Source organism: Limimaricola cinnabarinus LL-001, assembly GCF_000466965.1.
Classification (GTDB): Bacteria; Pseudomonadota; Alphaproteobacteria; order Rhodobacterales; family Rhodobacteraceae; genus Limimaricola; species Limimaricola cinnabarinus.
In genome coordinates this window covers 1-43,887 of the sequence record NZ_BATB01000029.1, presented here as the reverse complement: position 1 = coordinate 43,887, position 43,887 = coordinate 1, and the positions used below count along the sequence as shown (strand labels likewise).

At 65.8% G+C, this 43,887-nt stretch carries 36 protein-coding genes and 5 pseudogenes; 22 read left to right on the top strand and 19 right to left on the bottom strand.

Translation table 11 applies throughout. The features are described 5' to 3' along the window. The 8 genes and pseudogenes from MBELCI_RS10950 to MBELCI_RS10915 form a co-directional block, all read left to right on the top strand. Positions 1-3,318 (top strand): hydantoinase B/oxoprolinase family protein (locus MBELCI_RS10950; protein ID WP_045320030.1); only part of this gene is annotated, 3,318 nt, incomplete at its 5' end. Between the two features lie 191 nt (positions 3,319-3,509). Then, entirely contained in the window at positions 3,510-4,214 is a 705-nt protein-coding gene (locus MBELCI_RS10945) for a paraquat-inducible protein A (protein ID WP_235047618.1), read from the top strand. Beyond that, a pseudogene (locus MBELCI_RS10940) lies at positions 4,171-4,823 on the top strand (paraquat-inducible protein A). The gene MBELCI_RS10945 and the pseudogene MBELCI_RS10940 overlap by 44 nt, the downstream one beginning before the upstream one ends. Beyond that, complete coding sequence (locus tag MBELCI_RS10935; protein WP_021694264.1) at positions 4,820-6,898, top strand: PqiB family protein; 2,079 nt, start codon at positions 4,820-4,822, stop codon at positions 6,896-6,898. Before MBELCI_RS10940 ends, MBELCI_RS10935 begins: the two are co-directional and overlap by 4 nt. Then, positions 6,895-7,824 carry an MlaD/PqiB family protein gene (locus MBELCI_RS20745; RefSeq protein WP_021694263.1) on the top strand — a complete coding sequence of 310 codons (930 nt, stop codon included), beginning with the start codon at positions 6,895-6,897 and terminating at the stop codon, positions 7,822-7,824. Before MBELCI_RS10935 ends, MBELCI_RS20745 begins: the two co-directional genes overlap by 4 nt. Positions 7,825-7,827: 3 nt before the next feature. Continuing rightward, complete coding sequence (locus MBELCI_RS10925; RefSeq protein WP_021694262.1) at positions 7,828-8,394, top strand: PqiC family protein; 567 nt, start codon at positions 7,828-7,830, stop codon at positions 8,392-8,394. 82 nt (positions 8,395-8,476) lie between these two features. Beyond that, positions 8,477-8,689 carry a hypothetical protein gene (locus MBELCI_RS10920; protein ID WP_021694261.1) on the top strand — a complete coding sequence of 71 codons (213 nt, stop codon included), beginning with the start codon at positions 8,477-8,479 and terminating at the stop codon, positions 8,687-8,689. 92 nt (positions 8,690-8,781) lie between these two features. Further along, entirely contained in the window at positions 8,782-9,741 is a 960-nt protein-coding gene (locus tag MBELCI_RS10915; protein WP_021694260.1) for a magnesium transporter CorA family protein, read from the top strand. 40 nt (positions 9,742-9,781) lie between these two features. Here MBELCI_RS10915 and MBELCI_RS10910 read toward each other — a convergent pair whose 3' ends face one another. The 8 genes and pseudogenes from MBELCI_RS10910 to MBELCI_RS10875 all read right to left on the bottom strand — a co-directional run bounded on the left by MBELCI_RS10910 (position 9,782) and on the right by MBELCI_RS10875 (position 20,154). Beyond that, positions 9,782-11,413, bottom strand: a complete 1,632-nt coding sequence (locus MBELCI_RS10910) for an alpha-D-glucose phosphate-specific phosphoglucomutase (RefSeq protein WP_021694259.1) — start codon at positions 11,411-11,413, stop codon at positions 9,782-9,784. A gap of 4 nt (positions 11,414-11,417) precedes the next feature. Then, positions 11,418-13,528, bottom strand: a pseudogene (gene glgX / locus MBELCI_RS10905) (glycogen debranching protein GlgX). Beyond that, positions 13,525-14,962, bottom strand: a pseudogene (gene glgA, locus MBELCI_RS10900) (glycogen synthase GlgA). Before glgA ends, glgX begins: the two co-directional pseudogenes overlap by 4 nt. Beyond that, complete coding sequence (gene glgC / locus MBELCI_RS10895; RefSeq protein WP_081698555.1) at positions 14,962-16,224, bottom strand: glucose-1-phosphate adenylyltransferase; 1,263 nt, start codon at positions 16,222-16,224, stop codon at positions 14,962-14,964. Before glgC ends, glgA begins: the two are co-directional and overlap by 1 nt. Before the next feature lie 196 nt (positions 16,225-16,420). Then, the gene (locus MBELCI_RS10890; protein WP_045320026.1) at positions 16,421-17,098 is read right to left on the bottom strand and encodes a nucleoside/nucleotide kinase family protein; all 678 of its coding nucleotides are present in this window, start codon (positions 17,096-17,098) and stop codon (positions 16,421-16,423) included. Between the two features lie 26 nt (positions 17,099-17,124). Further along, complete coding sequence (locus MBELCI_RS10885; RefSeq protein ID WP_021694252.1) at positions 17,125-17,919, bottom strand: ATP-binding cassette domain-containing protein; 795 nt, start codon at positions 17,917-17,919, stop codon at positions 17,125-17,127. Beyond that, positions 17,916-18,983: an ABC transporter permease gene (locus tag MBELCI_RS10880; RefSeq protein ID WP_021694251.1), complete on the bottom strand. Its 1,068-nt coding sequence runs from the start codon at positions 18,981-18,983 to the stop codon at positions 17,916-17,918. The genes MBELCI_RS10885 and MBELCI_RS10880 overlap by 4 nt, the downstream gene beginning before the upstream one ends. A 145-nt stretch (positions 18,984-19,128) precedes the next feature. After that, the gene (locus MBELCI_RS10875) at positions 19,129-20,154 is read right to left on the bottom strand and encodes a sugar ABC transporter substrate-binding protein (protein ID WP_021694250.1); all 1,026 of its coding nucleotides are present in this window, start codon (positions 20,152-20,154) and stop codon (positions 19,129-19,131) included. A 146-nt stretch (positions 20,155-20,300) separates the two neighbouring features. On the opposite strand from MBELCI_RS10875, the gene MBELCI_RS10870 reads away from it, so the two are divergent. The 4 genes from MBELCI_RS10870 to MBELCI_RS10855 all read left to right on the top strand — a co-directional run bounded on the left by MBELCI_RS10870 (position 20,301) and on the right by MBELCI_RS10855 (position 25,008). Next, complete coding sequence (locus MBELCI_RS10870) at positions 20,301-21,500, top strand: ROK family transcriptional regulator (protein WP_021694249.1); 1,200 nt, start codon at positions 20,301-20,303, stop codon at positions 21,498-21,500. A 180-nt stretch (positions 21,501-21,680) separates the two neighbouring features. Then, positions 21,681-22,463: a trehalose-phosphatase gene (gene otsB, locus MBELCI_RS10865; RefSeq protein WP_021694248.1), complete on the top strand. Its 783-nt coding sequence runs from the start codon at positions 21,681-21,683 to the stop codon at positions 22,461-22,463. A gap of 2 nt (positions 22,464-22,465) precedes the next feature. Beyond that, entirely contained in the window at positions 22,466-23,848 is a 1,383-nt protein-coding gene (locus MBELCI_RS10860; protein WP_021694247.1) for an alpha,alpha-trehalose-phosphate synthase (UDP-forming), read from the top strand. Between the two features lie 305 nt (positions 23,849-24,153). Then, on the top strand, positions 24,154-25,008 hold the full coding sequence (locus MBELCI_RS10855) for a YihY/virulence factor BrkB family protein (protein ID WP_021694246.1): 855 nt from the start codon (positions 24,154-24,156) through the stop codon (positions 25,006-25,008). On the opposite strand, the gene MBELCI_RS10850 is transcribed toward MBELCI_RS10855, so the two are convergent. Then, positions 24,952-25,683, bottom strand: coding sequence for a Crp/Fnr family transcriptional regulator (locus tag MBELCI_RS10850; protein ID WP_045320023.1), 732 nt, complete (start codon positions 25,681-25,683; stop codon positions 24,952-24,954). The two genes, MBELCI_RS10855 and MBELCI_RS10850, sit on opposite strands and share 57 nt — an antisense overlap. A gap of 54 nt (positions 25,684-25,737) precedes the next feature. On the opposite strand from MBELCI_RS10850, the gene MBELCI_RS10845 reads away from it, so the two are divergent. Then, positions 25,738-26,130: a hypothetical protein gene (locus MBELCI_RS10845; protein WP_145973716.1), complete on the top strand. Its 393-nt coding sequence runs from the start codon at positions 25,738-25,740 to the stop codon at positions 26,128-26,130. Positions 26,131-26,152: 22 nt separating this feature from the next. Here MBELCI_RS10845 and MBELCI_RS10840 read toward each other — a convergent pair whose 3' ends face one another. Beyond that, positions 26,153-26,965: a response regulator gene (locus tag MBELCI_RS10840; RefSeq protein WP_021694244.1), complete on the bottom strand. Its 813-nt coding sequence runs from the start codon at positions 26,963-26,965 to the stop codon at positions 26,153-26,155. Positions 26,966-27,082: 117 nt separating this feature from the next. Here MBELCI_RS10840 and MBELCI_RS22290 point away from each other — a divergent pair, with 117 nt between their 5' ends. The 9 genes from MBELCI_RS22290 to MBELCI_RS10795 all read left to right on the top strand — a co-directional run bounded on the left by MBELCI_RS22290 (position 27,083) and on the right by MBELCI_RS10795 (position 34,888). Next, positions 27,083-27,298 (top strand): NepR family anti-sigma factor, encoded by a 216-nt coding sequence (locus MBELCI_RS22290; protein ID WP_045320021.1) that lies wholly within the window; start codon positions 27,083-27,085, stop codon positions 27,296-27,298. Between the two features lies 1 nt (position 27,299). After that, a complete protein-coding gene (locus tag MBELCI_RS10830) occupies positions 27,300-27,857 on the top strand; it encodes an RNA polymerase sigma factor (RefSeq protein ID WP_045320020.1) in 558 nt (185 codons plus the stop codon). Then, positions 27,854-29,605 (top strand): sensor histidine kinase, encoded by a 1,752-nt coding sequence (locus MBELCI_RS10825; protein WP_021694242.1) that lies wholly within the window; start codon positions 27,854-27,856, stop codon positions 29,603-29,605. Before MBELCI_RS10830 ends, MBELCI_RS10825 begins: the two co-directional genes overlap by 4 nt. Further along, complete coding sequence (locus MBELCI_RS10820; protein ID WP_021694241.1) at positions 29,605-31,350, top strand: phospholipase D-like domain-containing protein; 1,746 nt, start codon at positions 29,605-29,607, stop codon at positions 31,348-31,350. Before MBELCI_RS10825 ends, MBELCI_RS10820 begins: the two co-directional genes overlap by 1 nt. A 302-nt stretch (positions 31,351-31,652) precedes the next feature. Next, complete coding sequence (locus MBELCI_RS10815; protein ID WP_021694240.1) at positions 31,653-32,294, top strand: ATP-dependent Clp protease proteolytic subunit; 642 nt, start codon at positions 31,653-31,655, stop codon at positions 32,292-32,294. 144 nt (positions 32,295-32,438) lie between these two features. Further along, on the top strand, positions 32,439-33,704 hold the full coding sequence (clpX, locus tag MBELCI_RS10810; RefSeq protein WP_021694239.1) for an ATP-dependent Clp protease ATP-binding subunit ClpX: 1,266 nt from the start codon (positions 32,439-32,441) through the stop codon (positions 33,702-33,704). Positions 33,705-33,708: 4 nt separating this feature from the next. Beyond that, positions 33,709-34,083 carry a Rid family hydrolase gene (locus tag MBELCI_RS10805; protein ID WP_045320019.1) on the top strand — a complete coding sequence of 125 codons (375 nt, stop codon included), beginning with the start codon at positions 33,709-33,711 and terminating at the stop codon, positions 34,081-34,083. 68 nt (positions 34,084-34,151) lie between these two features. Beyond that, positions 34,152-34,535 carry an NADH:ubiquinone oxidoreductase subunit NDUFA12 gene (locus tag MBELCI_RS10800; RefSeq protein ID WP_021694237.1) on the top strand — a complete coding sequence of 128 codons (384 nt, stop codon included), beginning with the start codon at positions 34,152-34,154 and terminating at the stop codon, positions 34,533-34,535. Further along, positions 34,532-34,888 carry a DUF2155 domain-containing protein gene (locus MBELCI_RS10795; protein ID WP_045320018.1) on the top strand — a complete coding sequence of 119 codons (357 nt, stop codon included), beginning with the start codon at positions 34,532-34,534 and terminating at the stop codon, positions 34,886-34,888. Before MBELCI_RS10800 ends, MBELCI_RS10795 begins: the two co-directional genes overlap by 4 nt. On the opposite strand, the gene aat is transcribed toward MBELCI_RS10795, so the two are convergent. The 9 genes and pseudogenes from aat to MBELCI_RS10750 all read right to left on the bottom strand — a co-directional run bounded on the left by aat (position 34,852) and on the right by MBELCI_RS10750 (position 43,814). Then, positions 34,852-35,496, bottom strand: a complete 645-nt coding sequence (aat, locus tag MBELCI_RS10790) for a leucyl/phenylalanyl-tRNA--protein transferase (RefSeq protein ID WP_045320017.1) — start codon at positions 35,494-35,496, stop codon at positions 34,852-34,854. The two genes, MBELCI_RS10795 and aat, sit on opposite strands and share 37 nt — an antisense overlap. A gap of 15 nt (positions 35,497-35,511) precedes the next feature. Next, positions 35,512-36,861 carry an acetyl-CoA carboxylase biotin carboxylase subunit gene (gene accC / locus MBELCI_RS10785; RefSeq protein WP_021694235.1) on the bottom strand — a complete coding sequence of 450 codons (1,350 nt, stop codon included), beginning with the start codon at positions 36,859-36,861 and terminating at the stop codon, positions 35,512-35,514. 5 nt (positions 36,862-36,866) lie between these two features. Beyond that, complete coding sequence (accB, locus tag MBELCI_RS10780; RefSeq protein WP_021694234.1) at positions 36,867-37,364, bottom strand: acetyl-CoA carboxylase biotin carboxyl carrier protein; 498 nt, start codon at positions 37,362-37,364, stop codon at positions 36,867-36,869. Positions 37,365-37,541: 177 nt separating this feature from the next. After that, entirely contained in the window at positions 37,542-37,937 is a 396-nt protein-coding gene (locus tag MBELCI_RS10775) for a hypothetical protein (protein ID WP_131505537.1), read from the bottom strand. 118 nt (positions 37,938-38,055) lie between these two features. Further along, positions 38,056-40,002: pseudogene (acs, locus tag MBELCI_RS10770) on the bottom strand (acetate--CoA ligase). A 27-nt stretch (positions 40,003-40,029) separates the two neighbouring features. Then, positions 40,030-40,785, bottom strand: a complete 756-nt coding sequence (locus MBELCI_RS10765; protein WP_021694231.1) for an ABC transporter ATP-binding protein — start codon at positions 40,783-40,785, stop codon at positions 40,030-40,032. 16 nt (positions 40,786-40,801) lie between these two features. Next, entirely contained in the window at positions 40,802-41,560 is a 759-nt protein-coding gene (locus MBELCI_RS10760) for an ABC transporter ATP-binding protein (protein WP_021694230.1), read from the bottom strand. Positions 41,561-41,571: 11 nt separating this feature from the next. Further along, positions 41,572-42,780 (bottom strand): branched-chain amino acid ABC transporter permease, encoded by a 1,209-nt coding sequence (locus tag MBELCI_RS10755; RefSeq protein WP_021694229.1) that lies wholly within the window; start codon positions 42,778-42,780, stop codon positions 41,572-41,574. Between the two features lie 3 nt (positions 42,781-42,783). Then, positions 42,784-43,814 (bottom strand): annotated as a pseudogene (locus MBELCI_RS10750) (branched-chain amino acid ABC transporter permease). Between the last annotated feature and the right edge of the window lie 73 nt (positions 43,815-43,887).

Genomic DNA, 43,887 nt, shown 5'->3' with positions numbered 1-43,887 from the left:
GAGTTGCTCAGGGCGAACTATCAAGGTCGTCCCGACATATTTGCCAAGGAAATCGTGCTGCCCGAGCAGCTCTACGACAGCGTCATCGAGGTCGAGGAGCGTGTGCGCGCCGACGGTACGGTCGAGACGCCGCTCGACGCGGCGACGCTGCGCCCGGCGCTTGACCGGCTTCTGGCGGAGGGCATCGACGCCGTGGCGATCGTCCTGATGCATGCTTGGAACGCGCCCGCGCATGAGGCGGCACTGGCCGGGATGGTGCGCGGCATGGGCTTCGGGCAGGTCTCGGTCAGCCACGAGGTCTCGCCGCTTCTCAAGCTGGTCGGACGCGGCGACACCACGGTGGTCGACGCCTATCTCTCGCCGATCCTGCGCCGCTACGTGGCACGGGTCTCGGATGCGCTGGGGGCCACGCCGCCGGGCAAGCCGGGTCCGACGCTGCAATTCATGATGTCTTCGGGCGGCATGACTGCGGCTAAGGCGTTTCAGGGCAAGGACGCGGTCCTGTCGGGCCCGGCGGGCGGCGTCGTCGGCATGGTCGAGACGGCACGCGCGGCGGGCTGGGAGAAGGTGATCGGCTTCGACATGGGCGGTACCTCGACGGATGTCGCGCATTGCGCGGGTGCGTTCGAGCGGGCCTTCGACACCGAGGTGGCGGGCGTGCGCATCCGCGCGCCGATGATGCGCATCCACACGGTGGCGGCAGGTGGCGGCTCGGTGCTGCACGCCGATGCGAACCGGTTCCGCGTCGGGCCCGACAGCGCCGGGGCCGATCCGGGGCCGCTATGCTACCGGCGCGGCGGGCCGCTCACCGTGACAGATGCCAACGTCATGCTGGGCAAGCTCGACCCCGATCTTTTCCCGGCGATCTTCGGCCCCGGTCAGAATCAGCCGCTCGACCGCGATGGCGTGCGCATGGCCTTCGAGGTGATCGCGAAGGACCGAAGCGCGGAGGAGGCGGCCGAGGGCTTCGTACGCATCGCGGTCGAGAACATGGCGAACGCGATCAAGAAGATCTCCGTTCAGCGCGGCCATGACGTGACGCGCTACCTGCTCAACTCCTTTGGTGGCGCGGGCGGGCAGCATGCCTGCCTCGTGGCCAATGCGCTGGGCATGGAGGCGGTGCTGGTGCATCCGCTCTCGGGGCTGCTTTCGGCTTACGGCATCGGCCTCGCCACGGTTTCGGCCAGCCGCCAGCAGGGGCTGGTGAAACTGCTGGAGGAGGACACGCGCGACGCTTTCGACGGGCTGATCGCGGAGCTTTCGGCGCAGGTGCGCGCCGATCTGGCCGGGCAGGGCGTGTCGGGCGAGAGCTACGCCACCCGGCTGCATTTGCGCTACACCGGTACGGACACTGCGCTTCAGGTCGATTACGCGGATGACATGGCGGCGGCGCGCACAAGGTTCGAAGCGGCGCACAAGGCGCAGTTCGGGTTTCTGAGCCCCGAGCGCGAACTGGTGATCGAGGCGGTCGAGGTCGAGGGGACCGAGCCCGCGCATGCCGCAGCCAAGTCCGCAGCCCATGTGCTGGAGCGAGGCCGGGCGAAGGCGGACGAGACGACGCGCTTCTTTTCGGGAGGCGCGTGGCATGAGGCCACGGTACACCGCCGCGCCGATATGGCGCCCGGCCATGAAATGCGCGGGCCTGCTCTCATCATCGAGCCGAACCAGACCATCGTGGTCGAGCCGGGCTGGACGGCTGCGCTCACCGGACGGGACGACATCCTGCTCACCCGCCACGAGGCCGCGCCGCGACAGATCGCGGCGGGCACGAAGGCCGATCCGATCCTGCTTGAGGTGTTCAACAACCTCTTCATGAACATCGCCGAACAGATGGGCGTGGCGCTACAGAACACGGCCCAGTCGGTCAACATCAAGGAGCGGCTCGATTTTTCCTGCGCCGTGTTCGACCGCGACGGCGCGCTCGTCGCCAACGCGCCGCACATGCCGGTGCATCTGGGGAGCATGGATCGGTCGGTCGAGGCGATCATTCGCCAGAATCCGTTGATCCGCCCCGGCGACGTCTTCGCGCTCAATGCGCCCTATAATGGCGGCACGCATCTACCCGACATCACCGTCGTCTCGCCTGTGTTCGACGAGGCGGGCCGTGAAATCCTGTTCTGGAGCGCGAGCCGGGGCCACCATGCCGATGTCGGCGGCACCGCGCCGGGGTCGATGACGCCTCTGGCGACGAATGTGGACGAAGAAGGCGTGCTGATCGACAACTTCCACCTTGTGGATCGCGGCAACTTTCGTGAGGCGGCGCTGCGCGATCTGCTGACCGATCATGAGTGGCCCTGCCGCAACCCAGACCAGAACATTGCCGACCTCAAGGCGCAGGTCGCGGCCAACGCCCGTGGCGCGGCCGAGCTGCGGCGGATGGTCGATGAGTTCGGCCTCGACGTGGTGCGCGCCTATATGGGACACGTTCAGGACAACGCCGCCGAGGAGGTAGCCCGCCTCATCGGGCGGCTGTCGGATTGTGCCTGCGATTACGCGACCGACACCGGGCAGGTGATCCGGGTGCGAATTACCGTGAACCGTGAGGCCCGGCGCGCCAAGGTCGATTTCACCGGCACCTCGGAGGCGCGCGACAACAACTTCAATGCGCCCGAGCCGGTGGCCCGTGCCGCCGTGCTCTATGTGTTTCGCGTGATGTGCGAGCAACCGATCCCGATGAATGCGGGCTGTCTGCGGCCCATCGATATCGTGATTCCCGAAGGCTCCATGTTACGTCCCGCCTGGCCGCGCGCCGTGGTGGCGGGCAATGTCGAGACCTCGCAGCATGTCACCAACGCGCTGTTTCAGGCGCTGGGCGCGCTCGCCAACGCCCAAGGGACCATGAACAACCTCACCTTCGGCAACGACGCTTATCAATATTATGAGACGATCTGTTCGGGCAGCCCGGCGGGCAAGATGAACGACGGGCGCGGCTTCGCCGGGACCTCGGGCGTACACACCCACATGACCAATTCGCGGCTGACCGACCCCGAAGTGCTGGAGACGCGGTTCCCGGTCTTGTTGGAAAGTTTCGCCTTGCGCCCCGGCTCGGGCGGCGACGGTGCGTGGCCCGGGGGCGATGGCACACGGCGGACGCTGCGCTTTCTCGAGGACATGGACCTGTCGATCCTTTCCTCGCACCGGCACCGCCCGCCTGAAGGACTCGATGGCGGTGGCGCGGGCGAGGTGGGGCGCACGGAAGTGCGGCGGCGCGACGGCACGGTCGAGACGCTTGCGGCCTGCGCGCAGACATGGCTCGCGGCGGGAGAGGCGGTGACGGTGGTGACGCCGACGCCGGGCGGGGTCGGGCCAAAGGATTAAGCGTGAGCATCGCGGCCTCGCTCGGAGTAAGCTGAAACGTGGAAGGCCCGCCATGGCCGCGAGACAGGGGGTGTTCCCGCTGGTCACCTCGTCATGGCCGGTGGCGTCACGGTCCCGTGTGCGCCGGCCCCGTGGCCTTTCCCCTTGCACGGCACTATCATTCGCCCCGAGTGATCTGACGGGCGGACCCCATGCACAGCACAGACATCGCCCGCGCCGATCCGGCGCAACTCATCGCCTGCCCGCAATGTGATGCGATCTACCGCGCGCGGATGCCCCGTCACGGCGAACGCGCCGTCTGCGCGCGCTGTCACACCGTGCTGATCGCGCCGCGCAAGAGCGCGGGCATGATCATCATTATGCTCTCGGCTGCCTCGCTGATCCTCGTGCTCGGGGCGGTCTGGTTTCCGTTCCTCAAGATCAGCCGGCAGGGCTTCGTCAACGAGGCGACGTTGCTCGACGCGGCGCTGAGCTTCACCGGTGGGCCGCTGCTGCTTCTGTCGCTGGCGGTGACGGCGCTGATCGTGCTGGTGCCGCTGGCGCGCGCCATCCTCACCATCTACGTGCTCGGGCCATTGGTGTTCGACCGGCCCGCGCCGCCGGGCGCGCTGCGGCTCTTCGCTCTGGCCGAGGCGCTGCGCCCGTGGTCGATGGCCGAGATTTTCGCGCTGGGCTGCGCCGTGGCGCTGGTCAAGGTGGCCGACCTCGCGCATCTGAGCTTCGGCCCCGCCTTCTGGATGTTCGCCGCTCTGGTCTTTCTCACCGTGATCCACGACCGCTGGATGTGTCGCTGGTCGGTCTGGGAGGCGCTGGAGCATGGCTATGGCGCGCGCGCACCAAAGGGGCGGCGGCATGAGCGGCACCGTCACCGACACGCCCGCAATCACTGCGCGTGAGGCCAGGCTCGTCGCCTGCACCCGCTGCACCCGCGTCTGGCCCGCCGAGACGGCGCGCTGCGGGCGTTGCGGCAAAGCATTGGTGTCACGCGATGGCCACAGCCTCAGCCGGGTCTGGGCGTGGTGGGTGGCGGGGGTGCTGTGCTACATTCCGGCCAATCTCTATCCGATGCTGCGCACGCAGGTGCTGTTCACCGTTTCCGAGGACACCATCGTCGAGGGCGCGATCGAGCTTGCGACACATGGAGCGCCGGTGGTGGCGCTGATCATCCTCATCGCCTCGGTCGCCATTCCGATGGGGAAGTTCGCGGCCATCGCCTGGCTCGCGATTTCGGTGAGCGCGGTAGCCGCGCCACGCCGCATGCGCGCCACAGGCTCTACGAAATCGTCGAGTACATCGGGCGCTGGTCGATGATCGACGTCTTCGTGGTTGCGATCCTGACGGCGCTGGTGCAGTTGAATCTTGCCGCCTCGATCAAGCCGGGCCCGGCGGCGCTCGCCTTCGCACTCTCGGTGATCTTCACGATGCTCTCCGCCCAAGCCTTCGACCCGCGCCTGATCTGGGATCGCGCGGATGATGATCGTCACGACCGGGCCGCACGCGCGTGAGCGAGGACCTGCCCGAAGTGCCGCTCGACGGCCCGCGCCGTTCGCTCGCCAGCCGCGTTTCCGTGGTCTGGCTGGTTCCCATCGGCGCGCTCGCCGTGGCGCTGGGCATCGGCTGGAAGCAATGGTCGGATCAGGGCCCCCTGATCGACGTGATCTTTGACGACGCGGGCGGCGTGCTCGCTGGCGAGACCGAACTGCGGTTCCGCGACGTGGCGGTGGGTCTGGTCGAAGAGGTGGGCTTCACCGAGGGCCTCGACCGGGTGCGGATCTCGATCCGCGTCGCAAAGGACATCGCACCCTTCATCGATGAGGATGCCGAGTTCTGGGTGGTGCGCCCCGAGGTGACGACCGAAGGCGTGTCGGGGCTCGATACGGTGCTGTCCGGCGTCTATCTGCGCGGCCAGTGGGACGGGCGCAAGGGCGAGGCGCTGACGAATTTCGATGGCCTCGACCATGCGCCGCTTCTCGGCCCCGATCAGCAGGGCATCGAGATCACGCTCCGCGCCACCGAGGGCGTGCTCTCGGGCAATAGCCCGATCCTTTACAAGGGGGTCGAGGCGGGTCGGATCGGCGCGGCGGGCGTGTCGACCGACGGTTTCTATGTCGAGGCACCGGGGGTGATCTACGCGCCCTATGACAACCTCGTCACCGAGACCACGCGGTTCTGGGACACCTCGGGCTTCTCGGTCAAGATCGGTACCGGCGGCGCGGAGATCGACTTCGACAGCGTCGCGGCGCTGCTCGCGGGCGGTCTGGCTTTCGACACCTTCGTATCGGGCGCGACGCTGGCCGAGGACGGGCAGATCTTCGAGGTCTACGACGCCGAGGAAACGGCGCGGAACTCTGTCTTCAACACCCCCGACGGCCCTTCACTCAATCTCGTGGCGGTTTTCGACGGCAACGTGTCGGGCCTTGCCGTGGGGGCCGCGGTCGAACTTGACGGCGTGCGCGTGGGCTCGGTCACCGGGCTCAACGGTCTCGTCGATGCGGAACGGTTCGGCGATCGCGGCGTGCGGCTTCAGACCGTGCTCAACATCCTGCCCTCGCGGCTCGGCATGGCCGATGACGGCGGCGTGGAGCAGGCGTTGCAATATTTTACCGAAGAGGTCGCCGACGGGCTGCGTGCGCGGCTCGTCACCGGCTCGATCCTCACCGGGGGTCTCAAGGTGCAGCTTATCGACGTGCCCGGCGTGGAGCAGGCGGAACTCGACCTCGACGCGCTGCCCTATCCGTCGGTGCCGGTGACCGGCAGCGAAATTTCGGATGTGCAGGCGACGGCGCAGGGCACGCTGGACCGGATCAACAACCTGCCGATCGAGGAACTCCTCGCCTCGGCCACCAGCTTTCTGGAGAACTCGGCCCGGCTGATTGGCTCGGAGGATCTGCAGCAGACGCCGGGCGACGTGCGCGCGCTTCTGGGCGACATCCGCGGGTTCGTCGGATCGGAAGAGGTGCAGGCGGTCCCCGGTCAGATCGGCGTCGTGATGAGCGAGATCGAGCTTGCCGTGTCCGATGTCCGCCAGATCCTCGACGAGGTGCGCGAGGCCGAGGCCGTGCGCCGCGTCCTCGATGCGGTGGATGGCGCGACCGCCGTGACCGCCGATCTCGACACCGCTCTCGACGGGGTGCCCGAGCTCATCGGCAACCTCAACCGGGTCGCCGAAACCGCCGCCGAACTGCCGCTTGACCGGCTCCTGACCGAGGTGTCGGGGCTCGCCGAAGAGGCGCGTGCCATCGTGGGCGCGGAGGAGACGCAGGCGCTGCCGGGCCGCGTGAGCGCCCTGCTGACCGAGCTGGAGGGCGGCACCGCCGAAGCCCGCAGTCTGATCGCCGGACTGAACGAGCAGCAGGCGGTGACCCGTCTGCTCGACACGGTGGACGCCGCAGGCGCGGCCGTGCGGACGCTCGACGCCTCTCTGGCGGGCGTTCCGCAGCTGGTGAACCGGATCGACGCGTTGGCCGCCACTGCCAATGAATTGCCGCTCGAGAGCCTCCTGTCCGAGGTCACCGGCCTTGCCGGGGCGGCGCGTGGCCTGATCGACACCGACGACGCGCGCGCCTGCCGGGCCGCGTGAACGCACTTCTGGCCGAGCTGGAAACCGGCACCGCCGAGGCGCGCACGCTCATCGCCAGCCTGAACGAGGAGCAGGGCGTGGCGCGGCTGCTCGATACGGTCGACGCGGCGGGGGCCGCGGCGGCGTCGCTCGATGCTTCTCTGGAGGGCGTGCCGCAGCTCGTCGAGCGGATCGACGCCGTAGCGGCGATGGCGCAGGAGCTGCCCGTGGACGCGCTGCTCGACCGCGTTTCGGGTCTGGCGCAGGACGCCCGCGCCCTGATCGGCACCGAGGCCGCGCGCGCGCTGCCCGGCCAGATCGGCACGCTTGCGGGCGAGCTGGAACTGGGCGTGGCCGAGGCGCGTACGCTTCTGGCCGAGGTCAATGCGGGCGGTGGCGGCGAAAGCCTCGTGGCGGCACTGGAAAGCGCCGCCAGTGCGGCGGATTCGCTCGACCGTTCGCTCGCCGGCGCGCCGCAGCTCATCGACAGCCTCAACGCCGTGGCGGGCAAGGCCGCCGATCTGCCGCTCGAGGTGCTCGTCGCCGAGGCGAGCAGCTTCGTCAACAGCGCCGATCGCATCCTCAAGCAGGACACGGCGCGAGCGCTGCCGGGCGAGCTTAATAGTGCTTTGGCGCAGCTGCGCGTGATCCTTGCCCAAGTGAGCGAGGGCGGCGTGGTCGAAAATGCCAACGCCACCTTCGCCTCCGCCGCCAACGCGGCCGACCGCCTCGCCGAGGCCGCGCGCACGCTGCCCTCCTTGGTCAGCCGCGCCGAGGCGCTGTTGGTGACCTCGAACGGCACCGTTGCCACGATCGGTGACGGCACCGAGCCCGCGCTGCGAGACCTGCGCTCGGCGCTGCGCGACGTTTCCAAGGCCGCCGAGGCGGTGGGCTCGCTGGCCCGCGCGATCGAACGCCGCCCCAATTCGCTTCTGACAGGACGCTAGGCCATGATGAAACGCCCCATTCTCGCCATGGGCCTGCTGGCCGGGATCGCCGCCTGCGGCGGCCCCGAGCTGCGCTACGCGGTGCCGAAGATCGCCCCGGCGGAGAAGGTGTCCATCGCCTTCGCCTCGGTCGAGCTACGCGAGATCACCTTGCCGACCTATGCGGCGCTCGAGGAGATCTATGTCGAGACGCCCGAGGGGGTGATCACCCCCGCCGAGGACCTGCTCTGGGCCGACGACCCGGTGCGCGCCGCGACGCTGGAGCTGTCGCGTGCGCTCAGGCTCTCGACCGGGGCTCGCGTGGCCTCCGAGCCGTGGCCCTTCGACGATTTCGCCGAGGCCCGTGTCGAGGTCCGCGTCGAGGAGTTCCTCGCCGACGCGCAGGGCCGTTTCAAAGTGGCCGGGCAGTACTTCGTGGCGACCCGCGACGCGCTGGGCCGCGACCGGGCCGAGACCTTCGAGATTGCCGTGCCGATCCCGCAGGCCGAAGGCGCCAGCGGTGTCGCCGCTGCCCGGGCCATGGCGATGACGCAGCTTGCGCAGATCATCGCAAAGACCGGGCTTCGCTAAGGAAAACCAGGCCGGGCGAAAGAGAACGACCAATTGTTTCGGTCGTATTCGCGCCCTGTGGCATACAAGGCGGAGGTCTCGCATGGGCAAGCTGTTCGACGTTCAAAGCCCGTTCTTCATTCCCCTGTGGCGGCGGGTGCTCGTGGTCGCGGTGACGCTGTTCTGGGCCTTGGTCGAACTGTCGCGCGGCTCGCTCGGCTGGGCGGCGCTCTTCGCCGCCGCCGGGCTCTGGTGCGCCTACCAGTTCTTCGTGGTCTTCGACCCGCCGCGCGACGGGACGGACGATGAGAACTGAGGCCTCGCGCAATCCTCCTGCCGCTCTGGACGCGGGCGCGGGCGCGCTAGCTCCCTCTCTCGATGACCCCACCCCGGATTAGGAGACTGCCGATGATCGCCGCCTATCAGCCTGACGGGGCAGGACTTGCTCCCTTGCCCGAGGGACATGGCCCGGAAGCGGCGCTCTGGATCGACCTTCTGTCGCCCGATGCGCAGGAGACCGCATTGGTCGAGGCCTTGGGCATCGACGTGCCCACGCTCGAAGACATGGAAGAGATCGAGATTTCCAACCGGCTGCACCGCGAAGGCGATTGTCAGGTGATGACGGTAATGCTGCCGGGCCGCGACGACGAAGGACGGCAGTTCTCGGCCCCCGTGACCTTTCTTCTGACGCCCGAGCGGCTGGTGACGGTGCGCCATCACAGCCCGCGCCCCTTCGAGACCTTCGCCACCCGCGCCGAAAGGTCGAGCGCGGGCTCGGGCACGCCGGTGCGCATCTTCCTCGGGCTGGTCGAGGAGATCATCGCGCGGCAGGCCGACCTGCTGGAGGCGACGGGCCGCGTCCTCGACCGCGTAGCGAGCGAGGTTTACGGCGAGGAGGCCAACGACGTCGAAGGGCTGCGGCTGGCGCTGCGCGACATCGGCCAGCAGGGCGAGTTGACCGCCAAGGTGCGTTTGGCACTGTTCACGATGGAGCGGATGCTGTCGACCTTCATCGTCTGGAACGGCACGATGAAGCACCGCGATCCGCAGATCGGCACGCTCGCCAAGGCGCAGATGCGCGACATCAACGCGCTGGAGGTTCATCTGGATTTTCTCAACAGCCGCGTGGCGCTGGCCACCGACGCGACGCTGGGCATGATCAATCTCGACGAGAACGCCGTGGTGCGGACCCTGTCGGTCGTGGCAGCGCTGTTCCTGCCGCCGACGCTGATCGCGTCGATCTACGGGATGAACTTCGCCAACATGCCCGAGCTGAACGAGCCTTACGCCTATTACATCGCGCTCGGCGCGATGGTGGCCTCGGCGGTCGGCACATGGGTCTGGTTCAAGGCCAAGGGCTGGCTCTGAGGGGACCCTGCCGCCCGGGCGGCGGGGTCGGTGACATCAATCAGGTGATGACGTTGGGCGCGTCGCGGCCGGTATGGGCCTTGATGCCCGCGATCTCGTCGGCGGCGGCGATGATCGGGGCCAACGCCTCCTGCGGGTCGCGATCGGTCTTCGAGGCATCCGTTTCCAGCGATTCGAGATAGACGCGCAGCGTCGCCCCCACCGTGCCGGTGCCCGACAGGCGGAACACGACGCGGCCGCCATCCTCGAAGCCCACGCGCAGCCCCTGGGCGGTGGCGCGCGACCCGTCGACCGGATCATCATAGGAGAACTCGTCGGCGGTCTTCACCGTCTGTCCGGCAAAGCTCTGGCCCGGAAGGCTGCCCAGCTTGCCGCGCAACTCGTCCATTAGCGCGTTGGCGCGGTCGGCCTCCACGTCCTCGTAATCGTGACGCGAGTAGTAGTTGCGCCCGTATTCCGCGTAGTGATCGGAGAGCAGCTGCTTCACGCTCTTCTTCGTCTCGGCAAGGATGTTGAGCCACAAAAGCACCGCCCAGAGACCGTCCTTCTCGCGCACGTGGTCAGAGCCGGTGCCGGCGCTCTCCTCGCCGCAGAGCGTCGCCTTCCCGGCGTCGAGCAGGTTGCCGAAGAACTTCCAGCCGGTGGGCGTCTCGAAGCAGGTAATGCCCTTTTTCTCGGCCACGCGGTCGACGGCCGCCGAGGTCGGCATGGAGCGCGCGACGCCCTTGAGCCCGCCCTTGTAGGCGGGGGCGAGATGCGCATGGGCCGCGAGCAGCGCGAGGCTGTCGGACGGGGTGACATAGACGCCGCGCCCCATGATCATGTTGCGGTCACCGTCACCATCCGAGGCCGCACCGAAATCGGGCGCGTCATCGGCCATCATCGCCTCAACCAGATCCTTGGCCCAGATCGGGTTCGGATCAGGATGGCCGCCGCCGAAATCCGGCGAGGGGGTGGCGTTGACCACCGAACCCGACGCCGCGCCGAGGCGGTTTTCGAGGATCTCGACCGCATAGGGGCCGGTGACCGCATGCATCGCGTCGAAGCGCAGATGGAACCCGCCTGCGAGTAGTGCGCGGATCGCGTCGAAGTCGAACAGATCCTCCATCAGCATCGCGTAATCGGCGACAGGGTCGATGACCTCGATCAGCATCTGGCCGAGCGTCGAGGTTCCGGGACTGGAGAGGTCGATGTCCTGCGCCTCGACGATGCGGTAGCGGGTGAGGCCTTGGGTCGCGGCATAGATCTTGTCGGTGATGCCTTCGGGCGCGGGTCCGCCATTGGCGGCGTTGTACTTGAGACCGAAATCCTCGTCGGGGCCGCCGGGGTTGTGGCTGGCCGAGAGGATCAGCCCGCCATCGGTGCCGCGCTTGCGGATGAGATGCGAGGCGGCCGGCGTCGACAGAATCGCGTTCTGGCCGACGATCACCTTGGCCGCGCCGTTGGCGGCGGCCATGCGCAGGATCACCTGGCTCGCACGGTCGTTGAAATAGCGCCCGTCGCCGCCCAGAACGAGCGTCTTGCCTTCGATCCCGCCGATGCCGTCGAAGATCGACTGCACATAGTTTTCGAGAAAATGCGGCTTCTTGAAGACCTTGGTCTTCTTGCGCAATCCGCTGGTGCCGGGCTTCTGGTCCTGAATGGGCTTGGTGTTCACCGTGATCTGCTGCACTGGTTCATTCTCCTCGGCTTGCGGGTTCGGATGGGGGCTCGGCGGGCTCCAGCACCATGGCGACGACGGAGCGTCCCCGGATGCGGGTGCGGCCCATATGCGGTCTGGGGGGCGCACCGGGCCGGGCGCTGTCGATATGGCGCACCCAGACATGGCCCTCCGGCGGGGCGGGCAGGGAGACGAAGCGCGGCCCCCCGTTGTTGATGACGACGAAGAGGGCGTATTCGAGCGCCGCGTAATCGGGCGTGCCCGACGCGGTGCGCATCTCGAAGGCCAGCAGGCGGCGCTCGGGGTCTTCCCAATCGGCCTCGGTCATCGGGCGGCCGTCGGCACGGCGCCAGAACAGGTCGGTGCGGTTGTCGATCTTGCGGCTGCGCGCGTGAAGGAAACGCTTTTGCCGCAGAATCGGATGCGCGTGACGAAACGCCACGAGATTGCGGACGAAGCCGAGGAATTCGGGGTCGGTGGCGTCCCAGTTCACCCAGCCCAGCGCGTTGTTCTGGCAATAGGCGTTGTTGTTGCCCATCTGGCTGTTGCCCAGCTCGTCCCCGGCGAGGATCATCGGCGTGCCTTGGGAGATCATCAGCGTCGCCAGCATGTTGCGCCGCCTGCGCGCGCGGGCGGCCGAGAGCTTGGGATCGTCGCTCGACCCTTCCACGCCCATGTTGTCGCTGTGGTTGGCCGAGTGGCCGTCGCGGTTGTCCTCGCCGTTGGCCTGATTGTGCTTCTCGTTGTAGGAGACCACGTCCATCAGCGTGAAGCCGTCATGCGCGGTGAGAAAGTTCACCGATGAGGTCGCGGGGCGGTTGTCGTGGTCGAACTGCTGCGCCGAGCCCGAGATGCGGGCAGCCATCTTGCCGATCATGCCGGGCGTGCCGCGCCAGAAGTCGCGCACCTCGTCGCGGAACTTGTCGTTCCACTCCGAGAACGGCGCGGGATAGCGCCGAGCTGATAGCCGCCCGGCCCGATGTCCCAAGGCTCTGCGATGAGCTTGACCCGCCCCAGCACGGGGTCCTGCCGCAGCGCTTGAAAGAAGGGGGCGTTGCGGTCGAACCCCTCGGCGCGGCGGCCCAGCGCGGTGCACAGGTCGAAGCGGAAGCCGTCCACCCCCATCACCTCGACCCAGTAGCGCAAGCTGTCCATCACCATCCGCAGCACCATCGGGTGCTCGATGTTGAGGGTGTTGCCGGTGCCGGTGTCGTCGATGTGGTAGCGCCGGTTCTCGGCCAGCCGGTAGTAGCTGGCGTTGTCGAGGCCCCGGAACGACAGGGTCGGCCCCATCTGGTTGCCTTCGCCGGTGTGGTTGTAGACCACGTCGAGGATCACCTCGATTCCGGCCGAATGGAACCGGTCCACCATGGCGCGAAACTCGGCGATGTCGTGGCTGGCGAGATAGCGCGGCTCTGGCGCGAAGAAACCGATCGACTGGTAGCCCCAGTAGTTCGAAAGCCCCTTCTCCACGAGAAACCGGTCGTTGACGAAGGCGTGGACGGGCAGAAGCTCGATCGCGGTGACGCCGAGCCGTCCCAGATGATCGATGATCTTGTCGGAGGCGAGGCCCTGAAACCGACCGCGGCTCGCGATGTCGGGCCGGTCGGCAGTGAGCCCGGCGACATGCGCTTCGTAGATCACCGTATCGGCCATGGGGCGGTCAGGAGGCCGCGCGGGCAAGAGCTTCGAGGTGTCACAGACCACCGCGCGCGGCATGTAGGGCGCGCTGTCGCGGGTGTCATAGCTCAGGTCATGGAGCCGCGAGCGCGTGTCGTATCCATGCAGCGCGTCGTGCCAGATCGCGTGACCGCTGATCTGGCGGGCATAAGGGTCGAGGAGCAGCTTGTTGGGATTGAAGCGGTGCCCTTCGTCAGGGCGGTACGGCCCATGCGCGCGAAAGCCGTAATGCTGTCCCGGCTTCAGTCCGGCGACGTAGCAGTGCCAGACATGCCCCTCGCGCTCGGGCATGTCGATCCGCGCCGTCTCGCGGCCGAACCGCTCGAACAGACACAGCTGCATGCGCGTCGCGTTCTGGCTGAAGACGGCGAAATTGACGCCGCCCGCATCGGGCGTGGCGCCGAGCGGGTGCGGCCGGCCAGCGCTGATCCGTGTTCTGGTGCTCATGCCGTGGCGATAGCATCCCGGTAGAGCGCCGCATAGGCCCTCGCCGAGCTGGACCATCCCACGGGCTGGCGCATCGCGTTGGCCTGCATCTGCGCCCATATGTCCGGTTCGGCATGAAGATCGCACAGCCGCCCCAATGCCACAGCCAGCGGGTCGGCCGATACCGGGTGGAACTGCAGCCCCGTGGCGACGCCCCGGTCGAGTGCCGCGGGCGAGGCGTTGATTACCGTATCGGCAAGCCCGCCGGTGAGCGCCACGAGAGGGATCGTGCCATAGCGCAGCCCGTAGAGCTGCGTCAGGCCGCAAGGCTCGAATCGTGATGGCACGAGGATCGCGTCCGCCCCGGCGATAAGCCGATGCGACAGCGCCTCGTCATAGCCGATGCGCACCGCCACCCCGTCTTCGCGCGCGGCATCACGAAAGGCGTTCTCCAAGGCCCGGTCGCCCGAGCCGAGAAGCGCAAGTTGACCGCCGCGCTCCAGCAGAGCGGGCAGGGCGTCGAGCAGCAGGTCGAGGCCCTTCTGTTCGGTGAGCCGCGAGACGACGCAGCACAGCGGACCGGCAGCCTCGGGCAGGCCCATCTCGGCGCGCAGCGCGGCGCGGTTCGCCTGTTTGCCCGCCGGGTGACGGTAGCCTTCGACGATATGCGGGTCCGAGGCGGGGTTCCACGCGGCCTCGTCGATGCCGTTGAGGATGCCCGACAGGTCGCGGCGACGCGCCCGCATCACCCCGTCGAGGCCCATGCCGAATTCAGGCCGCATCAATTCGGCCGCATAGGTGGGCGATACGGTGGTGAGCCGGTCGCGCGCATGAGCCCGGCCTTCAGGGCCGAAAGCTTGCCGTAATATTCGAAGCCTTCCGCGTGGAACCGTGACCGTGGCAGGCGTAGCGTCTCGATCATGTGGTGGCCGGTCAGGCCTTGGAAGGCGATGTTGTGAATCGTCAGAATCGTGGCGCAGCGCCCGCCCATCTGCGCGAGATAATCGGGCACGAAGCCCGCCTGCCAATCGTGGCAATGCAATAGTTCTGGACGCCATTCATGGGCGTCCAGCGTCACCCCTTCGGTGCCGATCCGCGCGGCGAGGTAGCTCAGCGCCGCGAAACGCTGCGGGTTGTCGGGCCAGTCGTGACCATCCGGCCCGAGATAGATCGAGCCTGCGCGCCCATAGAGGTGCGGCGCGTCGATCACGAAGAGATCGAGCCCGGCGGCCCGGCCCGCGATCACACGCACCGGGCCGCCGAAGAGCGCGCTCTCCGTCATTACCTGAACCGCGCCGGGATCGAGCGCGGCCATCACCGCCGGGTAGCCCGGCAGGAGGGGGCGCATCTCGATGCCTTCGGCGCGCAGGGCGGCGGGCAGGCGCCCGCCACGTCCGCGAGCCCGCCGGTCTTGACCAGTGGCGCGCATTCGGAGGCGACGGAAAGAACCCGCATCACAGGGACGCGGCCCGCTTGTCGAGCATCGCCTGCGTGATCAGCGTCACGCCGCCCTCCGAGACGCGAAAGAACTTCGCGTCCTCCTCGGGGTCCTCGCCCACCACCAGCCCCTCGGGGATCGTCACGCCCGCGTCGATCACCGCGTTCTTGAGCCGCGCGTGGCGGGCGACATTGACGTAAGGCAGCACCACGGTGTGATCGAGCACCGAGTAGGAGTTGGTGTGCACTTGGGTAAACAGGAGCGAGTTGCGCACCTCGGTCCCCGAGATGATGCAGCCGCCCGACACCATCGAGGACACGGCCGAGCCGCGACGGTCCTTCTCGTCATGAATGAACTTCGCAGGCGGCGCGCTTTCGGAGTAGGTCCAGATCGGCCAGTCGCGGTCCCACAAATTCAACTCGGGGTCGAAATTGGTGAGGTCGATATTAGCCTGCCAGAAAGCATCGACCGTGCCGACGTCGCGCCAATAGGCCTCGCGGCCCTCGGCCCGCACGCAGGAATCGTCGAAGCGATGCGCCATCGCCTTGCCGTTCTTGACGATGTCGGGGATCAGGTCGGTGCCGAAGTCATGGCTCGAATTCTCGTCCTCGGCGTCGCGCGTCAGTAGGTCGCGCAGGAAGGGCCACGAAAAGACGTAGATACCCATCGAGGCCAAGGCCTTGTCGGGCTGGCCGGGGATCGATGGCGGGTTCTCGGGTTTTTCCAGGAACGAGGTGATGCGGCTGTTCTCGTCGACATGCATCACGCCGAAGGCGACCGCCTCCATGCGTGGCACGGTGAGACAGCCGACGGTCACGTCGGCCCCCGAATCCACATGCTGCTGCAGCATGAGTTCGTAATCCATCTTGTAGATGTGGTCGCCCGCGAGGATCACCACGTAATCGACGTCGTAGCCGTCGACGATGTCGATGTTCTGGGTCACGGCATCGGCGGTGCCACGGTACCACATGCTTTCGGATACCCGCTGGGAGGCGGGCAGGATGTCGAGGAACTCGTTGCGCTCGGCGCGAAAGAAGGTCCAGCCGCGCTGGCAATGACGGATCAGGCTGTGCGCCTTGTACTGCGTCGCCACCGCCATCTTGCGGATGCCAGAATTCATGGCGTTGGAGAGCGCGAAGTCGATAATCCGCGCCTTGCCGCCGAAATAGACGGCCGGCTTGACCCTGCGGTCCGTGAGTTCGCGCAGTCGGGAGCCGCGCCCGCCGGCCAGCACGAAGGCCATGGAGCGCTGGGATAGTCTGCGATGTGTATGTTGCATGATGACGGGCCTCCCTGTCCCGTGTCCTCGTTAACCGACCCGGTGCGCCATTCCCGAGGGGACGGCTCACTCTCTTGTGAGCATAGGGCAGAATCGATGTCCCGCAATGTTCAAAGCAACATTGGAAGCTACGAGATTCACTTGTCTTTTCGGCGGAATGTCCGATCGATTGCGCGGCTGAGGATGTTCGGTGACCTCAATCGGGACGGCGCTGCTGTACCGGCTGCGGCGGTCGGCTGTCGTAGGAGGGGCGCAGAAGGAGATCGGCGGGCAAAAGACGTTCGATCACGCGCTGGGCATTGGGCACGTCGTTGTGCATCGCACGCTGTGTCGCGGCGGTACGGCTCAGGCCGTGGCCGAGCCAGCGCGCAATCAGGCGCGCGCGCAGTTCGGGAAGCGGCACGTCGAGAAAGGCCGAGACGTCCCACAGCCGCGCCAGCTCGGACCACGGCGCTTCGTCGAACAGCAGGTAGTTGCCCTCGACGATCACCACCTGAGCGTCGGCCTCGATGAGCTGCGCGCCAGCGATGGCGATGTCGCGCGCGCGGTCGAACACCGGGGCCACCACCTCCTCGCCCCGCACGAGGCGCTTGATCAGGAGCAGGAAACCACGCGCGTCGAAGGTTTCGGGCGCGCCCTTGCGGGTGCGAAGCCCCCACAGGTCGAGCACGCCATTGTCGAGGTGAAACCCGTCCATCGGCACGATGCGCGTGACCAGCTTCTGACGTTCCAGCCGACGGGCCAGCTCGGTTGCCAGCGTCGACTTGCCGCTTCCGGGGGCGCCGGCGATGCCGACGATCACACGGGGCTTGCGGCCGGCCAGGTCATGGACCCGGTCGGCCACGGCATTGATGTGCGAAGTCACGTCGAGCAATCGCGCCTCATCTGTGTTGTCGGCCGTCACGCGGTCTCGAACTCGGTCTCGGGGACCTTCGCTCCCGTCATATAGGCAACCGCGTCGGACATCGAATGATTCTTGGGGTCGATAACACACAGGCGCTTGCCCAGACGGTGCACATGCACCCTGTCGGCCAGCTCGAACACATGAGGCATGTTGTGGCTGATCAGGATGATCGGGATGCCGCGCGACCGCACGTCGAGGATCAGCTCGAGCACGCGGCGGCTCTCCTTGACGCCCAGTGCCGCCGTCGGCTCGTCGAGGATGATCACCCGCGAGCCGAAGGCCGCCGCGCGCGCCACCGCGACGCCCTGCCTCTGGCCGCCCGAAAGCGTCTCGACCGCTTGGTTGATGTTCTGGATCGTCATCAACCCGAGGTCGTTGAGCTTGTCGCGGGCGAACTTTTCCATCGCGGGCCGGTCAAGCTGGCGCAACCATTTGCCCCGGAACCCCGGTTTGCGCATCTCGCGCCCCATGAACATGTTGTCGGTGATCGACAGGGCGGGCGACATCGCCAGCGTCTGGTACACCGTCTCGATGCCCGCATGGCGCGCGTCGTTGGGCGAGGTGAAGTGCACCGGTTTGCCCTCGAGCCTCACTTCGCCCGCATCGGGGATCACGGCGCCCGAGAGCGCCTTGATCAGCGTCGACTTGCCCGCGCCATTATCGCCGATGACGGCGAGGATCTCGCCCGGGTAGAGGTCGAAGTCGCAGTGATCGAGAGCGACGACCTTGCCGTAGCGCTTCACGAGGTTGCGGCCCGTGAGGATGGGCTCTCGCTTTTGTCCGATGCTCATGCCGACACCTTCCTGATCCACTGGTCCACGGCCACGGCGGCGATGATCAGCACGCCGATGAAGAAATAGGTCCATTGCGCATCCGCACCCAGAAGGCGCAGGCCGAGCGAGAACACGCCCACGATCAGCGCGCCGAACAGCGACCCCATGATCGAGCCGCGCCCGCCGAAGAGCGAGATGCCCCCGATCACCACGGCGGTGATGCTCTCGATGTTGGCGTCGTAGCCCGAGGTCGGCGAGACCGAGCCAATGCGGCCGATCAGGGCCCAGCCCGCAAAGGCGCAGATCAGCCCCGACAGCATGTAGACCGAAATGAGCGTGCGCTTGACGTCGACGCCTGACAGCTGCGCGGCCTCGGCGTCGTCGCCCAGCGCATAGACGTGCCGGCCCCACGCGGTGTGGCGCAGCACCCAGCCCAGCCCGAGGATCAGCGTGATCATGAACACCACGCCCACGGTGAACACCGCGCCGCCGATCGAGAACTTGGCCCCGAAGAATTGCAGGATCGGCGCCGTGGCCTCGATGTCCTGCGCGCGGATCGTCTCGTTCGCGGAGTAGAGGTAGTTCGTTGCGAGGAAGATCTGCCACGTGCCTAGCGTCACGATGAAGGGCGGCAGTTTCATGCGCGCCACCAGCCAGCCGTTGAGAAAGCCGCAGGCGGTGCCGACGGCGAGGCCGCAGGCCACCGCGACCGGACCCGGGATGCCATAGCGGAAGGTGAATTGGCCCATCACCACCGAACTCAGCACCATGATCGCGCCGACGCTGAGGTCGATGCCGGCGGTCAGGATCACGAGGCTCTGGGCGGCGGCGACGATGCCGACGATCTGCACCTGCTGCAGGATCAGCGTCAGCGCGAAGGGCGAGAAGAAGCGCGAGCCCAAGAGCGCGCCAAAGACCACGATCGAGGCCAGAAGCACGATCAACGGCACCAGCGCCGGTGTCACGTGAAGTGCGTGCTGGACCCGTTGCAGCGGACTCGGCTTGTGATCGGCGAATTCGGCCACCGCTTCGGCGCGTCTCTCTCGCACCGATGTTTCATAATGATCTGTATCTGTCGGCATGTCGCGCCCCTCCCGTGGCGAACGTCAAGGGCCGGGCCCTGCGAATGGCACGGCTCTCGTGAGCGGGGCGGGCGCTCGGGCCCGCCCCCTCAGGGTCATCCTGCGCCCCGAAGCGGACGCAGGCCAAATGTTTTGTGACGCCGGGTCAGCCCCAGCAGAGCTCCTGGCCTTCCTCAACCGAGATCGAGTCGACCCCGTCGACCGGCTCGTCGGTGACGAGCTTCACGCCGGTATCATAGAAATCCTTGCCTTCGGTGTTCTCGGGCAGGGTGCCGTCCTCGGCGTATTGTGCGATCGCCTCGACGCCGAGCTTGGCCATCTCCAGCGGATATTGCTGCGAGGTGGCGCCGATGATCCCGTCGGCGACATTGGCCACGCCGGGGCAGCCGCCATCGACCGAGACGATCAACACGTCGTTCTCGCGGCCGAAGGATTTCAGCGCCTCGTAGGCCCCCGCGGCGGCAGGCTCGTTGATGGTGTAGACGACGTTGATCTCGGGATCCTTGGCGAGAAGGTTCTCCATCGCCGTGCGGCCACCTTCCTCGTTGCCCGCCGTCACGTCGTTGCCGACGATGCGCGGGTCGTCCTCGTCACCCCATTTGTTGGGGTCCTTGGTGTCGATGCCGAAGCCGGTCAGGAAGCCCTGATCGCGCAGTACGTCGACCGAAGGCTGGCTGACGCCGAGATCGAGCATCGCGATCTTGGCGTTGGCAGCCTCCTCGCCGAGCTTGGCCGCGGCCCATTGGCCGATCAACTCACCAGCGAGAAAATTGTCGGTGGCGAAGGTGGCGTCGGCAGCGTCGATCGGGTTGAGCGGTGTGTCGAGCGCGATGACCAGAAGACCCGCATCGCGCGCCTGCGTCACGGCCGAAACGATGGCCGAGGTGTCGGAGGCGGTGATCAGGATGCCCGAGGCGCCGTTGGCGATGCAGGTCTCGATCGCATCGACCTGCGTTTCATGGTCGCCGTCGACGTTGCCCGCATAGGCATTGAGCGTGATGCCCATCTCTTCGGCGGCCTGCTGGGCGCCTTCGCGCATCTTCACGAAGAAGGGGTTGGTGTCGGTCTTGGTGATCAGGCAGGCGGAGACATCCGCCATGTGGCTCTCGGCCTGAGCCGCTCCGGCGGCGGTGATCAGGGCAAGCGCCGTACCCGTGAAAAGGTGTTTCATCGTCTAAATCCTCCCAGATGTTCCCCGTGGCTCCTCAACCGCCGGGAATGCCCAACGGTAACGACGTTTTCGAAGACCCGTCAATAAATAAATCATATTGATTTATTAATAAGGGGAGCGCCATTATGGAGTAGGGAGGACGGAGGATGGAGAACTCCGAAGTGCGCAGCCTCGCAGGCGGTGCGAACCAGCGCGGCCTGCGCGATCACAACGGACGGCTGCTGCTGTCGTTGATGCAGCGGCACGGTCCGATGCCCGGCAGCGAACTGGCACGGCTCTCGGGTCTGTCGCCGCAGACAGTCTCCGTGATCCTGCGACATCTCGATGAGGATGGCATGATTTCGCGCGGTGCGCCACAGCGAGGTCGCGTCGGAAAGCCGCGCGTGCCTGTCGGGCTCAATCCGGACGGGGCGTTCTCGATCGGGCTCAAGATCGGTCGGCGCAGCGCCGATCTGCTGATCATGGATCTGCACGGACAGGTGCGCGGACAGATTCAGGACACCTATGCCTACCCCGACATCCGGCAGGTCATGGGGTTTCTCGAACGCGGTATCGGGGAGTTGACCGCCGTCTTGCCCACGCGGTTGCGGGGGCGCATCGCGGGGATAGGTGTCGCGCGCCCGCACGAGCTCTGGATCTGGCCGGAGACCATCGGGGCGCCGCCCGCGGCGCTCGACGGCTGGCGCGACATCGATTTCACGCAGGAGGTCGCGCGGTTCTCCCCGCTTCCGGTCTTCGTGGAGAACGACACCACCGCCGCCTGCCGCGCCGAGCAGGTCTATGGGCGCGGTCGCGAGTTTCGGGACTACGCCTATTTTTTCATCGGCTCCTTCATCGGCGGTGGCATCGTTCTCAACCACTCCGTGTTCGACGGGGCGCGCGGCAACGCGGGCGCGATGGGCTCCCTGCCGACCCGCGATGCCGGGGGCCGTCCCGCGCAGCTCATCGACACCGCGTCCCTGCATTTGCTGGAACGTCGGCTGGTCGCGGCGGGGCACGATCCAGCGCGGCTCTGGACGCTGCCGCAGGACTGGACCGGCATGGACGAGGTGCTGGAGCCATGGCTCGACGGGGCAGGGGCCGAACTGGCCCGTGCCGCGGCCACCGTCTGCGCCGTGATCGATTTCGAGGCGGTGCTGATCGATGGGGGCTTTCCGGCAGAGGTGCGCGAGGCGCTGGTGACGCGGGTTCGCGCGGCGCTGCGGGACGTCGATTTGCGCGGGCTGGTTCCCGCCCGGATCGAGGCCGCCGCTGTGGGGGGCAACGCGCGCGGTCTCGGCGCGGCCTGCGGTCCGGTCTTCGCACAGTTCCTGCTCAATACGCATGCAGGCTTCGCCGCCGGCTGACACGCTTGTCAACGGCATCCCCATGCCCGACAACTAAGTGGCAAGCTGCCGCGGCGGCAGGCGCGGAACCCGTACCGAACGGGAACCCGCACCTCCGCCCGTGGGTTGTGCTCTGCAGCCCCCGGCTTCTTCGGATCCGGGTCGCGGCGGGCCGGATGGCCTCGGTATTGGAGACAGGGAATGTACTACGAGATGATCGGATTTCACGGAGAGCACCAGAGCGAGCACACTGTCGACGGGGTGCCCGAGCCAAAGCTCGATCGCTCGACCCTGTTCCTCGACTTTGACGGCACGTTGGTGGAACTGGCCGATCGCCCAGATGCGATCGACGTGGACCCCGGTCTCGACGATCTTTTACGCGCGCTCTCGAAAAAGACCCAAGGCCGCGTCGTGATCATCACCGGCCGTGCGATCGAGGATGTGACGCAGTATCTCAAGGGGTTCGACGGGCCGATCATCGGGGGCCACGGCGCGCAGGAGCGCCTGTCAGGGGAGATCCGCAACCATGAGTTGGCCAATCCCGAAGTGGTTGGACATCTGGGCGAGATGACGCAGGCCTTCGCTGCGACCCATCCCGGTCTGGTCTGCGAGCGCAAGCCCACGGGCGTGGTGCTGCATTTCCGACAGAATGAGGATCTGGCCGCGCAGGCTTATGCCTTCCTGCGGGCCTTGTCGGAGACCCATGACGGTTTCGATCTGCATCACTCCAAGATGGCCTACGAGTTGCGCCCCACCGGAATCGGCAAGGACGTGTCGATGCGCCGGATGATGAAAGGCGATGGCTTCAGCGGCACCATGCCGATCTTCTTCGGTGATGATGTCACTGATGAACCGGCGTTGCATTGGGTGGCCGAGCAGGGAGGGCTGGCCGTGAAGGTGGGCGAAGGAGAGACCGCGGCGGGTTGCAGGCTGGGCGATCCCGAAGCCGCCCGGAGGACGCTGCGACGCTGGGCCGAGGCGTGACCATGGAAGAGGAGGGTCGCCTCATCGTCGTTTCGAACCGGATTCCCACGGAGGCGGCCCCGTCCGGGGGCCTCGTCGTGGCGCTTCATGACGCGCTCAAGGAGCGCGGCGGCGTCTGGATCGGAAACTCCGGCAAGCGGGTCTACCCCGAGGAGGCGGCTCATGGTCTGACCCAGATCGCGAAGACCCCCTATGAGCGCTACAGTTTCGATCTCACTGAAGAAGAGCATCAGGGCTTCTATCTGGGCTATGCGAACGCCACCCTGTGGCCACTGTTCCATCACCGCACCGATCTCCTCGCGGTCGATCCCGATCAGGCCCGCGTCTACCGCGAAGTGAACGATCGTGTGGCCGGGCTGATTGCGGAGGTCGTGCAGCCGGGCGACGTGATCTGGGTGCATGACTATCACTTCCTTCCGCTGGCCGAGGCGCTGCGCAAGCGCGGTGTGATGAACCGGATCGGATTTTTCCTGCACATCCCCTTTCCGAACCCATCCGACATGCCCGCCTTGCCCGAGCGCAAGCAGATGCCAGGTTGGTTGTCGTCCTTCGACCTCATTGGGCTGCAGACGCGTCGCGACGTGTCGAACGCGCTCGATTTCCTGCGCGACAACGGTGCGGAGATCCTGTTGCGCGGCAAGATGAAATACCAGGATCGCACCTTCGAGATCGCAAGCTTTCCGATTGGTATCGATGTGGACGGCTTTGTCGAAGCCGCTGAGGCGCATGCGGATTCGGGCGAGCATCTGCGCCTGTCTCCGGGCGAGCGGTTGGTGCTGGGCGTCGATCGTCTCGACTATTCCAAGGGCCTGCCGCAGCGCTTCGCGGCCTTCGGAGAGTACCTCTCGCATCGGCCTGATCCGCAGATCCGGGCGACCCTGCTTCAGATCGCACCGCCCTCTCGCGAGGATGTCGAGGCCTACAAGGATATTCGTCAGGAACTCGAGACCATCACGGGACGGGTCAACGGCGAGATGGCCGAACTGGACTGGACCCCGATCCGCTATATCCGGCGCAACATCGAGCGGGAGATTCTCGCGGGGTTGTACCGGCGCGGGGATGCCTGCCTCGTGACGCCGCTGGCCGATGGCATGAATCTGGTCGCCAAAGAATTTGTCGCCGCACAAGACGGTGCCGATCCGGGCGTGCTCATCCTGTCGCACTTTGCCGGGGCGGCAGAGCAGATGGAGGCGGCCTTGATGGTCAATCCCTATGATCCGGGCGAGACCGCGCGCGCCATTGAACAGGCGCTGTCTATGCCGCTGCACGAGCGACAGTCGCGACATCTAAGCTTGATGCAATCGATCCGCGAGACAGACATTACATGGTGGACGCGGACCTATCTTGCTGCTTTGCAACAAAAAGCTCCGGTCGCCGCGAACTGATCCTCTGAAGGGGCGACGATATGGGGAACCCATTGCCTCCTCGCGTGTTCACCGAATGAAGAGACGCCGTTCCCTCGTCTCTCGCATTCCCCAAAGGCCGGTGGCGGCCCTTCTCGATCATTCCCTCGGAGAAGATCCCGCTGCCGGCCACCCCTCCCGACACCCTTCACAACCCGAACGTGCCATGTCAGTTTGCGCATGAGCGACTTGCCGCTCACCCGGACCGGGTCCGGGACCTGCGAGCGGAGCGCGCATGAACCAGACAGCCCCCCCCCCTTCTTCTGACGCCGCGCCGGATCTGGCGATTGCTGGTCGGGATCTGGGCGCTGTCGGGCGAGGTGCAGTTGGGGCTGATCGCGGCGGGCGTCGCCTTCTACTCGATCTTCGCCATCTTTCCGGCAGTGGCAGCCCTCATCGCTATCTTCGGCCTCTTGGCCGACCCTACGGTGATCGAGACACAACTGGTGATGATGGAGGAGATCATCCCGGTCGAAGCTTACGAACTGTTGCGTGAACAGTTGAACCTCATGCTCGCGACGCGACCCGAAACATTGGGATTCGCCACGCTGCTCTCGACCTTCGTGGCGCTATTCTCGGCGCGCAATGGTGTGGCCTCGCTGATACTCGGGCTGAACCAGATCTATGGGAGACCTAATCGCAACGGCTTGCGACAGCTCGCAGTAGCGATTTTGTTGACGCTGTCGCTGATCTCGATCGCGGTAATGGCGATGCTGGTCGTGGTGATCGCGCCGATCCTTATCAAGGTGCTGCCGCTCGAACGAGGCACCGGTTGGTTGCTCGAGGCGATCCGCTGGATTGCCGCCTTCGGCATCGTTCTGGCGGGACTTGGTGTGCTTTATCGGTTTGGTCCCAACATGCGCGGCGCGCGAGGCCGCTGGATCACGCCGGGAGCGTTCCTGGTAATCCTGTTCTGGCTCGTCGCATCGGCCGGGTTTTCGTTTTACCTGGCGAATTTCGGCAATTACAACGAAGTCTACGGCTCGATCGGGGCGGTGATTGCGCTATTGATGTGGCTGTACATCTCGGCATTTCTGGTGCTGCTGGGCGCGGCGGTCAACGTCGTGTGGCAACGCAGCCTGCGCTCAGAGAAGCGGCCGGACGACCTCGGCCTCGATATCGGCCCCCGCCAGATCGGCTAGCGCCCGCAGATCGTGGATCTGCATCCGCCCCTCGTTCCACGAAAGCAACTGCCTGTCGCGCAGCTTGGCCAGCGTCTTGTTGGTGTGAACGAGGCTGAGCCCCAGTGCGTCCGCCAGATCCTGTTGGCGGTAGGGCAGGGGGAACCCGCCGCTTGCGTCAATCTGCCCCAGCGCTTGCATTCGCAGATAGATCCGCGTGATCGCCCAGGCGAGACGCGACAGGCCGCTGCGCTGGCCGAGGCTGGCGAGGGCTTCGCCGAGGAAATGCTCCTCGACGGCGGCCATCCATGTGATGTCGAAGGCGCGCGCGGGATGGGTGCTGAAAAAGCGAAAAAACTCGCTGCGGTCGAAGACGCAAAGCGTCATGTCAGTCGTCGCCTCGACCGAATGCTGCATCTCTCCCATCATTCCAGCCTGCAGCCCGAGGAAATCGCCCGGAAAAATGAAGTTGATTACCTGCCGACGCCCGTCGGCGAGTGTCTTGTAACGTAGCCCCATCCCTGACAGGGCCGTGTAAAGTTGTGGGCTGTTGGAGCCTTCGAGCAGCAGCGGCGTTCCTGGTCCGATCCGCAACTCACCCGCCTTGAAACGCTGGATTGCGCGGATTTCCTGCTGCCCAAGCTCCACGAAGATGCGTCGTGCGCGAAGGGGGCAGGCCAAGCAGGGTGTGCTCATCGGAACTCGCTGTCACTATGTCGTAGTTTAATGCGAGGTCGTTCGGAATGTTCCATGTGGGGCCGATTGTCGGCTCGGAAACAAGGTATTGGAATGATGAACGTACTGATCGTCGAGCGCGTCCCGCTTGTGGCGCAGGACTTAATGGAGATCATCAGCGAATGCCGCCCCGACGTCGCCGTGCACATCCTGCGCGGCCTACCGCAGATGAACGCTTTTCTGGGGGCTTTGGAAACGGCCGATCTCGCCTTCGTCGGTGTGGAGGCCGAGCAGCGCGCCAGACTTTTTGCGCATGAAGCGCTCAGGCAGGGGGTGAAGCGGGTGGTGATAACCGATCGGGTGACGCCTCCTGGTCCGCTCGCGCCGGGATGGTTCATCGAGCCGAGACCGATCGTGCCGGAGGCGGTTCGCCGCCACGTTCAGGCATTGGTGGCCCCCGCCGCCTGAGCGGCGGGGAGCATGTCGGAACTCAGCCGTGCAGTGGGCCGGTCGAAGAGAAGAACATCGCCTGGCTCACTGCGGAGCGCACCTGTTCCTCGCCGTAAGGCTTGGAGATCAGGAAGGCCGGCTCGGGACGCTCGCCCGTGAGCAGGCGTTCGGGGAAGGCGGTGATGAAGATCACCGGCAGGTTGCCATGCGCTTCGAGAATGTCGCGCACCGCGTCGATGCCCGAGGAATTGTCGGCGAGCTGGATGTCGGCCAAAACGAGATCGGGCTTTTCCTGCTGGGCGAGGCGCACGGCATCGTTGCGGGTGCGCGCAACACCGGTGATGGCATGGCCCATGTCTGAAACGATCGATTGCAGGTCCATGGCGATGATCGCCTCGTCCTCGATCACGAGGATGCGGCCCGAAATGCTGTCTTCCATCTCCTGACGCGCGATCTTCACGAGATGCTCGACCTCGTCCACGTCGGTCTGCATGATGTCGGCGATCTCCGCGGTGGAGAAGTCTTCGATGGTATTGAGCAGGAGGGCTTCACGGGTGTTCGGGGTCAGCTTGGCCAGATGTGCCTGCGCCGCGGCGGCAAGACCGCTCTCGTCACCGGAGACCGGGGCGCCGGAGCTTTGCCAGATCAGGTGAAAGACCCGGAACAGCGCCGTCCGCGGGGATGAGTCGGTATCGAAGACCGAGCGATCCTCGAGAATCGCCTCAAGGGTGGCTGCGGCGTAGGTATCACCGCTGTCCTGGCTTCCTGTCAGCGCCCGCGCATAGCGGCGCAGATAGGGCAGCTCGTGCCCGATCACCGTGGCGAGGTCGGGTGCGGTGGTGGTTGTCGTCATCGGCTGAGAGTCCCCAAATTCATTTTTTCTGGAACCGAACGCTGCCATCGGCATTGTGGTTCCATGATGCAGTCATGCTATGCGAGGCTGCCGAAAATGACGAGGGTATAAGCGGGAATGACACAGCGGGACCAAGGGAACGCGCGCGGCGATATTGACGCCCACCTCAAACGTGCGTTCCAGCAGCTCACCGATGAGGCGCTACCGGACAGGTTCACGGACCTTCTGGCGAAGCTGCGATCCGGTGAGGGTGCGGCGAACGCATCGTCCGAGACCAGCCAGCCAGAGCCGGACCGGGAATCGGCGCATGTAGGCAAGGTGGGCAGGGGCTAGAATGAGCCATCAGGATCCGAGAGATGAACTGGTCGGGCACCTCCCGGCCATGCGGGCCTTTGCGCTGTCGCTGACGCGTAATGGCGCCCAGGCCGATGACCTCGTGCAGGACACGGTGGTCAAGGCGTGGACCAATTTCGACAAGTTCAAGCCGGGCACGAACCTGCGGGCGTGGTTGTTCACCATTTTGCGCAACACCTTCTACTCGGGCCGCCGCAAGGCACAGCGCGAGGTGGCGGATGTCGATGGCGTGTTCACGGCGAGCCTTGCGGAGAAACCTGCGCATGACGGCCGTCTGCAGATGAACGACTTCCTGCGGGCCTTCGCGCAGCTTCCCGACGAGCAGCGCGAGGCGTTGGCTCTGGTGGGGGCTTCGGGCTTTTCCTACGAGGAGGCTGCGGGAATGTGCGGCGTGGCGATCGGCACGATCAAGAGCCGGGCCAACCGCGCGCGCGTACGTTTGGCCGAGTTGTTGCATCTCGATGAGGGCGACAATCTCAGCATGACGGACGAGGCGACCATGGCCGTTCTGGCGGCACAAGGCGGGCCTCACTTGTGACGGACACGACAGGGGAGCGGGACCGGACGGCGCAAGCCGGCGGCTGGTTCAGCGCGCATGGGCTGGTGCTGCGCGTGGTCGCTTTCCTGACTATCGCGCTTATGCCCATCGGACTGATTGCGATTTATCAAACCGCCGAGTTTCAGCGTGAGACATTGCGGCGGTCCGAACTTTCCTTGCTTGCGCTTACCGCGCAGGCCGGCGCGCCGGTGGAACAGACCATCGAGCGCGCCTTCGGCGTGGCCGAAGCGCTTGGCGTGGTCATCGACGAACTTGACGATCCAACAAGCTGTTCGAGCTACCTCAACCGCTACATTGAGGGGCGCAGGCTCTATGCGATGATCGGTTTGGTTGATTCCGACGGCACCATGCGCTGCTCCTCGCTCGCACAGCCGCTCGACATGCGCGACACCGGCATCTGGAAGCAGATGTCGGTGACGCCTTCGACCATCGTCACTCTGAGCCAACGGCCCGAGATCGCGGATGAGCCGGTGATCAACGTGGCAAGCCCGATCGAGGAGAACGGGCAGTTCATGGGATACGTGCAGCTCGCCATCCCGCAGCGACGCATCGCCGCCCCCGCCGGACTGATCGCGGCCGAGCGCCGCCCGATCCAGCTCGTGACCTACAACGAGTTGGGCGAGCGCCTGACCCTGCAGAACCCGGATCGGCCGCTCGAGACGCTGCTGCCCGAGGATTTCGATCTGTCGTCGCAGACCGGTCTGCGCCCGACCGCCACTGCCGGTCTGTCGCCTGATGGGGAACGACTTGTCTATGCGGTGACGCCGCTGGTGACGGGGGCGGTCTTTGCCTTGGGGATCTGGCCCGCCTCCGAGGGGTTCGCGTCGCCGCTCCTGCCCAGCCTGTTTCCGATCCTGATGTGGGCCGCGAGCCTGCTGGTGGCCTATTACGCGATTCATCGGCTGGTGATCCGCCATGTCCGCAATCTGGGCCGATCCATGCGGCGGTTCGGTGCCAACCGGCAGCTACCAGCACAGGCCAGCACGGGCGATATGTCGCGCGAACTGCGCGAGATCGAGGGCGAGTTCGTGCAGATGGCGGGCAATATCCTGCAGGACGAGGCTCGGGTCGAGGACCAGCTACGCGAGCGCGGCATCCTGCTCAAGGAGGTGCACCACCGGGTCAAGAACAACCTGCAGCTTATCTCCTCGATCATGTCGATGCAGATGCGACGCACGCCGGACGCCACGACCCGCGAGATTTTGAGTCGGCTTCAGGATCGGGTGCTTGGCCTCGCGACGATTCACCGCACGCTCTACGAGAGCCAGGATGTGGGCCGGGTCAATGCCGCTCGGCTGCTGCGCGAGATCGTGGCACAGCAAAGCGTCGCCTCCGGAGCAGGAACGGATCTCGAAACCAAGCTCGACCTCGAGGATCTGGAACTTCTGCCCGATCAGGCCGTACCGCTGTCCTTGCTCACCTCCGAGGCACTCGCCAATGCGCTGAGCAACGCGGCTCCCGGCGAGAACGGCAAGCCTTGGGTCGCGGTCTCGCTTCGCCGCGAGGCCGAGGATATGGTATGTCTGGAGATCGCCAACTCCGCCGCCACCGAAAACGGAGATGCCACCACCATGCGCCCGCGGGCCCAAGGCCTCGGGACCAACCTCATTCAGGCCTTTGCGGCACAGCTCGGTGGACCCAGCGAAACCCGGCATGAGTTGGGGGTCTACAAGCTCTCGACCCGGTTCCCGGTTCGGGAAATGCAATATGACCCACAGGATTACTGATGACGCGCGGCAGACAAGACGGCATGGGGTTCCCGCTGCGCGAGCGGCGCGGCACCTCCAAGACCGACACGGACTATGCCGAGAACGATCCCGCGCATGCGCGCTGGGGTCGCGAGGCCTTGCCCGACCCGGTCCTGCCGGACGACCCGGAGGTGCCGATGCCGCTGATCACCGCGGAGCAGGCCTACCCGGTGTTCGAGCGGTGCTTTCTTGAGGCCACCAAACGGGTGCGCATGTCGTTCCGGGTGTTTGATCCCTTCACGCAGCTGCATTCGGAGAGCGCCCGCAAAATCGGTGAGATCTGGTTCGACCTGATCGCGCACAAGCTGCGCGAAGGGCTTGAGGTCGAGATCGCCATCACCGATTTCGATCCGATCGCGGTCAACGCGATGCATGCGATGACTTGGGACGCGATGCGCGGGTTGATTGCGGCAGGCGAGGCCTCGGGCCATCCCGAACGGCTCAAGCTGCGGGCGGCGATGCACCCCGCACGAGTGGGGGCCGTGCCGCGCGCGCTCCTATGGTACCAGACCTGGAGCAGGCTGCGCGACACCGCGCGGCAGATCGGCGCGCTGCCCGAGGAGGAGCGCGAGGAGATGCTGCGCCTCAGGCCCGGCCTCGAAGGGCATTTGGCCTATCGCGGCGGGCAGCTGGTGGCCAAGCGCTGGCCGATCCCTGAGCTGTACCTCGCCACGCATCACCAAAAGCTGGCCATATTCGATGACCGCTGGCTCTATATCGGCGGGCTCGATCTCGACGACCGCCGCTACGACACGCTGCGGCACGACCGGCCCGCGCAGGAGACATGGCACGACGTGCAGCTGCTCATGGGCGGCTCGGCGGTGGCGGATGCACACCGGCATCTCGACAGCTATCTCGCGGTGAACTCAGGCGGTACGCCCGAGCCCACGGGCCGCGTTATTCGCACGCTGTCGGCGCATCGCAGCCCCGCCGTGCTGCGTATGTCGCCCGAGCGCAAGGTGTCCGAAATTTTCGATGCGCAGCGCAACGTCTTTTCGGGCGCGCGCGACCTTCTCTATATCGAGACGCAGTTCATGCGCGACCGCGATCTGGCGCGCGAATTGGCCCGCGCGGCGCATGCGCAGCCCGATCTCGGCCTCGTCCTCGTGCTTCCTGCCGCCCCCGAGGACGCGGCCTTTTCCGCGGCCGGAGTCGATGCCCGTTACGGCGACTACCTCCAGGCGCGCTGCGTGCGCAAGATCGCCCGCGCCTTCGGCGATCGGGCCCTGATCGTGTCGCCCGCCGCGCCAAGGCGCGCCACCAAGGAAGACCGCGGACCGCGTGCGCGGATCTGGCGCGCGCCCATCATCTATGTGCATGCCAAGGTCACCATCGCCGACGGCAGGGATGCCATCGTTTCCTCGGCCAACCTCAATGGCCGCTCCATGCATTGGGACACCGAGGCGGGGGTGCGGCTGTCGTCGGGGGTCGAGGTGATGCCGCTGATGGAGGCCTGCATGTCGCACTGGATGGGCCCCGACGCCTCCCGCGCGAGGGCGAAAGCGGCCGCGCGCTGGTGGCACGCTGGCGCGGCATGGTCCATGCTGATCGCGCCGAAGTGCCCGAGCTGCGCAAGGGGTTCTTGTTGCCCTATCCGCTGCGACCGGCCTGGCGATTGGGGCGCAACCTGCCGGGTGTGCCCGAGGCGATGGTCTGACACGCCGCAACGCGGCGGAACCTCGCACCGACGCGTGCGTTTCAGCCTGACACGACACGACCCATGAGGACGCCATGACCATCGCCACGATGGTGGCCGCCCTTGCAGGTCTGGTGGTGGTCGCGTTCCTGATATTTCTGCTTACGGGCGGAGACGACTAAGGTGCAGGGCGCACGAGGACCATGGCCGTTTCGCTGCCGGACGGTCACGGGCGCCGCTCGCGAGACCCCTTCTGCCGGGGTGTGGCGAGCGGCCCCTTCCGGGGGACGCCGGAAGGGAGGTGCAGTTGAAACCCCCGGAGCGGACCACTAAGACTCTGTCAGGACAAGATCCGCATGAGACGCAAGCGTTCCCGAAAAGGCAGAGCAGATGCACGATCCCGTTGAGACCTACATGAACCTCGTGCCGATGGTGGTCGAACAGACCAGCCGGGGCGAGCGCGCCTATGACATCTTCTCGCGGCTGCTCAAAGAGCGCGTGATCTTCGTGAACGGCCCGGTGCATGACGGCATGAGCCAGCTCATCGTCGCGCAGCTCCTGCACCTCGAGGCCGAGAACCCGAAAAAAGAGATCTCGATGTATATCAACAGCCCCGGTGGTGTCGTCACCTCCGGCCTGTCGATCTACGACACCATGCAATACATCCGGCCCAAGGTCTCGACCCTGGTGATCGGGCAGGCAGCCTCGATGGGCTCACTCCTGCTCACTGCTGGCGAAAAGGGCATGCGTTTCTCGCTACCCAACTCCCGTGTCATGGTACACCAGCCCTCTGGCGGCTATCAGGGGCAGGCGACGGACATCATGATCCACGCCGCCGAAACGCAGAAGCTCAAGAACCGGCTCAACGAGATCTATGTGCACCACACCGGCCAGCCCCTCGAAAAGGTCGAGGCCGCTCTGGAGCGCGACAACTTCATGTCGCCGACCGAGGCGCGCGACTGGGGCCTGATCGACGAGATCCTGACCAGCCGGTCGCAAGGCGACGACAAGACGCCCAACACCGCCGGTTGATCCGGCGCCGGTCATCCCCTCGGCAGGGGGTGACCGTCACCGCCGCGCCGGGATTTTGGCGTTGTGGCCACGAAATGGCTGCCCTATCGTTCAAGCAAGGGCAGACCGAGAGATAAAGCAGGGCCGATGGCCCGGGGGTTCGATATGGCAAGCACGTCCGGCGGCGACAGCAAGAACACGCTCTACTGCAGCTTTTGCGGAAAGAGCCAGCACGAGGTGCGCAAGCTCATCGCGGGACCGACCGTGTTCATCTGCGACGAATGCGTCGAGCTGTGCATGGACATCATCCGCGAAGAGACCAAGGGCTCCGGCCTGAAATCCGCCGAGGGCGTTCCGACGCCGCGCGAGATCTGCGACGTGCTCGACGACTACGTGATCGGCCAGATGCATGCCAAGCGCGTGCTCTCGGTCGCAGTCCACAACCACTACAAGCGGCTCAACCACGCGGCCAAGGCCAGCGACATCGAGCTGTCGAAATCCAACATAATGCTGATCGGCCCGACCGGTTGCGGCAAGACGCTGCTCGCGCAGACGCTGGCCCGTATCCTTGATGTGCCCTTCACCATGGCGGACGCGACGACGTTGACCGAGGCGGGCTATGTCGGCGAGGATGTCGAGAACATCATCCTCAAGCTGCTTCAGGCCTCTGAGTACAACGTCGAGCGGGCGCAGCGCGGCATCGTCTATATCGACGAAGTCGACAAGATCACCCGCAAGTCCGACAACCCCTCGATCACCCGCGACGTTTCGGGCGAGGGGGTGCAGCAGGCCCTTTTGAAGATCATGGAGGGCACCGTGGCCTCCGTGCCGCCGCAGGGCGGGCGCAAGCATCCGCAGCAGGAGTTCCTGCAGGTCGACACCACCAACATCCTGTTCATCTGCGGTGGCGCCTTCGCCGGTCTCGACAAGATCATCGCGCAGCGCGGCAAGGGATCGGCCATGGGCTTCAACGCCGATGTGCGCGGTCAGGACGATCGTGGCATCGGTGAGATCTTCGGCGATCTGGAGCCTGAGGATTTGCTCAAGTTCGGCCTGATCCCCGAATTCGTCGGCCGCCTGCCGGTGATCGCGACGCTGACCGATCTCGACGAAGAGGCGCTGGTCACCATCCTGACCCAGCCCAAGAACGCGCTGGTCAAGCAGTACCAGCGCCTGTTCGACATCGAGGATACCAAGCTCACCTTCACCGAGGATGCGCTCAAGGCGATCTCGCGCAAGGCGATCGAACGCAAGACCGGCGCGCGCGGCCTGCGCTCGATCATGGAGGGCATCCTGCTCGACACGATGTTCGAATTGCCGAGCCTTGAAAGCGTCACCGAGGTGGTGGTCAACGAGGAGGCGGTCGGCGACGGCAAGCCGCTGATGATCCACGCCGACGGCGCGAAGAAGGAAACTGCCTCCGCGGGCTGAGGCGATGGAGCGTTTCACGTCCGGATCGGAGTTCGAGGGACGGATCGGCTACGGCCGGTCCGTCCTTTGCGATGGGTGGGTCTTCGTCTCCGGCACCACAGGCTACGACTATACCAGCATGACGCTGCCCGAGGGCATCGAGGCGCAGTGCCAAGCTGCCTTGGCCAACGTCGCGGCGGCGCTGGAGGCAGCGGGATCGGGCATGGAACGCGTGGTGGGGGTCACTCACATGCTGCCAGACCGGGCCGAATTCCCGGCCTGTTGGCCGCTGCTCCGCCCGGTCTGGGGGACGATGCCGCTGGCTGCGACGATGATCGAAAGTGGCCTCACCGAGCCCGCGTTGCGGATCGAGCTGAAGGTCACGGCGCGGCTGCGCTGAGGCCCCGCTGACCACTGGACCTCGCGCCTGCTTTGCGGCATGACGGGGCGCAGGACAGGAGACCAGTCATGAGCCTCGGCAGCATTCTCAAGCGGACCTTCACTTGGTGGAACGGTCAGACCTTCGGCACCCAGCTTTTCACCTGGCGCAAGGGTGAGAAGGTGGGCGAGGACAAGCAGGGCAACATCTTTTATCGCAACGCCGACGACTCGAAGCGCTGGGTCATCTTCAACGGCGAAATCGAGGCGAGCCGCATCGATCCGGAGTGGCATGGCTGGCTGCACCGGACCTGGGACGAGCCGCCGACCACGCGCCCCATGGTCCATCGCCCTTGGGAGAAGGCGCACGAGCCGAACCACACCGGCACCGCGCAGGCTTATGCGCCCGCGGGATCAATCCGTCGCGCGGCCCCCGTCGCGACCAAGGATTACGACGCGTGGCAGCCCGAATGATCCGCCGCGCGGCGCTGGCTCTGGTGTTGCTCGCCGCCCCGGCGGGCGCGCAGCAGGCGGCGCAGGCGCCCGGCGGTGTGCTGCGCGTGCTCGACAAGATCACCGGAGCGGTCACCGACCTCGACCTCGCCACGGGCGAGAGCGCGACTGTCGGCCACCTGTCGATCAAACTCGACGAGTGCCGCTATCCAGCCGACAATCCGGCGGGTGACGCCTATGAGCGGCTGATCGTGCGATATCAGCAGGTTGAGACGCCGGTGTTTCAGGGTTGGATGATCGCCTCGGCCCCCGCACTCAACGCGATGGACCACCCGCGTTACGACGTCTGGGCCTTACGCTGCAAGACGTCCTGAACCGGGGCTGGAGCACCGGGCGCGAGAAAATCGCCCCGTCGCTCCAGTGCCGTCGACAGTGCCGCGCGGTAGCGTGCGCGTGGAATTTCGACAAAGCCCAAGCTGGCAAGATGCGGCGTCAGGAACTGTGCATCGAAGAGGGTGAAGCCGCCCAGCCGCAAGCGGTCCACCAGCCAAGCCATCGCCAATTTCGATGCGTCGGTGCGGCGAGAGAACATGCTTTCACCAAAGAATGCCCCGCCCAGTGTTACCCCGTAGATGCCACCCGTGAGCAGGCCCTCATGGCGTACCTCGACCGAATGGGCGAACCCCATGCGGTGCAACGCGGCGTAGAGATTGAAGATTTCGTCATTGATCCAGGTTTCAGGCCGCTCGGCACAGCCTGCGACCACCCCTTCGAAATCGCCGTTCACGACGATCTCGAAGCCACCCCGGCGCATCCGCCGTGTAAGGCTGCGTGAGATGCGAAAATCGTCGAGTGGCAGCACGCCGCGCTGGCGCGGGTCGACCCAGAAGATTTCCGGGTCGTCCCGGCTTTCGGCCATCGGGAACACGCCCTGCGCGTAGCCATGCAGCAGCAGCTCGGGCGTGAGCCGGGCAGGGGACATGCGCGGCCCCCCGTCCTACCCTTGCAGCGTTTGTTCGAGCCACCGCTCAAGCCAGTGGATGTTGTAATTGCCCGCCAAGATGTCGGGCTCACCCAGGAGCGCGTGATGCAGCGGCACGGTGGTGTCGACCCCATCGACGATCAATTCGCCCAAGGCCCGGTTGAGCCGGGCCAGCGCCTCGGCCCGGTCGGAGCCATGCACGATCAGCTTGGCGATCAGGCTGTCGTAATAGGGGGGAATCCGGTAGCCGTCATAGAGCGCACTGTCCATGCGCACGCCGAGGCCACCGGGGGCGTGATACTGCGTGATCCGGCCCGGGCAGGGCGCGAAGTTCGGCAGCTTCTCGGCGTTGATCCGTACCTCGATCGCGTGGCCGCGAATGTGCAGGTCGTCTTGGGTGAACGACATCGGCAGGCCCGAAGCCACGCGGATCTGCTCGCGCACGAGATCGACGCCAAAGATCGCCTCGGTCACCGGATGCTCCACCTGCAGGCGGGTGTTCATCTCGATGAAGTAGAATTCGTCATTCTCGAACAGGAACTCGATCGTGCCCGCGCCCGAATACTTGATCTTGGCCACGGCATCGGCGCAGACCTTGCCGATGCGGTCACGCAGTTCTTGCGTGATGCAGGGGCCGGGCGCCTCCTCGAGCACCTTCTGGTGGCGCCGCTGTAGCGAGCAGTCGCGCTCGCCCAGATGCACAGCGCGGCCCTTGCCGTCGCCGAAGACCTGGATCTCGATATGGCGCGGCGTGGTAAGGTACTTCTCGATGTAGACTTCGTCATTGCCGAAGGCGGCCTTGGATTCGGAGCGCGCGGTCTGGAAGGCGCGCTCGATCTCGGCCTCGGATTTGGCGACCTTCATACCGCGTCCGCCGCCGCCGGCGGTGGCCTTGATGATCACCGGGTAGCCGATTTCGGCGGCGACCTTGCGGGCGGCCTCGACACTCGGCACGCCGCCATCCGAGCCGGGCACGCAAGGCACGCCGAGCGCCTTCATCGTGTCCTTGGCGGTGATCTTGTCGCCCATCATGCGGATGTGCTCGGCCGAGGGGCCGATGAAGGTCAGCCCGTGGTCCTCGACCGCCTGCACGAAGGCGGCGTTTTCAGATAGGAAGCCATAGCCCGGATGGATCGCCTGCGCGCCCGTGATTTCGCAGGCCGAGAGGATCGCAGGGAAGGAAAGATAGGATTGCGAGGAGGGCGGCGGCCCGATGCAGATCGCCTCATCGGCCATGCGGACATGCATGGCATCCGAATCGGCGGTCGAATGCACCGCGACACTCTTGATGCCCATCTCGCGCGCGGCACGCACGACCCGAAGCGCGATCTCGCCGCGATTGGCGATGAGGATCTTGTCGAACATGGGGCTCACTCGATGATCATCAGCGGCGCGCCGAATTCGACGGGACTGCCATCTTCGACGAGGATGCGCTTGACCGTGCCGGAGCGGGGTGCGGGAATCTGGTTCATGGTCTTCATCGCCTCGATGATGAGGACGGTGTCGCCCTCCTTCACTTGCGCGCCGGGGGTCACGAAGGCAGGCGTGCCGGGCTCGGCCTGAAGATAGGCGGTGCCGACCATGGGCGAGGTGACGGCGCCGGGGTGGCTCGCCGGGTCATCCGAAGGGGCGGCGGCGGCAGGGGCGGCGGCGGTCATCGACGCGGCGGGTGCCGCGGGGGCGCTCGACGCCTGCGGCATGGCGACCTGCTGGACCACTTCGCGGGCACGGCTGACGCGAACGTTCAGGCTGTCGTTCTCGCCGTAGTCGCGCTTGACCTGAAGCTCGGTCAGGTCGTTCTGGTTCAGCAGTTCCGCCAGCGCGCGGATGAAGCTGACGTCGCTGTCGTGGCTGGTCGTGTCGCTCATGTCTCAGGGCCCCTCGTATAGCGCCCGTCCGGGCAGCAGTTCCGGGGGCTTATACGCCGGTTCTCCGGACGAGGAAAGCAGCCCGCGACCGGGACCGGGCCACGGCGCGGCGTCAATCGGCGACGCGCAGCGGCTCGGTTCCGGTGCCAAGGCCCTGCGGCATGTTTTCTGGCGGGGTCAGGGGCGTCTCGGAGATGGGGCGGGCCAAGTCCGTGCCACCATCCTGTTCTGGTTCCGGGGCGCGAACGTGGCTTGCCGCTCGCGTTCCATGTCGGCCTCGCGATGCTCCCGCGCGCGTTCACTATTTGGCCGGATGGTGATGCCCCAGGGCTTGAGCACCCCTTGGGGAGAATAATACTTGGGCGACACATCATTGCCGAGCAGCGCGGCTTGTACGAGGCCCATTTTGACCTGATCGGGCGGGCGCGGCACGATGACGGCCGGGGCGTCCGGGCGGGTGACGGGCAGCGGGTCGGATCTCGAAGGCGAGGCGGGCAGGGTTTCGACCGGCGCGCGCAGGTTGGCCGAGATCGTCGGGCCGGACAGCGTTGGCATCGATCTAGGGGTTTCCATTCAAAGCTCCCGAATCATTGGTCGCGACCAGGATGAGTTTGGCTGTATAATATGAACAAACCACGAAGAACGGGGTCGGGGCGGGCCCACGTCGCCGTGGACCCGCTAGGTGGCGCGATCAGTTGCGATTCATTCGGTTGGCGATCAGTCTTCGACAACCTGCGGCTCGGCCAGCGTCGAGGTGTCGCCGAGGCTATCGTGATCGTTCTCGGCGATCTTGCGCAGGATGCGGCGCATGATCTTGCCCGAGCGGGTCTTGGGCAGGCCGGGGGCCCACTGGATGCAGTCGGGCTTGGCGATGGGGCCGATCTCCCGGCGCACCCATCCTTCCAGTTCGCGGCGCAATTCGTCGGTGGCCTCCACCCCTTCCATCAGCGTGACATAGGCGTAGATGCCCTGTCCCTTGATCTCGTGCGGATAGCCGACCACGGCGGCTTCGGAGACAGCCTTGTGTGCCACCAGCGCGCTCTCGACCTCGGCCGTGCCCATGCGGTGACCTGATACGTTGATCACGTCGTCGACGCGGCCGGTGATCCAGTAATAGCCATCCGCGTCGCGACGGCAGCCGTCACCTGAGAAATAGAACCCCTTGTATTGCGAGAAATAAGTCTGCTCGAAGCGGTCGTGATCGCCCCAGATCGTGCGCATCTGACCGGGCCAGCTGTCGGCGATGGCGAGCACGCCCTCGACTTCGGTCGCCTCCAGCACTGCGCCCGACTGCGGGTCGAGCACGACCGGCTTGACGCCAAAGAAAGGCAGGGTGGCCGAGCCGGGCTTGGTCGCGATCGCGCCCGGCAGGGAGGTGATCATGTGGCCGCCTGTTTCGGTCTGCCACCACGTATCGACGATCGGCACGCGGCCCTTGCCGATGACGCGGTCGTACCACTCCCAAGCCTCGGGGTTGATCGGCTCGCCCACGGTGCCCAGCACCTTGAGCGACGACAGATCGCAGCTCTCCGCCCACTGCTCACCCTTGCCCATCAGGGCGCGGATCGCGGTGGGGGCGGTGTAGAACTGATTCACTTTGTGCTTCTCGCAGACCTTCCAGAAGCGCGAGGCGTCGGGATAGGTCGGCACGCCCTCGAACATCAGCGTCGTGCCGCCATTGGCCAGCGGCCCATAGACGATATAGCTGTGCCCGGTGACCCAGCCGACATCGGCGGTGCACCAGTAGACGTCGCCATCATGGTAATCGAAGGTGTATCGATGCGTCATCGCCGCGTAGGCGAGATAGCCGCCGGTCGTGTGCACGACGCCCTTGGGCTGGCCGGTGGAGCCCGAAGTATAGAGGATGAACAGCTCGTCCTCGGCGCCCATCTCCTCGGCCGGGCAGTCGTCGGAGACACCATCCTCCATCTCGTGCAGCCAGTGGTCGCGGCCCTCGACCATCTCGACCGCGCCGCCGGTACGCTTGACCACGAGCATCTGCGTGCCTTCGGGGCATTTCTCGAAGGCTTTGTCGGCATTGGTCTTGAGGGGCGTGTTGCGGCCGCCCGGGCGCCTCGTCGGCGGTGATCACCACCTTGGCGTCGCAGCCGGTCACCCGTGCCGACAGCGCATCGGGCGAGAAGCCCGCGAAGACCACCGAATGGATCGCGCCGATCCGGGCGCAGGCCAGCATCGCATAGGCCGCCTGCGGGATCATTGGCATGTAGATGACGACGCGGTCGCCCTTACGCACGCCCATCGTCTTGAGCACGTTGGCGAACTTGCCCACATGGGAATGCAGCTGCTGATAGGTGATGTGCTGCGCCTCGGCCTGCGGGTCGTCTGGCTCCCAGATGATGGCGGTCTGGGTGCCGCGCGTCGCGAGATGCCGGTCGATGCAGTTCTGCGCGACGTTGAGTGTGCCGTCCTCGAACCACTTGATCGAGACCTGCCCCAGCGTGAAGTCGGTCTCTTTGACCTTGTCATAGGGCTTGATCCAGTCGAGCCGTTTGCCCTGTTCGGCCCAGAATCCCTCCGGGTCCTGCATCGACTGCGCGTACATCCGGTCATAGGCGGCGCGGTCGGCATGGGCGCGAGCGACGGTGTCCTTGCTTGGCTCGTGAAGCTGCGGTGTCATGAGCTTTTCCTCTTCTCTCCCTGATGCTCAGATCGCGAGATAGCGCTGACGCAATGCCTCGTCCTCGAGCACCTCCTGCGCCGATCCGTCGTAGACGACCGAGCCTGTGTCAAGGATCACGGCGCGGTCCGCGAGCTTGAGCGCGGCGACGGCGTTCTGCTCCACGATGATCGTGGTGATCCCCTGATCCCTGATCACGTTCAGCGTCTTAGCAATTTCCTGCACGATCACGGGAGCGAGACCTTCGTAGGGCTCGTCGAGCAGCAGCACCTTGATGTCGCGCGCCAGCGCCCGGGCGATGGCGAGCATTTGCTGCTCGCCACCCGACAGCGTGACGCCCTCCTGTCGCCGCCGCTCCTTGAGGCGCGGAAACAGCCCGTAGATCCGCTCCAGCGACCATCCCACGGGCGGCGCGATCTGCGCCAGCTGCAGGTTCTCCTCGACGGTGAGGCCGGGAATGATGCGCCGGTCCTCGGGCACGAGCGCGATGCCGTTGCCCGCCGCCTCATGCGCCTTCATCTTGTGCAGCGGCTTGTGATCGAGCCAGATCTCGCCATGCCTGAGCGCCGGGTTGTCGAGCCGGGCGATGGTGCGCAACGTCGAGGTCTTCCCCGCGCCGTTGCGGCCCAGAAGTGCGAGGATCTCGCCCTCGTGGATGTCGAAACTGACGCCCTGAACGATGTAGCTTTCGCCGTAATAGGCCTGGATGTCCCAGACCGAGAGGAATTTGGGATGGGTCGCGGCGCTGTTGCGATCGCGGTCGAATGTCGCTGTCTCTGCCATGTTCTCGTTCCCGCGTTCAGACCTGCGCTTCGCCCAGATAGGCTTCGCGCACCTTGGGGTGACCCTTGATGTTCTCGGGCGTTTCCTCGACCAGCGGCGTGCCCTGCGCGAGAACGGTGATCCGCTCGGCGAGCGAGAACACGACATGCATGTCATGCTCGATGATCGCCATGGTGATGTCGCGCTTGGATTTGATCTCCTTCAGCAGGTCGATGGTGTTGTTGGTGTCGGCCCGCGCCATGCCCGCCGTCGGCTCGTCCAGAAGCAGCAGCTTGGGCTTCTGGACCAGGCACATCGCCATCTCGAGGCGCCGCTTGTCGCCGCGCGACAGGCTCGAGGCGGTCATGCCGCGCTTGTCGAGCATGTTGACGTCCGCGAGCATCTCCTCGGCCTGCTCGCGGATGCCCGTCTCCTTGCGCACCGTCTCGTAAGCATGCAGCCGGAACGCGCCGTCGCGTCGGGCGAAACACGGGATCATCACGTTTTCCAGCACCGTGAGATCTGCGAAGATCTCGGGCGTCTGGAACACGCGGGAGATGCCCATCTGGTTGATCTCGTGCGGTTTGCGGCCAAGCACCGACTGCCCGTCGAACATGACGCTGCCCGAATCCGGGATCAATTTGCCGACGAGGCAGTTCAGCAGCGTCGACTTGCCCGCCCCGTTGGGGCCGATGATGGCGTGGACGGTGTTCTCCTTGATGGAGAGGTTGACGTCGCCCAGCGCCTGCAGGCCGCCGAAGCGCTTGTTGACGCCTTTGACTTCGAGAATGCCCATCGTCGCGCTCCTTATTCCGCGGCGGCGCGCTGGCGCGCGGCGTCGGATTCCATGTGGTCGGCGTTGCGGTCGCGGCGGCGGAACAGGCGACCGGTCCGCTGCGCGCCTTCGACGAGGCCGCCGGGCAGGAAGATGACGACCAGCATGAACATGAGGCCCAGCGTCAGGTGCCAGCCCTTGCCGATGAAGGGGTGGAGGACGGCGACGATGACATTCTCAAGGCCGTCGGGCATGAAGGCGAACCACTGGTGCAGGATGCCGTCGTTGATCTTCGAGAAGATGTTCTCGAAATACTTGATGAAGCCCGCACCCAGCACCGGCCCGATCAACGTGCCCGCGCCGCCGAGGATGGTCATGAGCACCACCTCGCCGCTCGCGGTCCACTGCATCCGGTCGGCGCCCGCCAGCGGGTCCATCGCCGCCAGAAGCCCGCCCGCGAGGCCCGCATACATGCCCGAGATCACGAAGGCCGCGAGCGTGTAGGGCCGGGTATTGAGGCCGGTGTAGTTCATCCGCTGCTGGTTCGACTTCACCGCGCGCAGCATCATCCCGAAGGGCGACCGGAAGATCCGCACCGAGATGTAGAAGGCCACGAGCAGCAGAACCGCGCAGAAGTAGTAGCCAACCGAGAAGTCCCAAGACCACGGACCGACGAAGAGCGTCGTGGTGTCGCGCATCTCGGCCCCGAAGAGCGAGGTGACCGGCAGGCCGCCCGTCGAGGCGCCGTCGAGGATGCGCGGGTCCGACAGGGTGAGCTGAAGCCCGGTCTCGCCATTGGTGATCGGGGTGAGCACCGAATAGGCGAGGTTATAGCTCATTTGCGCGAAGGCCAGCGTCAGGATCGAGAAGTAGATGCCCGAACGGCGCAGGCTGACGAAGCCGATCACGAGGGCGAAGAGCCCGGCCATGATCACCGACAGCAGGATCGCCGGGAGCACGTTCATCGACAAGAGCTTGAACATCCACACCGCCGAATAGGAGCCGATGCCGAGGAACGCCGCGTGGCCGAAGGAGAGGTAGCCGGTGAGACCGAACAGGATGTTGAAGCCGATCGCGAAGATCCCGAAGATCACGAAGCGCTGCATCAGGTCGGGATAGCCCGCGTTGAACTGCGCCAGCGCTGATCCCGTCGGAAAGGGGTTGAGGATGATCGGGGCGAACAGCGTGATGACGGCCACCGCGATCAGGAGAAGTGTGTCTCTGCGCTCAAGTCCGAGCATAGCTTATTCCTCCATCACGCCACGGCGGCCCATCAGGCCCCGCGGACGGGTCAGCAGAATGACGATGGCGACGAGGTAGATGATGATCTGGTCGATGCCGGGCAGGAGCGACTTGACCTCGTTCATCGAGGCGAAGCTCTGCAGGATGCCCAGGAGGAACCCCGCCAGCACGGCGCCGGGCAGCGAGCCCATGCCGCCCACGACGACCACCACGAAGCTCAGCACCAGGAAATCCATGCCCATGTGGTAGTTGGGACTGAGGATCGGCGTGTACATCACGCCCGCGAGCCCCGCGACGGCGGCGGCAAGCCCGAACATCAGCGTGAAGCGGCGGTCGATGTCGATGCCCAACAGCCCCACGGTCTCGCGGTCGGCCATGCCGGCGCGGACCACCATGCCGAAGGTGGTGAACTGCAGGAAGGCGAAGACGCCCGCGATGATGATCGCCGCGAAGAAGAAATAGACCAGCCGCCAGTAGGGTAGATGATCGAATAGGGATCGAAGCCGAGCCAGGCGCCGATGTCGAGGCTGCCCTTGAAGGCCGACGGGGCGGGCATCGGGATCGGGTTGGCGCCGTAGAAATACTTGATCACCTCCTGCAGCACGATGGCGAGGCCGAAGGTCACGAGGATCTGGTCGGCATGGGGGCGCTTGTAGAAATGCTTGATCAGCCCGCGCTCCATCACGAAGCCCACCAGCACCATCACCGGGATCGCCAGCAGGATCGCCAGTGGCACCGACCAGTCGATGATGGCCGCGCCCAGCTCTGGGCCGAACCAGTTCTCGACATAGGGGGTCTGCACCTTCATCGGGTTGCCGAGAAAATCGGTCCTCTCGGGATCGATGGTGGTGACGCTGATGGTCAGGATTTTCTGCAAGGTCACGGCGCAGAAGGCGCCGATCATGAAAAGGGCGCCATGGGCGAAGTTCACCACGCCCAGCGTGCCGAAGATGAGGGTCAGGCCCAGCGCGATCAGCGCGTAGGCCGACCCCTTGTCGAGCCCGTTCAGGATCTGGATGAGTATGGCGTCCATGGTCCCCGTCCATTTGTGAGGATGGTCATACCGCCCCCGATCGCGCGCCCCTCGGGCCGCGGCGATCGGGAGG

Excerpts from the sequence above, each read along its gene's own strand:
- glgC (WP_081698555.1), bottom strand. The coding sequence starts at position 16,224 with ATGCAACATACACATCGCAGACTATCCCAGCGCTCCATGGCCTTCGTG.
- MBELCI_RS10760 (WP_021694230.1), bottom strand. The coding sequence starts at position 41,560 with ATGGGCATTCTCGAAGTCAAAGGCGTCAACAAGCGCTTCGGCGGCCTG.
- MBELCI_RS10775 (WP_131505537.1), bottom strand. The coding sequence starts at position 37,937 with ATGGAAACCCCTAGATCGATGCCAACGCTGTCCGGCCCGACGATCTCG.
- MBELCI_RS10815 (WP_021694240.1), top strand. The coding sequence starts at position 31,653 with ATGCACGATCCCGTTGAGACCTACATGAACCTCGTGCCGATGGTGGTC.
- MBELCI_RS10765 (WP_021694231.1), bottom strand. The coding sequence starts at position 40,785 with ATGGCAGAGACAGCGACATTCGACCGCGATCGCAACAGCGCCGCGACC.
- aat (WP_045320017.1), bottom strand. The coding sequence starts at position 35,496 with ATGTCCCCTGCCCGGCTCACGCCCGAGCTGCTGCTGCATGGCTACGCG.
- MBELCI_RS10755 (WP_021694229.1), bottom strand. The coding sequence starts at position 42,780 with ATGCTCGGACTTGAGCGCAGAGACACACTTCTCCTGATCGCGGTGGCC.
- MBELCI_RS10840 (WP_021694244.1), bottom strand. The coding sequence starts at position 26,965 with ATGACGACAACCACCACCGCACCCGACCTCGCCACGGTGATCGGGCAC.
- MBELCI_RS10915 (WP_021694260.1), top strand. The coding sequence starts at position 8,782 with ATGATCGCCGCCTATCAGCCTGACGGGGCAGGACTTGCTCCCTTGCCC.
- MBELCI_RS10820 (WP_021694241.1), top strand. The coding sequence starts at position 29,605 with ATGACGCGCGGCAGACAAGACGGCATGGGGTTCCCGCTGCGCGAGCGG.
- accB (WP_021694234.1), bottom strand. The coding sequence starts at position 37,364 with ATGAGCGACACGACCAGCCACGACAGCGACGTCAGCTTCATCCGCGCG.
- MBELCI_RS10850 (WP_045320023.1), bottom strand. The coding sequence starts at position 25,683 with ATGAGCACACCCTGCTTGGCCTGCCCCCTTCGCGCACGACGCATCTTC.
- MBELCI_RS10885 (WP_021694252.1), bottom strand. The coding sequence starts at position 17,919 with ATGAGCATCGGACAAAAGCGAGAGCCCATCCTCACGGGCCGCAACCTC.
- MBELCI_RS10925 (WP_021694262.1), top strand. The coding sequence starts at position 7,828 with ATGATGAAACGCCCCATTCTCGCCATGGGCCTGCTGGCCGGGATCGCC.
- clpX (WP_021694239.1), top strand. The coding sequence starts at position 32,439 with ATGGCAAGCACGTCCGGCGGCGACAGCAAGAACACGCTCTACTGCAGC.
- MBELCI_RS10805 (WP_045320019.1), top strand. The coding sequence starts at position 33,709 with ATGGAGCGTTTCACGTCCGGATCGGAGTTCGAGGGACGGATCGGCTAC.
- accC (WP_021694235.1), bottom strand. The coding sequence starts at position 36,861 with ATGTTCGACAAGATCCTCATCGCCAATCGCGGCGAGATCGCGCTTCGG.
- MBELCI_RS10870 (WP_021694249.1), top strand. The coding sequence starts at position 20,301 with ATGGAGAACTCCGAAGTGCGCAGCCTCGCAGGCGGTGCGAACCAGCGC.
- MBELCI_RS10880 (WP_021694251.1), bottom strand. The coding sequence starts at position 18,983 with ATGCCGACAGATACAGATCATTATGAAACATCGGTGCGAGAGAGACGC.
- MBELCI_RS10795 (WP_045320018.1), top strand. The coding sequence starts at position 34,532 with ATGATCCGCCGCGCGGCGCTGGCTCTGGTGTTGCTCGCCGCCCCGGCG.
- MBELCI_RS10945 (WP_235047618.1), top strand. The coding sequence starts at position 3,510 with ATGCACAGCACAGACATCGCCCGCGCCGATCCGGCGCAACTCATCGCC.
- otsB (WP_021694248.1), top strand. The coding sequence starts at position 21,681 with ATGTACTACGAGATGATCGGATTTCACGGAGAGCACCAGAGCGAGCAC.
- MBELCI_RS10860 (WP_021694247.1), top strand. The coding sequence starts at position 22,466 with ATGGAAGAGGAGGGTCGCCTCATCGTCGTTTCGAACCGGATTCCCACG.
- MBELCI_RS10875 (WP_021694250.1), bottom strand. The coding sequence starts at position 20,154 with ATGAAACACCTTTTCACGGGTACGGCGCTTGCCCTGATCACCGCCGCC.
- MBELCI_RS22290 (WP_045320021.1), top strand. The coding sequence starts at position 27,083 with ATGACACAGCGGGACCAAGGGAACGCGCGCGGCGATATTGACGCCCAC.
- MBELCI_RS10920 (WP_021694261.1), top strand. The coding sequence starts at position 8,477 with ATGGGCAAGCTGTTCGACGTTCAAAGCCCGTTCTTCATTCCCCTGTGG.
- MBELCI_RS10800 (WP_021694237.1), top strand. The coding sequence starts at position 34,152 with ATGAGCCTCGGCAGCATTCTCAAGCGGACCTTCACTTGGTGGAACGGT.
- MBELCI_RS10845 (WP_145973716.1), top strand. The coding sequence starts at position 25,738 with ATGTGGGGCCGATTGTCGGCTCGGAAACAAGGTATTGGAATGATGAAC.
- MBELCI_RS10830 (WP_045320020.1), top strand. The coding sequence starts at position 27,300 with ATGAGCCATCAGGATCCGAGAGATGAACTGGTCGGGCACCTCCCGGCC.